The organism is Pedobacter sp. V48 (genome assembly GCF_000523515.1).
Taxonomy (GTDB): Bacteria; Bacteroidota; Bacteroidia; order Sphingobacteriales; family Sphingobacteriaceae; genus Pedobacter.
The window spans coordinates 1-57671 of record NZ_AWRU01000010.1; the positions used below are offsets into that span (position 1 = coordinate 1).

Genomic DNA, 57671 nt, shown 5'->3' on the forward strand with positions numbered 1-57671 from the left:
CCATAACCTGGTACATCCGAGCTGCTGTTCATATCGTAAATTACATCCGAACGACCAGCATCGTCTAACACCTTAAGTACATAGCGGTAGCCAATATCGCCAGCTGTAAGACTGTTTTTTCTTCCTTTAATCTCCTTCACCAGATTAGCTATAACCGCCTCTTTATATTCAGGTTCTACCAGATTCATATAAGCTGCCATCGCATAGGCTGTTTGACTTCCGGTTGAATATTGTTTGGTTTGTTTATTAAAGAAAGTAGTGTTGAAGGCATTTTTAACCGCTAAAGCCAAATCGCTATATTTCTTGGAGTCTTCCGTTTTACCAAGCAGCTTCGCAACTTTACTAATGATTTCAATATCATAATAATAAATAGCGGTAGCGGTAAATTTCTTTGGAGTAAGTTGCGCTTCGCCTGGCGAGTTAGGCCCTATGTCAAACCAGTCGCCCAAACCATGGTCAAGCATATGGTTAGTCGCTTTTGTGCCCAGATAAGCGATATATTTTTGCATCATCGGATAGCTTTCTTCAAGCACATCCTTATCGCCATACCATTTGTAAACATACCAAGGTAAGATCACACCACTACTTCCCCATTCAGGTGAGTCACGGAAGCCACCATCAAAATGTGTGTACTCAGGTGCAATATCCGGAATCAATCCATCAGCTGTTTGTGCTGCTATCATATCTCTGATTATCTTTCTGCACAGCGATGCTACGTTATAGTTGTACTGTACCGATCCACCCATAAGGTGAGCCTCTTCAAGCCACCCTAATTTTTCACGGTGCGGACAATCTGTAAAAACGCTCACCATATTACTTTTAATTGCCCAGTCTATTAATTTAAAAGTCTTGTTAAACAATTCATTTGATGAATTGAAATTGCCAATATTTTCTGCGGCATTTCTCAGGTGTAGGCTTCTTAAAGAGGTTAATACAGGCAAATTGTTCGGGTTTTCTTCTTTTTCCGGAACAGCCCCTTCAACCTGCAAATATCTAAAGCCATAGTAAGTAAAGCGCGGCTGCCATTTCTCATTTCCATCTCCTTTTAGAGTATAATCATAATAATGCGGCACCCCGGATGCAGATTGGTTAACAGTTCCATCCGGATTTAACAGTTCAGCAGGAGTAATCCGTACTACCGCACCCTTTTTGCCATTGGTCTCCATTGCAGGGATTGCCGAAGCATTTTGACCCATGTCGTAAACCCATGTGCCAGGCTTAGGATTTGATATTTTAACAGGAGTAAAGGTTTCAAATAGCTTTACAGGCTCTGCCGTTTGCGAGTTTAAAACAGGAGGACCACTTACTACAACGGCCTTTCTCCATTTCGCATCATCAAACCCTGTCTTGTCCCAGTTATTCTGTTCAAGGGAGGCATTGTAATCCTCGCCGCCATAAATACTGGTGGTGGTTATTGGTGATGGAGAAGTCTTCCATTGCTCATCACTAACAATATTTTCGGTACTGCCATCACTATACTCTAATAAAACCCTGCAAATTAACTTAGGGAATCCATAAGCCCCTGTGAGTTTTCTGTATCGATCATCTCTTGGTATAAAATAGAAGCCATTGCCCAATATTACTCCTAAAGCATTTTCCCCTTTTTTGAGCTGATCTGTTATGTCAAACGTTACATATAGCGCATGTTTGTCATATTGTGTCCATCCGGCATCCAGCATATGATCACCTACTTTTACGCCATTAAGGCTTAGGTCAAAGTGTCCAAGCCCTGAAATAAATGCAGTGGCTTTTTTTAATTTGCCCTTTACCAGGAATTCTTTCCTCAAAAGAGGAAGGATGTCATTCTTGGGCAGAAAATCTCCTCTCAAATGTACAGCCGGAACAATGCGTTCTGCTTCAGGCATCTGCTCATAAGCAATCCATCTGGCACCCTTCCAATCCTCTTTTTTTATCAGACCCATTTGCCATAATGCGGTTTTGCTCCATGACGATACATTTCCATAATTGTCCCATATCTTAACTTTCCAATAATAGGTTTTTGCAGGCAATAAAACCTTTCCCTTGTAGGAGACCTGTATGGATTGATTGGATTTTATCTTTTTAGAATCCCATATGTTTCCAACATTTTTATTCAGATCAGTCAAATTATCGGTGACAAGCACCTGCCATGCGGCTTGATGTGTATTTCTGCGTGATGAGGCGATCAGCCAGCTTAGCTTAGGTGTTTGGGATGTAACGCCCAGCGGATTATTGGCGTATTCACAGGTTAATGTGTTTGGCTGCAGAATACCCCTGGCAGATATTAAAAATGGAAAGCAGGACAATATTAAGCAGAAAAAAAGAATTAATGGTCTAGGTTTCATGTAAATAAAAATGCATGTTCTTTTATTCATATCAAAATCATAAATAAAGTGTGTTGAAAACAATCATAACTTTTAGTATGTTTGTCTAGATAATTTTAAATTTATTTAGACAAATAAGAATGTATTCTATCTCTGAACTTGAACAACTTTCTGGTGTACAGACGCATACCATTAGAATATGGGAAAGTAGATACAATGCGCTTACCCCGATGCGTTCGGCTGGAAATACACGTTTTTATGATGATGACCAACTTCGGAAATTATTGAACATAGTGAGTCTTAGCCAGTCTGGTTTAAAAATATCTCAAGTATGTGCACTTTCCGAGCAGGAAATCGACAGCTTGTTAAAACAGGAAATCGACAATACTGTTTCCCCGGATTCAAATTGCGAATTCTATATATCACAATTGCTTGCCTTTGGCCTTGCATACAATGAAAGGGAATTTGACGGGTTAATTTCAAAATGTATAGCCGATTACGGTTTATCATTTGCTTACAAGAATGTTATCTATCCGCTGCTTGTTAGACTCGGACTCATGTGGCGAAGGGACAACATTTGTCCGGCTCAGGAGCATTTTTTATCCAATATCATCAGGCAAAAAATATTTGCTGCCATTAATCAAATTCCGTTAAAGGCCAAAACAAAATCTACCTGGCTATTATTTTTACCTGAGGATGAAGACCATGACATTGGTTTGCTGTTTGCAAATTATATTCTTAGAAGTTACGGTCAAAAGGTGATCTTCCTCGGTGGAAGGGTGCCGTTTGAATCTCTTAAGGATGCAATGCTTCACAATGAGGTTGATCATATGCTGCTCTTTTTGGTACGCTCGAGGCCGGTTACCAACGCAAATGAATACCTAGATCAGCTGACTGAACACTTTCAACAAACCAAAATACATATCGCTGGAAATAGTAAGCTTATTCCTGAGTTAACGCTCAAGAGGAATGTTAGCGCTATTCAATCGATTGAAGCATTCGAAGAAACAATTAAAGCTATAAAACATGCCAGCTAAACCAAATGATCATAGTTCCAAAATTGCTGTCATAGGCTCAGGCTTTGCGGGGTTAAGTGCTGCCGCGTATATGGCCAAGGCTGGGTATAATGTCGATGTTTATGAAAAGAACGAACAGTTAGGAGGGCGGGCCAGACAGCTGATTACCGAAAATGGTTATTTATTCGATATGGGCCCGAGCTGGTATTGGATGCCCGATGTTTTTGAAAAGTTTTTTAATGATTTTGGTTATACATCCAGCGATTTTTATGAGCTCGAAGCCTTAGATCCTGGTTTTTCTATCGTTTATAGCGAAAATGAGGTGGTCGATATCCCTTCAGATTACGAAGGTATAAGGAATTTGTTTGAATCAATTGAACCCGGGAGTGCCCTGAAGCTCGATCAGTTTTTAACAGAAGCAGAATTTAAATACAAGGTAGGAATGGAAAAACTAGTGTATAAACCAGGTTTGTCCTTAACTGAATTTGCGGATGTTGATCTGATGAAAGGAGTATTTAAGCTTCAGGTATTTACTTCCTTCAGTAAACATGTAAAAAAGTTTTTTAAGCACCCTAAATTGATTGCTTTGATGGAGTTTCCGGTACTTTTTTTAGGTGCAATGCCCCAGGATACCCCGGCACTGTATAGTCTAATGAACTACGCCGGTTTAAAGTTGGGAACATGGTACCCTAAGGGAGGTTTTTCCAGTGTTATAAAGGCTATGAAAACAGTGGCTGAAAGGCAGGGCGTTAATTTTTATTTCAGTAAGCCAATAGTGGATCTCACCGTTCATAACAGATTGATTACTGAAATAGGTCTTAAAGATGAAAGAAAGACGTATGACGGTATTATTGCTGCCGGGGATTATCATCATATCGAAGAAAAACTCCTTGGTCACCAATACCGAAATTATAGTAATGCTTATTGGGATAAACGTGTCTTAGCTCCTTCATGTCTGATATTTTATATAGGTATAAATCGCAGGATAGACAAATTAAAGCACCACACTTTATTTTTTGATGAAGACCTGAAACAGCATGCTTTAGAAATCTATAAACAGCCCGCATGGCCTTCAAAGCCTCTTTTTTATGTTTGTTGCCCTTCAAAAACAGAAACCGGACTGGCGCCAGAGGGACATGAGAATTTGTTCATCCTGATGCCCCTTGCACCGGGACTGGAAGATGGTGAAATACTAAGGGAAAAATACTTCGGATTGATCCTTAATCGCCTGGAAAAATATACTGGTAATCCTATAAGAGAGCATCTTGATTACAAGAAAAGTTATTGTGTTTCTGATTTTATAGCCGATTACAACTCCTATAAAGGCAATGCATATGGATTGGCAAATACCTTAATGCAAACAGCCAACTTAAAACCCTCACTTAAGAATAATAAAATAGACAATCTTTTTTATGCCGGACAGTTAACCGTTCCCGGCCCTGGTGTTCCACCATCAATTATTTCTGGTAATGTAGCCGCCGGGCAACTTGTTAAGTACTTTAATCACTGATTATGAAAGAGATTTTTGATAAACTATCTGCAGAGTGCAGTAAAATAACTACTCAGAGATATAGTACAAGTTTTTCACTTGGCATTTATTTTTTAAGTAAAAAACTAAGGAAACACATTTATGCTATTTATGGCTTTGTTCGCCTGGCCGATGAAATCGTCGATAGTTTTCACAACTATGATAAAAAAAGGTTGCTTGAAAAATTCAGACGGGATTGTTTCGAAGCGATTGGGGCCGGGATAAGTATGAATCCTGTTTTGAATTCATTTCAGCAAACTGTTAATCAATATCAGATTACCGATAACCTGATCGATCTGTTTCTAAAAAGTATGGAAATGGATCTGGAACAGAATACCTATACGCAGGAAAAATATGACGAATACATTTTAGGTTCGGCACAGGTAGTTGGATTAATGTGCCTAAAGGTTTTTACAGAAGGTGATGATAATGAGTATAACAGGCTTAAAGAATCTGCTATGAAATTGGGATCTGCTTTTCAGAAAGTTAATTTTTTAAGGGATGTTAAGGCCGATTATAATAACCTTAGCCGAACGTATTTTCCGGGTGTAAATCTTTCCAGTTTTTCAAATGCTGATAAAAAAATGATCGAAGAGGATATCGAGAATGAGTTTAAGGCTGCTCTTGTGGGGATCAAACAATTGCCTTCTTCTTCAAGAAGAGGAGTTTATCTTGCCTATATTTACTATAGGGAATTATTTCATAAAATAAAAAGAACTACTGCTGAGTGCGTAATGTCTGAACGGATAAGAATTTCCACCGGTCATAAAATTGGTTTAATGTGCGATTCAATCATCAGATATAAATTAAATGCTTTATGAGGGTTTTTATGTTATTTATGATTTTTATTTCATTTTTGCCATGTAAAATCAGTGTGGCTGACGAACTGAATTTGTCTGAATTACGAAATTTGTATTACAGAGCGGCCGAAAATAAGGAATCTGCTTTCAGACTTTCCGGAATGCTTAAAACCGTCAACACCGGTTCTCCCTCAATTCTGGTGTGTTATAAAGGCGTATCTGAAATGATGGAAGCTAAATATTTAATAAATCCGTTTAATAAACTAAGTAAATTTAAAAACGGAAGAAAGTTAATTGAACATGCGGTAAAGACCAACCCTGATCACGTTGAAATCAGGTTTTTAAGGTTTTGCATTCAAACAAATCTTCCGGGTTTCCTGGGATATAAGGATCATATAAAGGGAGATAAAGTTTTTTTGATAGGTCAGGTAAACAAAATAAATGACGCTGAACTTAAACAAAAAGTGAAAGAATACTTGTTTAATTCTAAATATTGTTCTTCAGAAGAACTGAAAAAGATATAAGATGATAGAAAACGAAATACAGCGTGAAAACGTAATTCTTGTGGATGAGCATGACAACATTATTGGAACAATGCCTAAAATGGAGGCGCATCTTAAGGGAAGGCTTCATAGGGCGTTTTCTGTGTTTGTATTCAATAGTGATGGCCAATTGCTCTTGCAGCAAAGAGCGGAGGATAAATATCACTCGGGTGGGAAATGGACCAACACTTGCTGTAGTCATCAGCGCCTGGGGGAGCAAAGCATTGATGCCGCTAATCGCAGGCTAAAAGAGGAAATGGGAATGGAGTGTGTACTCAACTACGGTTTCAATTTTACCTACCATGCAGAATTGGCCAACGGAATTTCGGAGAACGAATTTGATCACGTATTCTTTGGCATAAGCGATGCAATACCTCAGCCTGATCAAACAGAGGTGGCGGCATTCAGGTATATGGATATGGAGACTTTAGCGCAGGATATCTCAAAACATCCCGAAATTTATACCGAATGGTTAAAGATTTGTTTTAATCAGATTATGGATTATTATAACAGATTTATTTTAGTAGAATGAACAGCTGGCTTCTGAATTTTCTAGTGGCAACGGGAACTTTTATTGCGATGGAAGGGGTAGCCTGGTTTACACATAAGTATATCATGCATGKMYTGYKCWKKTYANTRYRYWAWKATCATCATCATAAAGACCATGATGGTTTTCTGGAAAGGAACGATTTCTTCTTCCTGATTTTCGCAATACCAGGTATAATTTGCCTAGCATTAGGATCCTTTTACGGTGTATCCGTAGCTTTTTGGATCGGTATTGGAATAACGCTATATGGTGCAGCATATTTTTTTGTTCACGACATTTTTATTCATCAGCGCTTCAAGATATTTAGAAATTCAGAACATTGGTACTTTAAGGCCATTAGAAGAGCACATAAAATGCACCATAAACACCTTACTAAAGAGCGGGGAGAATGCTTTGGTATGCTCTGGGTGCCCTTCAAATATTTTTTCAGCAGTAAAAGAACAACATCATGAAGTATACCTATTTACTTATTGATTTTTTCACCATCATCATTCCATTTATATTTTCATTTCATCCGAAGCTGAATTTTTATAAAACCTGGAAAGCCTTTTTCCCGGCAGTAATAATAACCGGTATCATTTTTATATTGTGGGATGTATACTTTACCAGCTTAGGAGTCTGGGGCTTTAACTCAAGGTATCTTATTGGATTAACAATAGGGAATATGCCTGTCGAAGAAATCCTTTTTTTCTTTTGCATTCCTTATTCTTGCGTTTTTACCTACCATTGCCTTGACCTATGGATAGAAAGAACTTTACCTCAAAGAATGGAGTTAGTGTTAACTACTTTGTTGATCATCGTCTTTACAACAACGGGTATTTTGTTGAACGATAAGATTTATAGTATGGTAACTTTTATAGGTTTGGCCATACTCATTTCCTTCGCAAAATATGTACTTAAAGTGAGTTGGTTATCAAAGTTTTACCTGATCTATGGTATACTGCTAATTCCCTTTGTCATTGTGAATGGAATGCTTACCGGGACCGGGCTCGAGGAACCTGTAGTGTGGTATAACCAGGCTCAGATTATAGGGGCTAGAATTCTGACCATTCCTGTAGAAGACGTGTTTTATGGCATGGCTCTAATCCTTATGAACCTTTTAATATATCTTCATTTGAAGATTAAATATCAGTTAATCAGTGGGTATTCAGGTAAACCCATATAGGTAATGCAAAAAAACCTTAATATTGTCAATCAAAAGAAAAATAGATTTATGATTATAGAACCTAGAATGCGCGGGTTTATTTGCCTTACGGCACATCCAAAAGGATGCGAGCAAAATGTAATAAACCAGATCAACTATGTAAAGTCAAAAGGTGAAATTGAAGGCCCTAAAAAGGTTCTTGTAATTGGTGCCTCTACAGGATTTGGATTAGCATCAAGAATAACAAGCGCGTTTGGATCTGGCGCTGCCACCGTTGGTGTTTATTTTGAAAAACCACCTGCACCGGGTAAAACGGCTTCACCGGGATGGTATAACACTGCTGCATTTGAAGAACAGGCTCAAAAAGCCGGTTTATATGCTAAAAGCGTAAATGGCGATGCCTTTTCTACTGAAATAAAACAAAAAGTAATTGACCTGATCAAAGCTGATCTAGGACAAATTGATCTTGTAGTCTATAGTCTGGCATCTCCTAAAAGAATTCATCCAGTAACCGGTGTAGTTCATAATTCGGTTTTAAAACCAATTGGTGGGACCACATTTACCAACAAGACTGTCGATTTCCATACCGGAATAGTTTCTGAGGTTTCGATTGCACCGGCAAATGAAGAGGAAATAGAAAATACTGTTGCCGTTATGGGTGGCGAAGATTGGGGTATGTGGATTGATGAATTAAAAGCTGCAAATTTGTTGGCTCCAGAAGCTATTACAGTTGCCTATTCATACATCGGCCCTGCAGTTACTGAAGCGGTTTATCGCAAAGGAACGATTGGCAGAGCGAAGGATCATTTGGAAGCTACAGCCTTTGCTATATCTGACAAGCTGAAAGACATTAATGGAAAAGCATTTGTTTCTGTAAACAAAGCACTGGTTACTCAGGCAAGTTCTGCTATACCGGTTATTCCTTTATACATTTCGCTGCTTTATAAAATCATGAAAGAGAACGGTACGCACGAAGGATGTATTGAGCAGATGCAACGTTTATTCGCTGAGCGTTTATACAATAAAGATGGTATCGCTACCGATGAGCAGGGCAGAATCCGTGTAGATGATTTAGAAATGGATAGCGATGTACAAGGCGAAGTTGCAGCGCTTTGGGCCCAGGCAACTGAAGAAACACTACCTAAAATCGGTGACCTTGCCGGTTATAAGAGAGATTTCTTAAACCTGTTCGGCTTTGATGTTGACGGTATCGATTATACAAAAGATACTGACGAGATGGTTGCTGTTCCCGGATTGGTTTAAATTTTTTAATGGTGTAGCGTTTGTTCGTAAATATTGGTATAGGTTAAAACTAATGAGATAATTATGAGAACCAAACCATTAAAACTATTGATCCTTTTCTGCTTTCTTACAGTTGCTGCCATGTTTAGCGGCTGTGAAAAGAAAACAGACCAGGATAAATTGAAAATCAGCTACGGAACATCGTTTGGCATGTGTGTGGGTTATTGCAACAGCCAGCTATTTATTTCAAATGCAAAAATGGAGTTAAAGAAATACGAAAACAAACCGAATGCAGTTCCAAAAGTATGTACAGGTGAGATGGCAGAAGCGGATTGGTCTAAACTTGCCGATAGTATTGATCTAAGTGTTTTTAATCAGTTAAAAGAGTCTTATGGTTGTCCGGACTGCGCCGATGGCGGTGCCGAATGGATTCAGATAGAATATGGAGATAAAAAACATAAGGTTACTTTTGAGTATGGAAAGGAACCAGATGAAGTTAAACCATACATTTCTATTTTAAGGGCACGGTTTGCCACTTTTAAAGACTGCGAATAGCGATCATTGCGATGACCGAAAAGTTCAAAATAGAGGATGTGAAAACATCCTCTATTTTTATTTGTTTTTTACGCAAACGGTTGCATTAACTTATGCAAACGTTTGTTTGCCTTTTCGCTAAAATCCTCATTATTTTCTCTTAAAATAATTGATTAACATTGTGTTAAGGGGACTAATTGCTTTCAATATCAAGCTGGTTCCTGAACCTAAACACACAACCTAAACTAAATATTACCATGAAGACCAGACTAACCAAATGGGTGATGCTCGGCGTACTGCTAATCAGTTCACTATCCATGTATGCTCAGTTCAATATTATCCCTCTTCCATCAAGTGTAAAAGAAAATGGAGCCTCATTTACACTTAACGGTCAAACAAAAATATATTACGAGAAGGGCTTAAAACAACAGGCAGAACTACTTTATGCAGCATTATCGCCTGCAACAGGTTTTGATTTCGAAGTTTCAGATCAGCAAAAAGCTGCAAAAAATATAATCGTGCTAAAGGTTAACAAAGGAGGTACTCCACTAGCCAAAACCGATGCGCTAAATAAAGAAAGCTATAAATTAAGCGTTAAAAACGATGTAATAACCATTGAGGGTACTAGCCATGTTGGCGTTTTTTACGGTACACAAACCCTGTTACAGATGCTGCCTGCAGAGATTTATAACAAACAACTTCAAAGAAAAACCATTTGGAAAATTAAAGGGGCAGAGATTGCAGATGCACCTTCTTACGAATGGAGGGGAATGATGCTTGATGTTGCCCGTTATTTCTTCGGAAAGCATTTCGTGCTTAAGTTTATCGACATGATGGCGATGTATAAAATGAACGTTTTACATTTCCACCTTACAGACGATGCCGGATGGCGCTTAGAAATTAAAAAATATCCAAAGCTGACTTCTGTAGGTGCATGGCGAGGTGAGGGTGCAGAACGTACTGGCGGCTATTACACCCAGGAAGATATTAAAGAAATAGTAGCCTATGCTACTGCCAGAAACGTAGATGTTATTCCGGAGATCGAAGTACCGGCCCATGCTTTAGCTTCGATAGCTGCTTATCCAGATTTGTGCTGTACTGGTGAACAATATACGGTTCAAACCCAGCATTCTATTAGCAAAGAGATTTACTGCGTTGGTAAAGAATCTACTTTTGATTTTCTGGCCGATGTGTTTAAAGAAACCTTTGCGTTGTTTCCTTCTAAATACATCCATATAGGTGGCGATGAAGCTCAATATGACCGTTGGAAAACCTGCCCGCATTGCCAAAAAAGAAAGAAAGAGCTTGGTGTTCAGACAGAAAAAGAGATGCAGGTTTATTTTAACCAGCGCATCCAGAAAATGGTAAAAGGATATGGTAAAACCATTGTTGGCTGGGACGAAATTATTGAAGACGGTTTAAAAGATAAAGCTGTCGGGATGATCTGGCATGATCAGAAAAAAGCCTTTAAAGCCTCAGAAGCCGGGCATTATTCAGTAATGGCATTAACGGGCTATTGCTATTTTGACGTTGCAGAGAGCAACATCCCGGGCGAGGTTAAAGCGGCAACATGGTTGCAGCCAATCTCCTTAGAAAAAGCTTACCAGTTAAACCCGATGCTCGAAGGTTTGGATCCTAAATACCGTCCGCAGATATTAGGAGCAGAGGCAACACTATGGTCAGATCAGTTTATTCACGGTACGGTGCTTCAGGAAATTGCAGCGATCAACGAAGATCGTTCAGAAAAATATTTTGAATACTTAACTTTCCCAAGAATGTCGGCCTTGGCAGAAGTTTGCTGGACACCGCATGAAAAACAAGCCTGGCCTGATTTCGAAAACAGGATAAGAACGCATTACAAACGTTACGACAACGCAGGTTATGGCTATCGTGTGCCTCTGCCTAAATTGATCAGCAATGAAAAAGTTACAAACGGCTTTACCATAAAACTGGAAAGTGATGTACAAGGCGCAGAGATCAGATATACTACAGATGGAACCCGTGCAAACGTATATTCTCCGGTTTATACACAGGCAGTTACTGTTCCTAAATTATCTAATTTTAGTGCAATTACTGTGGTAAACCGCAATCAATACTCGCTTCCGCTTTATTTTCCTGAGAAATACGACAAGTTTAAAAAGTACGGTCAATTGGTTGCCGAGTGGAAACCATCATCAGTAAAAGGAAAAGACTTTGGAACTTTTGAAATCAATGCAACCGGAAAGATCAATGAAAACGGCGAGTATGTACTTTCATTTTGGTATACAGAAGGTCATTCGCGTTTAGAGATCAAATCCGTTGAGCTTTATAAAAACGGTGTTAAGATAGCAGAGGATGTTCATGAAGGCTATACTGGATCTAGCGAGGAAAATAATCAATATAAATTTAAAGTTGATGCTTACGAAACAGGAGCGGCCTTTAGTATAAAAGCTGTGGTAAGGGGCGATGTTGACAATGATTCGAATGGTGCTGTTTTTATTAAAAAACAGTAATTTCGTGGCATGAATAAAATCCATCCTCAATTGAGGACTGTTAATGTAATTCGATATGTAACCCCTTTGCGCGAAGGAGGCTCCATGCCTGCCATTGCCGAGGCCGACGACGAATTTCTATATGTATTAAAGTTTCGGGGTGCCGGGCAGGGTATTAAAGCCCTTATTGCAGAAATTATTGGAGGCGAAATTGCCAGGGCACTTGGATTTAAAGTGCCCGAAATAGTTTTTGCAAATTTAGACGAGGCCTTTGGTCGTACCGAACCTGATGAAGAGATTCAAGACCTGCTTAAAGCCAGTATCGGCTTAAATTTAGCTTTGCACTATCTTTCGGGAGCAATAACTTTCGATCCAACGGTTACTACTGTTGATGCCAAATTAGCATCACAAATTGTATGGTTAGATTGTTTATTAACCAATATGGATCGTACAGTACGCAACACCAATATGCTGATCTGGCATAAAGAGTTGTGGCTGATAGACCATGGCGCATCTTTATACTTCCATCATTCAATGCAAAACTGGGAAGAACAGGCTGTAAGGCCGTTTGCACTAGTTAAGGATCATGTATTGCTGCCTCAGGCAAGCGAGCTAGAGGAAGTTGATGCAGCGTTTAAGACAATCCTAACTAACGAACTGATTAACTCGGTTGTATCATTGATTCCGGATCAGTGGCTGATAGATGAATCCGGTCAGGAAACTACAGAAGAACGCAGACAGGTTTATAGTCAATTCTTGATTTCAAGGGTTGTTAATTCAGAGGTTTTTGTAAAAGAAGCACAAAATGCAAGAGAGTCACTTATTTGAGTACGCCGTTATTCGTGTGGTTCCAAGGGTTGAACGCGAAGAATTCATTAATGTGGGTGTGGTGCTGTATTGTGCAAAACAAAAATTTTTAAAAGCGCTGACTTCTTTAGATGAAAGCAGGCTAGAGGTGTTTAAGGCTGATCTGGACTGTGATGTGCTAAAAGCCAATCTTATTGCTTTTGAGCGCATTTGTGCAGGAGAAAAGGATAGTGGCCCAATTGGTAAATTGGATTCGGCCTCGCGCTTTAGATGGCTTACTGCTACACGAAGTACTGTTGTGCAGGCATCAAAAGTACATCCCGGATTTTGTAAGGATGCAATGGAAACGCTTAATAAGCTGCACGAACAGCTTGTGCTTTTATAATGGAGTATTTTAAAAAGCTCCTCGATTTACTTAAAATTGAGCGACAGGAAGATCTTGATTCTTACCTGCGATTGACAGCATCGGCCTCAGTAGCTGACCGTCGTGAAAATGGATTAACATGGTATCCCATTGCTATTCGTGGTTCTGAAACGGGTAGGGGCGATTACCTTACTGTTGAGGTTGAACGTACTACCCATCATGATATTTCGCACCAGCTTAGGTTTGGTGCGTCGGCAATTTTGTTCTCTAATCACGATCCTAAAAATGACAGGGTCGAAGGAACAATTACCCATCAGAGCGGAAACAAGCTAAAAATAACACTGCTAACAGAAGAACTACCTGATTGGGCCAGTGATGGTAAATTGGGTATAGATCTGTTGTTTGACGACAATAGCTATAATGAAATGCAGAATGCGCTTAAACAAGCGCAGAAACCAAAAGAGAAAGCTGCAGATTCGGTTTTAACAGATGTATTAACAGGGCAAAAGGCACCTACGTTTGATACCAGTTTAACAAACATTGTTATCCCCAAGTTAAACCCTGTTCAGCAAAAAGCAGTTAACAAGATCTTGCAGGCGCAGGAGCTGGCTATAGTTCATGGCCCGCCGGGAACAGGTAAAACAACCACGCTTGTGCAAGCCATTAAAGCTTTAATTGCTAAAGATGGTCAGAAAGTACTGGTTGTTGCACCAAGCAACACAGCGGTAGACTTGCTAAGTGAAAAGCTTGCCGAGGAGGGACTGAATGTATTGCGTGTAGGTAATCCGGCAAGGGTTTCTGAACGTTTGGCGTCCTTAACCATGGATAGTAAAGTTGCTGAACATAGTGCAACCAAAGACTTGCGATCGCTTAAAAAACAGGCCAATGAGTACAAGAATATGGCTCATAAGTATAAGCGCAATTTCGGTCGTGCAGAGCAGCAACAACGCAAAGCGCTGTTTAATGAGGCGCACAAGATCATGAAAGAGGTGAACAATGCAGAGCAATATATTATTGATGATGTTGTAGCAAAAGCCCAGGTCATTACTGCTACCTTAATTGGCGCCAACCATTACACCGTTAGAGAGGTTAGGTATAAAACTGTTGTGATTGATGAAGCCGGACAAGCTTTGGAACCTGCTTGCTGGGTACCAATATTAAAGGCAGAAAAGGTAGTGCTGGCCGGCGATCATTGTCAGCTGCCACCAACCATTAAATCTACACAGGCGGCAAAAGATGGCCTAAGCAATACCTTAATGGAAAAATGTACGGTAATGCACCCAGAAGCTGTTGTTTTGTTAGAGGAGCAGTATAGAATGAATAGACAGATCATGGGCTACCCATCTTCAGTATTCTATAACAATAAATTAACCGCACATCCCAACGTCGCAGGCAGGCTGCTGTTTGCTGAAGAATCTCCACTAGAATTTATAGATACCGCAGGTTGCGGTTTTGACGAGAAACTGGAAGGAACCAGTACCACCAACCCCGAAGAGGCTGTGTTTTTATTGAAACATTTAACGCATCTGGTTGCCAAACTGAATGACCATTCTACGGTTGCCGGCTTTCCTACAATAGCCATTATCTCTCCATATAAACAACAGATTGCCATACTTAATGACCTGATCACAGGATCTGAAGAACTAATGGTGTACAGGAGTAAAATCAGTATTAATACCATTGATAGTTTCCAGGGGCAGGAGCGAGACATCGTTTACATTGGCTTAACCAGAAGCAATACAGATGGTGCAATAGGATTTTTGGCCGATACCAGAAGGATGAACGTGGCCATGACAAGGGCCAGAAAGAAACTGGTTGTTATTGGTGATAGTGCTACACTCTCCAGATCAGCATTTTATTCTGATTTTATCAGCTATGCTGAACAATGTAATGCCTACATAAGCGCATGGGAGTTTGTCGGTTTTTAATCACTTAAACTATGAAATTAGCAGGATTGTGATTAATTTCATTTCTTTACACTAAAATCAAACATCACTCTTAAAATGAACGAGGAATTTTATCTTCATATATATAACAAACAGCTTCAAATTGAGGCTGTGCCATCCAATCAGGAAGTTGCTGAATGGGCAATGAATTTAATGAATTTGTTGTATCCAGAGCGTTTAACCTCGCCGGATTATTCAATTAATGAGATTAAGCGTTTCTTTTTAAAACAAGAAAAAGAGCTGGTAAGAATATTAAATGCCACTAAAGCCTGCGAACATAGCGATAATGAAGCGATAGCCAGAAAGATTTTTGAGAGTGTACCGGAGTTGTACAGAAGAATGAATACAGATATTTCTGCAATTCTGGAGGGCGATCCGGCTGCTAAAAGTGAGTTTGAAATCATCAGAAGTTACCCCGGTTTCCTTGCAATTGCATTGTATAGAATTGCGCATGCGTTGTTACAAGCCGAAATTCCTATTGTACCCAGAATCCTTACCGAATATGCACATTCCATTACCGGTATAGATATTCACCCCGGTGCGGTAATAGGCGAGTATCTTTATATTGACCACGGTACAGGTCTGGTTATTGGAGAAACTACCGTTATAGGGAATTATGTAAAGCTATATCAGGGAGTAACCCTCGGGGCATTAAGCGTAGAGAAGTATATGGTGGGCATTAAAAGGCACCCAACAATAGAAGATCATGTAATTATTTATTCGGGCGCAACCATTTTAGGTGGCGATACGATTATCGGGCACGATTGTATTATAGGTGGAAACGTTTGGTTAACTAAAAGTGTGCCTCCACATTCAACCGTATATCATCAGTCGGCAGTTAAGGTTATCGAAACAAAGCAACCTTAAAAATTCAGTCTTTAATAAAATTGTAAATCAGAGTAAAGCGTAGTTTAATAATGGGAAATATTGTTGAGTTTGTTGGAAACACACCACTTGTAGAAATTCAGAGGTTACATACTAATCCGAACGTTAAAATTTTTGCCAAGCTAGAAGGGAACAATCCCGGAGGTAGTGTAAAAGACAGGGCAGCATTAAACATGATCCGCAGTGCAATGGATCGCGGAGACATTAAAAAAGGGACAAAACTGATTGAAGCCACAAGCGGAAATACAGGTATTGCCTTAGCCATGATTGCGTCTATTTATGATCTGGAAATTGAGCTGGTAATGCCTTCTAATTCAACACGCGAACGTACCCTAACTATGGAAGCATACGGGGCAAAGGTTACTTTGCTGGAATCTATTGAAGTATGCAGGGATTATGCAGAGGAGAAAGGCGCACAGCCGGGTTATTTCTTATTAAACCAGTTTTCTAATCCAGATAACTACCTGGCTCATTATAAAACCACCGGTCCTGAGATCTGGAAAGATACCAATCAGCAGATTACCCACTTTGTAAGCTCCATGGGCACAACCGGCAGTATTATGGGGAATTCCATGTTCTTAAAAGAGCAGAACCCCGATATACAGATCGTAGGTTGCCAGCCAACTGAAGAATCGTCGATTCCCGGAATCAGAAGATGGCCAGAAGCTTATCTGCCAAAGATCTTTGATCCGAGCAGGGTAGATAGGGTAATGGATGTTTCTCAGCAGGAAGCCACAGAATTTGCACGTAAACTTGCCAAAGTAGAAGGTATATTTGCAGGTATGAGTACCGGCGGTGCACTTGCCTGTTCATTAAGATTGGCCGAAGAACTGGAATCGGGACTAATTGTATTTATTGCATGTGATAGGGGCGACCGCTATTTGAGCAGTGATCTTTTTGGTTAGCGCACATTTTAAATTTCTTACAGATTTAGCAGCAATTGTAACAGATTGTAACGATAACGATTGCGTAAATAATTTCCTCTTAAAACATTCATTCTTTATAATATTTATGTAGAATTGTTTTAGACAGAGCGAAATTTCAACATGACTATTTCTAAAAATATTTTAAAGACCATAAAAAATGAAAACGTTATCATTCCAGATAACACATTACTAGATCTTCCTGAAAAGGTATTACAGTTTGGAACCGGTGTTTTATTACGCGGGCTTCCAGATTATTTTATTGATAAAGCCAACCGAAAAGGCGTATTTAATGGCAGGGTGGCTGTCGTTAAATCAACCAGTAAAGGTGATCTTAACGATTTTACTGAGCAAAATGGTTTATATACAATTTGTGTAAGAGGGCTGGAGAACGGACAAACTGTTAAAGAGAATATCATTTCTTCATCTATTAGCAGGGTATTATCGGCCGATAAGGAATGGAGCGAGATATTAAAAATCGGACAAGACCCTGCTTTACAGGTGGTTGTTTCCAATACAACCGAGGTGGGCATTATCTTGCTAAAAGAAAGTATAGATTTAGCCCCTCCGGTTTCTTTTCCAGCAAAGCTATTAGCTGTGCTTTATGCACGTTATAAAGCGCTTGGAGATAGCAATGCAGCGGATGTTGTGATTATAGCTACAGAACTAATCCCTGAAAATGGAAAGAAATTAGAATCAATTGTATTTGAACTGGCAGAATTTAATAAGCTTGAACCTGAATTTGTAAGCTGGCTTAAAGCACATGCTCATTTCTGCAATTCATTGGTTGATAGGATTGTTCCCGGAAAACCTGATGATGCTACTTTAGAGAAGCTTGAGGAACAGTTAGGTTACAGCGATAACCTACTGATCATGGCTGAACCTTACCGTTTATGGGCTATAGAAGGCGATGAAAAGGTAGCTAAGTTACTGAGCTTTAGAGAAGTTGATAAAGGTGTAATTGTAAAACCTGATATAGAAATATACAGGGAATTAAAAGTACGATTATTAAACGGCTCGCATACCTTATCATCTGGAATAGCCTATTTATCTGGTATCGATACGGTAACAAATGCGATGAATGATCAGGCCATAAAGAGCTATATTACAAAGGTAATGCAATCGGAAATTGTACCTGCAATACCATATGAAGTTCCCGGCGATGAGGCCATGGTTTTTTCGGCAGCTGTTCTGGATAGGTTTGCAAATCCATACATTAAACATTTGTGGATCAATATCACTTTTCAGTATACCATGAAAATGAAAATAAGGATATTACCTGTTTTAACTCAATATTACAAGCTATTTAATAAGGTTCCATCAAGTATTGCTTTCGGCTTTGCTGCATTCTTATGTTTCATGAGAACTCAAAAAAAGGAAGAAAATCAGTACTTTGGGCAACACGAAGGTAAGGAATACTTGATTACCGATGATCAGACTGCTTATTTCTATGAAAAAAGCAAGTTAGACGAAGCTGAGTATGTAAGCTCAGTATTATCAGATCAGCAGTTATGGGAAACCGACCTATCGAGCCTTAAAGATTTTATTAAAACAGTAGAAGAAAATTATAACAACATAAAAACCTTTGGCATTACAGAAGCACTAGCCAAAACAAAATAAAAACAACAACCCAACCAAATACTAAACCAAATATAATGAACGAAAAAAAAGTAGGTAATTACAGGTGGACTATCTGTGCATTATTATTTTTCGCAACTACTGTGAATTATCTTGATCGACAGGTGTTAAGCTTACTTAAACCACATCTAGAAGAGATTTTTGGCTGGAGCAACAGCGATTATGCAAACATTGCTTCTGTTTTTCAATTTGTTTACGCTATATCGATGCTTTTTGCAGGGCGGATAATCGACAAACTTGGAACTAAAAAAGGATATGCCTGGGCCATCATTATTTGGTCGGTAGGTGCAGTTATACACGCCTTCGCTATTCCAATAGGTCAAAGTATCTCTACAGTACTTGGCTTTATGGGTATTGGCGTGGCCTCTGTTTCTATTGTAGGTTTTATGGTTGCCAGAGCCGTATTAGGATTTGGCGAGGCTGGGAATTTTCCGGCTGCAATTAAAGCTACTGCAGAGTATTTCCCTAAAAAGGAAAGATCTTTTGCTACCGGATTTTTTAACGGAGGTACCAATATTGGTGCCGTGTTAGCGCCTTTAAGTGTTCCGTTTATTGCAGCAAAATGGGGCTGGGAAGCCGCCTTTTTATTTATAGGTGCAATAGGCTTCTTGTGGCTTATATTTTGGTATAAATATTATGAAAAACCGGAAGAACAAAAAAGACTTTCGGCCGAAGAGCTTGCTTATATCAAAGCAGATGATGTTGATACCAGAGTTATCAATAGTGAAGGTGTAGCTGAAGAAACAAAAGTATCGTGGTTTAAACTACTTACATACAGACAAACCTGGGCTTTTGCTGTAGGTAAATTCATGACTGATGGTGTTTGGTGGTTCTTCCTGTTCTGGTTGCCTGCTTATTTGAAAGATCAGTATGGCATGATGGATACTCAGATTATGCTCCCTCTAGCGGTACTATATAGTATGACAATGGTTGGAAGTATTGGCGGTGGCTGGTTCCCAATGTATTTTATTAAGAAGGGATATGAGCCATATGACGGCCGTATGAAAGCAATGTTAATGATTGCAGTAATTCCGCTTGTGGTGCTTGCTGCACAGCCTTTGGGCCATATATCTTTCTGGATGCCTGTATTGTTAATTGGTGTTGGTGCATCTGCACACCAGGCATGGTCAGCAAATTTGTTTACTACAGTTTCCGATATGTTTCCCAAAAAAGCAATTGGTTCAGTTGTAGGTATAGGTGGTATGCTGGGCGGTCTTGGCGGTGTGGTTATGACCAAACTAGGCGGTGGGTTATTTGACCATTATAAGGCTTTAGGACATATTGAAACAGGTTATACAATTATGTTTACGATCTGTGCTGTTGCATACCTTGTGGCCTGGGTAATAATGAAAGCATTAGTTCCAAAATACAAAGTAATTAGTGATCTTTAACATAATCCATTTTAATCTCTAACTATATATTAATGACTTTTAAAGATCATCTTGACTCGATTTTTGTTGAGGAACGCGACATCCCTGAAGAATTCAGGCTAGCTGAAGAGGTTCATCAACGAGAATATTTAAGTAACGGAAAAATGCATTCCTGGAACGGGGAAGTACATGAGGTACTTTCGCCAATTTGCATCAAAACTTCAACAGGATTAAAGCGTAAAGTAATTGGCACGTATCCTTTGTGTAATGAGGCAGAAGCTTCGGAAGCACTAAAAGCTGCAGTTAATGCTTATAACAATGGAAGGGGCGAATGGCCTACCATGAGCGTTGCGGATCGGATTATCTGCGTAGAGAAGTTTACGCACAGAATTATTGAGAAGAAAAACGAAGTAGTTAAGCTATTGATGTGGGAGATTGGTAAATCCCATGCAGATTCGGTTAAAGAGTTTGACCGTACGGTAGAGTATATTTATGCAACTATCGATGCATTAAAAGACCTTGATCGTCAGTCGTCTAAGTTTAGTATTGAACAGGGTATTGTTGCACAGATCAGACGCTCGCCATTAGGTGTGGTTTTATGTATGGGGCCTTTCAATTATCCATTGAACGAGACTTTTACAACTTTAATTCCGGCCCTGATAATGGGCAATACCTTATTATTTAAACCACCAAAACACGGTACTCTATTACATTATCCTTTGTTGGAAGCATTTAGAGACTGTTTTCCGAAAGGCGTAGTAAACACCATATATGGCCGCGGTAATAAGATCATTCCTAACCTGATGAAATCGGGCGATATAAATGTGTTAACCCTTATTGGTTCAAGTAAAGTTGCCAATGAGCTTAAAAAGCTCCATCCTAAGGTAAACCGTTTACGCGCAATACTTGGTTTGGATGCTAAAAACGCAGCCATTATAACCGCAAATGCTGATGTTAAGTTAGCGGTACAGGAAACAGTATTGGGATCTTTATCCTTTAACGGACAGAGATGTACTGCGTTAAAAATTATATTTATACATCGTAGCCTTGCTGATGGGTTTTTAAAGGAGCTTTCTGAAGCTGTTGCACAGCTTAAATTTGGGATGCCCTGGGAACATGGCGTGGTTTTAACTCCTTTACCTGAACAGCACAAACCTGCTTATATTCAGGAGTGTATTGCTGATGCAATAGCCAATGGTGCTGATGTGATAAATGAAAATGGTGGCGCTACAAACGAGTCGTTTGTGTTCCCTGCAATTGTTTATCCGGTTAAAAAAGGCATGAAATTATATACCGAGGAGCAGTTTGGCCCGGTTATACCTGTTGTACCTTTTGACGATCTGGAAGAAACTATTGAATACCTTATCGAATCTACACACGGCCAGCAGGTAAGTATTTTTAGTAACGATGATGAAGAAATAGCGGAACTTATTGATCCTTTGGTAAACCAGGTGAGCAGGGTAAATGTAAATTGCCAGTGTCAGCGTGGTCCGGATGTATTTCCGTTTACCGGCAGAAAAGACAGTGCCGAGGGTACGCTTTCTGTAGTAGATGCTTTAAGGTCGTTTTCTATAAGGTCGTTAGTTGCTACTAAGCTAAATGAAAACAACAAGCATTTGATAAATGCAATTGTTGATAGTAATAGCTCTAACTTTTTGAGCACAAAGTATTTGTTTTAAAGACAGTCTAAATTGACAGGTATGCACTTGGGTCTGCGGTTGTCTTGCCTCCGGATTTTGAAGGAGATAGGGGGCATTGCTATATGAACTTTGCCTCCGCCAATGGAAAATTAATGGGTGATAGTGTTTATATTGGCGCGGTTGACGTGGTTGGATAACGATCACTTTAAACAACACCAATCTCCTCATCTCTCTGCTATAACATGCTAAAATTGCTTAATGAATTGACATAATAATAGAATTATTAATATCCAATATCCTTTTCTTTGCTATAACCAAATTACTAATGTATGAAAAAGTTAAATTTGCTTATTATCGGATTGGTTATGTCGTTTTCGGTATTTGCACAAAAAGATTATTTAAAAGAGTCTGAAGCAGCTAAAACCCAGCGTATGCAATGGTGGCAGGCTGCTACTTTCGGCATGTTTATCCACTGGGGCTTATATGCAGTTCCGGCCGGAGAATATAATGGTAAAAGCGGAGGAGCAGAGTGGATTATGGAAACACATAACATTCCAACTGCCGAATATGAAAAATATGCAGCTCAATTTGATCCACAGAAGTTTGATGCTAAAAAATGGGTAGAGATCGCTAAATCTGCAGGGGCTAAATACATCGTTATTACTTCTAAACACCACGATGGTTTTAGTCTTTGGGATAGTAAAGTGACCAAGTACGATATCATGGATGCCACTCCTTTTAAAAGAGATATTTTAAAAGAACTTTCTGATGCATGTAAAGCTGCCGGAATTAAGTTCGGATTGTATCATTCTATTATGGACTGGCATCAGCCCAATGCTAACCCTAAGCAAAAGCCAGATGTAAAACCAGATTTCAATAAATACAGAGAAGAGTATTTAAAGCCTCAGCTAGCTGAATTGATCAAAAAATACGATCCAACCATTTTATGGTTTGATGGAGAGTGGATTCCAGAATGGACTGAAGAGCAGGGAAAAGACCTTTACAATTACCTGCGTAACCTTAAACCTTCTTTGGTGATAAATAACCGCATCGGTAAAGCGCGCGGAGGCATGGAAGGTATGAATAAGTACCAGGATGCTGCCGGTGATTTCGGAACTCCAGAACAAGAGATTTTAAAAACCAATTCTCAGGACTATTGGGAAAGCTGCATGACAATTAACAACAACTGGGGCTTTGCTAAGTACGATCAAAATTGGAAATCGGCACAGGTGCTTATCGATAACCTTGTTGATGTAGCGGCTAAAGGTGGTAATTATCTGTTAAATGTTGGCCCTACTGCCGAAGGTGAGATTCCAGCACCAAGTGTAGAGCGTTTGGGAGAAATGGGCAAGTGGTTGGATATTAACAAGCAAGCCATATACGCCACTAAAGGTATAGAAACCTATAAACAAGGCGACAATATCAGATTTACGCAAAGCATGGATGGTAAAACTACTTACGTGATCTTTAACAAAGCTGAAAATAACGAAGTGGTTTTAACTGCTGTGCAGCCAAAAGATGGTTCAAAAGTTTATATGCTTGGGGTAAACAAGCCGCTGGAATGGACTAAAAGTAACGGATCGGCAGTGGTAAAACTACCAACTGAGTTACCTGGTAAATATGCGTGGACTTTAAAAATTCAAAGATCTTCTAATTCTAAATAGATTTTTAAATGAGAAAGTTTGTACTGTGTTTTTTAGTGGGTTTAGTTTGTAGTGCTTCAGTTATTGCACAGGTTAAAGCCTTACCATTTAGCAAGTATATAAAAGAAAGAAAGGGCCTGTCCAACGCTTATAATGCTATTTCTGTAAAGAAAAATGCTACTGTAGCTTTTTTGGGTGGCTCTATAACTTATAATAGTGGCTGGCGAGATAAGGTATGCGCTTATTTAAAAGAGCGTTTCCCGGTTACAAAATTTCATTTTATTGCGGCTGGCATCCCTTCGTTGGGAAGCTTGCCGCATACCTTCAGACTAAGCAGGGATGTGCTGGATTCGGGTAAAGTAGATCTTCTGTTTCTGGAGGCGGCAGTGAACGATCAGGTTAACGGAACGGATAGTGTTACTCAGGTGCAGGCACTTGAAGGCATTGTTAGGCACGCTAAAACCAGTAACCCGTTAATGGATATTGTGATGATGTCATTTGCCGATCCTGATAAGACAAAATTGTACGATTCGGGTATTGTGCCTACTTCGGTAGCCAACCATGAGCTAATTGCCGATCATTATCAATTGTCTTCTATTAACCTGGCTAAGGCAATACGAGATAAACTGGCAAATAATGAGTTTAGCTGGGAAAAGGATTTTAAAGACTTACATCCATCATCATTTGGTCAGGAATTGTATTTTGAAGCAATAAAAGACCTGTTGTTGTCCAGTTTTACCAACTTAAATGGTAAGCAGCCAAAGACGGTTAAATTGCCTGCTTTATTAAATAAAGGAAGTTTTACCCGTGGAAGGTATCTTAGCATAGAAACTGCCGAAAATAAAAAGGGCTGGGAACTGGTAAAGAGCTGGACGCCAGAAGATGGCTTGGGTACCCGCCCGGGTTTTGTAAAGGTGCCTATGCTGGTCAGTACCGTTGCAGGATCATCTTTTACATTGAAATTTAAAGGTACTGCAATTGGAATGGCCATAGTATCAGGCTCCGATGCCGGTATTGTTAGCTATTCAATTGATAACGGCAGCGAAAAACAACTTGATTTGTTTACACAATGGAGTAAATCTTTACATTTGCCATGGTATGTTTTATTTGGGAGCAATTTAGCCAATACAGATCATGTATTAAAAGTTACTATCAGCACAGAAAAGAACCAAAATAGCAATGGAACTGCCTGTAGAATAGTAAACTTTTTAATTAATTAATCCCCCATTATGCCCAGACGCGTCTTTATTTTCTCTCTTGTATTGCTTGTATCATCTGTTAAAGGTTTTTCNTTTNATAGAAAAGGTAATGATTCTCAGGTTTTCAATATTYCTTACSRASYSSGAWCTKAWMTTKWAYANNTRATNTAARYWCWKGKAMWYAKSWGKTRWWKRYAARYWMGRARWWRRTAAKARMAGATGCATATGCCCTTGTTAAAAATAAGGAGCAATTTATAAGCAGTAAGGATTATGAGCTGATTAAGTACTTGGAAACAGCTGTTAAAGATAAGTTCGGAGTTGGTAAGAAATACACCATAATTTTAACTAAAAGCGGCTTGCCGCAGATGGAGCAGATATTTTATGTTTATCCTGGTCACGATTATTTTTTTACCGAAGTTTCTTTAAAAGGCAGTAATGTTAAGAGTAACTATATGGCTCCGTTGATCTCTAATCGCGCAAGCATTCAGGCCAAAGGCGATAACCGAACGCTTTTTGTTCCTTTTGATAACGATACTTTTATCCATTACAACGCAAAGTCTATGGGCTCCGCGGCTGTAGAAAACACAAGTGCAGAAGTTGGTGCGGTATATGAAAACCATAGCAGGAAAGGTTTAATATTAGGCTCTGTAGAGCATTTGATTTGGAAAACAGGGGTACTTGGAATTGGTGATGACCTATCTGAGCTGCGCATTTGGGGCGGATATACAGACGAGAAAGTGACCAGGGATAAAACAATCCACGGTTCTATTTCTGGCTCAGTAGTGAAGTCGCCAAAGGTATTTGTAGGTTATTTTGCTGATTGGAGAACCGGATTGGAAGCTTACGGCAAAGCAAACAGAATTGCAGAGCCTCCATTTGTTTTTAACTGGACAAAACCGGTTCCTTTTGGATGGAACAGCTGGGGCGTTATTCAGGAAAAATTGACCTATGAAAAGGCGGTAAAGAACGTTGATTTTTTTGCAAATGAGCTTCCAAAGTTTAGAAATGATGAAACTGCATATATAGATCTTGATTCATTTTGGGACAATTTTACCGGCGGTATGCGTGGTGATTATAGCAAATTGAAAGAATTTGCTGATTACTGCAAGCAAAAAGGTTTACAGCCTGGTGTGTATTGGGCGCCGTTTACCGACTGGGGTTTTAAATCTGGTGGCGATAGGGAAGCTGAAGGCAGTAAGTATAAATTTAATGAGATGTGGACTAAGGTTGGTGGCAATTATCATGATTTTGATGGTGCCAGAGCCCTTGACCCTACACATCCGGGAACCAAGAAAAGAATCGATTATATTATTGATAAGCTAAAGGCTTGTGGTTTTAAAATGATCAAGATTGACTTTTTAGGCCATGCAGCCGCTGAATCTGATGTTTTCTATGATAAGTCTGTTACCACAGGGATGCAGGCTTATAAAGTTGGCATGGAGTATCTTATCGACAGGATGGATGGGCAAATGCTTGTTTATGCTGCTATATCTCCCAATTTGGCTACAGGAAGGTATGCTCACATTAAAAGGATTGCCTGTGATGCCTGGAAGACTATTAAGGATACTGAGTATACCTTAAATAGTGTTAATTACGGATGGTGGCACACTTATGTTTATAATTTTGTAGATGCAGATCATATTGTATTTGCTAATGAGAAAGAGGGTGTAAACAGAGCAAGGTTAACATCGGGCTTAATTAGCGGAACATTGATACTGGGCGATGATTTTTCTTCGGCAGGGATATGGAATGAAACGGCTAWKAANNTSTYRMASMMYKWASMWKWAWWRRSCWYWYYWASMTYKSKWGTTGCTTTTATGCCTGTGAATGGAAATACCGGGGAGCGGTCTAACGAATTTTTTGTTAGAAAGATAGGGGCTAGTTTGTATCTGGCAATTTTAAACTTTGATGGTAAAAAGAAGGTTTTTACCGTTCCTTTGGATAGGTTGGGCATTAAAAAGTCAACTTATAAGGTAAAAGAGCTTTTTTCTGGTAAAGGGTTTGAGATTAATAGAACGCTTAAGTATGAACTGAACGGACCTGATGCTACGATTATCAAAATAGAATTGCAATAGTTTAATAATTGATGTAAAGCACTATATTTAGCCTGAATAGATATAATAAGTAAGTAATTTGAACGCTCAGAGAATTATCCTTTTACTTGTATTTATTTGTACGCTCTCCAGTCAAGAATTAACAGCGCAAATAAAACGTACAATTAAAGGTAGTGTAAAAGACAGTACCAACCAGGGAATACCCGGATCCTATATTAGGGTAATTACAGGAAAAGATACGTTGACTGTAATTGCCGATAAGGAGGGTGGTTTTTCTATTTCCAATATTTCAACTCAGAGTTCAGACCTGTTGGTCCGTAGTATTGGCTATAAGCCATATGCTTCAATCGTTACCTTTCTTGACAAACAAAAGCAGGTTGACCTTGGCAATATTATACTCAAAACAGAGTCTAATATGCTTGATGAAGTAGTGATTAAGGGTAAAACCACTCCCATAAGGGTAATGAAAGATACCATTGAGTACAATACAGAAGCGTTTGTGATAAGAGAAGGCGATTATGTAGAAGATCTGTTAAAGCAATTTCCCGGTATGGTGGTAAAGGACGATGGAAAGGTTATCTCAATGGGTAAGGAACTTACCCGACTTAGGCTGAATGGCAAGGATTTTTTTACCAGTAATGTTGCTGAGTTTATTAAAAAGTTGCCATCGAGCATATTTTCTCATGTTCAGGTAATTGATGACTATGGTGATGAAGCTAATTTTACCGGGATAAAAGTGGGACAGCCCAGAAAGATATTAAATCTGGTTACTAAACCGGGGAGAGATAAGGGGACATTTGCAAACGTTAGTACAAGCGCTGCAACAAGTAATAGCTATATATTAAACGGAACTGCCAATATCTGGAAGGGACGTAAGCAAATGAGTGGCGGTGGTTCTTTTAATAATACAAGTAATGATGCTCAAATCAATAACAACACTAATGGCGCAGTTAGCTTTTCTGATAAAATCGGCAAAAAACTTTATTTAAGATCTAACTATAACACGGGAAATGGCACTTATGAAAACACGAATTTTAGTAATATTGAAAGTGTCAATAGTTTGGGAACCATTAATAGTATTAATGAGAACAAGACTAATACTAAAAATGGTAACCATAGTTTAAGTATGGGGCTTACTAGTGAGGAATCAGGTAAGTTTTTTGCTAGTAGTTTAGATGCGAATTTGTCAAAAGATAATTCGGAGAATACTTCATCATCTTTGCAGACTGGAGTAATCCGTCAGGATTTATTTACCAGCAGTACTTCAAAGCAGAATAGTCCAAATGTAAATATAAATATGAGTTTGGGCCTGGGGAGTAAAGATAAGAAGGGGAGAGCATCAATTAGCTTTTCGGGCAGGGCAAGTGGTGGTAAAGGGAATCAGGATATTCTTACTGATATCGATTATTATGATAAGGATACAAATGAAAAGGTTAAGGACTCTTTATTAAACCGGTTGATTGAAACCAGAAATGGAGATAGGGCAATAAATGCGGGTTTTAACTATTCAAGGACATTGGGTAATCCGAAGGATACTATACGGAAAAGTATAGAGTTTTCTTATTCATTTAGTGTGAGTTCTAACAATAATGAATTAGAAACACGGGTTAAAGATATAAATCGTAAAATAAGCTTTATTGATTCCTTAAGTAATGTTTATACCTCAACGTTTATCAATCAGAACATTAGGGGAGGTTATAGGTATAATTCAAATAAGATTAATTATGGTATTGGTTTTACATTGCAGCCAAATATTTTGATGGGTAGTTATGAGGGCAGAACCGATAAGATTAATCAAAAAACTTTCAATTCATCTCCATCTGCAAACTTTAGCTATATTATTTCTAAGACACAGTCGGTAGATATGAATTATAGCGGAAGTAGTAATGCCCCCAGGTTTGATCAGCTTCAGCCTGTGCCCGATACCAGGAACTTACAGAATGTAATTATTGGTAATCCGGAATTGAAAACATCATTTAGCCATAATGCAAATGTTGGTTATAACTTATTCGGAATTACCAGTGGAAGGGCATTGCAGATAGGTATAAATGCCGGTGCAACACAAAATGAGGTGGCAAGCAATATTATCCTGATTAAGGATACTTTAAATAGCTTAAAGCAGGAAACACGGTATGTGAATGTGAACGGCAACTATAATATTAACAGTAATTATACCGTCGGTTTACCTTTTGGCAGGCGTAAGTATATGGTTTCTATAGGGGGAAACATAGGGCTCACTAACTCAGTAATTTTTACCGATAATCTAAAAAATAACAATAAGGGACTTAATTTCTTTCAGAATATAGGGGTGAATATGGAATTGAAATCGTTATCTGGTAGTGCAGGCGCTTCTTATTCCTATAGCGAAAACAACTATACTATTGCCAATTTTAAACCACAAAATCTGGAAAGCTGGAGCTTTAATATGAATCTGGTATTTAAAATCCGTAAATCATTTAATACCTCAATTGATGCTTCTAAGAATTTTACCAGTGGATACTCTACAGGTGCTAATAATCCTTTTCTGATTAATGCAAACGTTTTTAAATCGTTTTTTAAGAATAATAGGGCGTCAGTAAGTCTTAGAGCTTACGACCTCCTGAATCAGGGAAATAATTTGTTCAGGGCCGTGTCGGGTAATATGATAATTGAGAATCGTAGCAAGCAAATTACCAGATATTTTATGGTAACATTTTCTATGAATTTAGAGAACTTTGCTAAGTAACTAGAAGGAGAGCTTTATAGCTCTCCTTCTAGTTTTATGTATTCTTTTAAGAGTTGAATCTGATTAAGCGCCCTGTTAAAGTTATGCCCTTCATATTTTGCGCCGTAGTAAACGTCATTTTGTAGGTAATCGGTTAAAAAGCGAATTGCCTGCATGTAAATAATGAACTTACCTGAATAAGTAAAGTACTGCTTTTCGGTTTCCGTTAATACATCTTTCATTTCTTCCATATAGCCATCATAGATAGCGGTATAGAATTCTTTTCTGATGCTGATTTTTGATAGATCTGTCTCTTCTTCGCTGGCTTCAGCTAGATAAGTCCTCATCATATCACCAACATCACTGATAAAGTAACCCGGCATCACAGTGTCAAGATCGATAACACATAAACCGTTGTTCTTTTTATCGAATAATACGTTATTTATTTTGGTATCATGATGTATTACCCTTAATGGTATTTCATTGTTAGCAACGATATTGATATATGTATCAACAATTCCTTTGTGTTCTGTAATAAAGGTAATGCTGTCTTTAGCTTTTTCCAATCTTTCTTCAGAAGCGTTTTTGCAGGCGATCTGGAACTGACTGTATCTCAATTTTAAGTTATGGAAATCGGGGATGGTAATTCCTAATTGCGTAGCGTCAAACCCGGCAAGGATTCTGGAGAACTTGCCAAATTGTTTTGCCGCTTCGTATGCCTCTTCCTTATTGGTTAACGAATTAAGCGAGGTTGAACCCTCAATGAAAGGAAACAATCTAAAATAACCATTAGCAGTATCTAAAAGCGAATGCCCATTTAGATCGCTTACAGGCGAAACAAACAAATAGTTAGGATATTCGACATCTAAATATTGTTTAATCAATGAGATATTCCTGTCAATATCTTTAGGCATTTTAAATACCTCGTTATTTACTTTTTGTAATATATAGTTTTGGGTATCTGTAGTTACTTTCCAAGTATGGTTAATTAACCCATCGCCAAATAGTTTTACTGTAGCTTTATCAGAGTTGAGCCCATACAATGGTAAAATATTTTCGAACATGCGTTTAATAGAATTTTTGATTGTTTACCCAAACCTAACTAATTCAGTTTATTAAACTGGTGTGCAAACGGTTGCGCAAAATTACTTAGGGTCATTTACCACAAGAACTGACTCTACAACGACATTAAAGTAGGCTTGATCTGCTCCTGACTCGTTTTTAGGCTTGTTTATAAGGTCGATAAGAATGTCGGCTGCTTTTTTCCCTTGTTTGTATGGGAATTGCTCAACAGAGGCTATAGGGGTATAGTCCATGTAGTTGATGATAGGCAGGTTTGCATAACTAACAAAATCGATTCCGTTTAAGTTAAGCGAACGGGTGTATCTGATGGCAAAGAGTGCCACGTAGTCATTAAATGTTACGATGGCAGTAGGTTTTCTGCGGTGATTGAGCATGTTGTCCATCACTTCAATTGTTCCTGCTTCTGTTAGATCTGAGTTTATGATTAGTGTTGGATCAAATTTTAAACGATTTGATAGCATTGCTTTGATGTAGCCTTCTTTTCGTTCGTGACTGGCTACCAGTGTGTTAGGGCCGTTTATCATGCCAATGGTACGGTGGCCTTTTTTCAATAAGAAGTTGACCGCTTCGTATGTTCCTGTTTCTAAATTAGAGGCAACGTAATGTATGTCTTTAATAGGAGGAATACGGTCAAAAAATACTACTGGGATGTTTAATCTTTTAAAGATCTCAAAATGCTCATAGGTACTTGTGGTTTTTGAAACAGAAACAAGCAACCCATCAACTCTTTGGGTTTTCATTTTCTCAACAAGAAGCTTTTCTCTTTCGGCATCGTCATGCGACTGAGCCAATAATACGGTATAGTTTCTTTTGTAAGCGATATCTTCTATACCACTTATAGCGGTTGAAAAGAATGATTCTGATAGTTCGGGTAAAATAACTCCAATGATAAAGGATTTTCCATGTAAAAATTGGATTGCTTTCTGGTTGGGCTCATAGTTGAGCTCCGAAGCAAGCTTTTTAACACGCATTTTTGTGGTTAATCCAATGCTTGAATGATCGTTTAATGCTCTTGATACGGTTGATACCGAAATCTTGAGGATTTTAGCAATTTCTTTTATAGTWGYTRRKNNATCRGACATTAGGGCCAAATATTATAATAAACTTTGAATAACCTTACAATTTTAATAAAAAACTGTTTTATTAATTGATTTAGACCAATATACGCATAAATTCACGCAAACGTTTGCCTGTTAAATATTTAATATAACCACTGTTAAGTGATCGGCACATGTGGCTAAAACAAGGGATAAAAGCATAAAAATGTGTTTAATTTTTTAAAATGATTAGAAATTAAGTGTTTTTTAGAAATCTGGTTCAATTAGATAGTCGCGGCCAGATAATTTTTATTGGTTCCTTTTAAAAAAGCCGATAATGACAAAATATCAAACGTTTGCGTGTTTTTTTTCTGTTTTTGATTTAGTGATTGATGATATAGTATATACCTTGTGTCATGATTCTCCAAGCTAGTTAAGGGAGATAAAATAAATTAGCTAACCAAAACGTAGAAAAGAACTAAATAAATTATGAACAGAAGAGAATTTGTTAGAAACTCGGGGCTAACTGCAGCAGCTGTTACTATTTTGCCAGAGAATCCATTGTTTGCCAGTTCAAAGGCAGATAAGGTTAAAATAGCAATAATTGGTGTGGGCTTACGTGGTCAAAATCACCTTGATTTACTATTAAAGAGAGATGATGTAGATTTAGTAGCCATTTGCGATGTGGAGCCAAGAATGCTTAATACGGCTAAAGCAATGATTGCAAAGAGTGGAAAACCAATGCCTAAGATTTTTACAGGTGATGATAATGCCTGGAAGAAAATGTTAGAAACTAAAGGACTGCAGTCGGTATTAATTGCTACTCCATGGGAATTACATAAGGAGATGATTATCACTTCTATTGAAGCGGGTATTAAATATGTAGCTACTGAGGTTATTTTAGGAATAACATTACAGGATCATTGGGATGTAGTTCATGCTGCTGAAAAAAATAATGCTCATGTAATGATGCTGGAAAACGTATGTTACAGAAGAGATGTTCTTGCGGCATTAAATATGGTTAGACAGGGCCTGTTTGGCGAGATTCTTCATCTTCAGGGCGGTTATCAGCATGATCTACGCGAGGTTAAATTCAATGATGGGGTAAAACCTTACGGTGGTGGTGTTGAGTTTAATGAAAAAGGTTTCTCTGAAGCAAAATGGAGAACAAATCACTCTGTACATAGAAATGGAGATTTATACCCAACTCATGGTATTGGCCCAATTGCCAATTATATAGATATAAACCGTGGAAACAGATTTTTGAAGCTAAACTCTTTTGCTACCAAGTCGAGAGGTTTGCATAATTATATTGTAGAAAAGGGTGGGGCTGACCATCCGAATGCGAAAGTAAATTTCCGTTTAGGAGATATTGTTACCACAACTATTGATTGTGCCAACGGTGAAACTTTAATCCTGCAGCACGATACTAACCTTCCTAGACCATATTCATTGGGCTTTAGGGTTCAGGGTACTAAAGGTTTGTGGATGGATGTAAACAAAGGTGTTTATGTTGAAGGTGTAAGTAAACCTCACCAATGGGATCCGGCAGATCAATGGTTAGATAAGTATGATCATCCACTTTGGAAAAAATACGGAAATGATGCGCAAGGTGCAGGTCATGGTGGTATGGATTTCTTTGTAATCCATGCTTTTATTGAGTCTATTAAACGCAATACAGCTACTCCATTAGATGTTTATGATGCAGCAGCCTGGAGCGCAATTACGCCTTTAAGTGAACAATCTATAGAGCTTGGAAACCAAACTGTAGACTTCCCTGATTTTACAAGTGGCAAATGGATGCATAGAAAGCGTGTTTTTGCTTTAAATGATGAATATTAATTTTAGTTAGAATCAATAAATAGTTAGTGTTGGAAGCCTCTATAAGCGATTATAGGGGCTTTTTTTATTTTGAATATTTCAAAAATGAGTTTTGTTAACATTAACTTAACATTGAAAACTCATCTTTGTATATGTTTTTAAATATTCTGGCTTTAGCCTTTCTAATCTTAGCTTTAATTGCAGCATTTAAAATGGATACTCCTCTACAGGGTGTATTGTTTATGGTAGCAATTGCTGCAGTTTGTGGTCTTTTGTATTTATTTATTTTATTTCCCGGATTTTCTGGTTTAGCAGTTGCTGTAATGTTGGCAGCTTTTATTTTCAGACAAAACAAAAGATAATTAGCTATCTGTTTAGTTATCAGTTTGTTTTATTTGCTTTAAGCGTTTTAGCAAGTGTTTTTTGCGTATAATGCTGTACCCATTGATTTCAGCAGAGGAAATCTAACTCCATTAATTTATAAAATTTAATAACGAAAAATCTGGTCGAATAAATATTATAAAAATATTATATTAATATCATAATATTTTATTTAATAATTCTTAAATTTATTTCAATTAAAACTAGGGGGCGTTTTTAAAATTATTGATTATGAAAACATTAGGGGAGAAATTTAGAATTTTACGTCAGAAAAAGGGAGTCAATCAAAAAGCGATGGCCGACTTGTTAGAGATATCTATTCCGGCGTATTCAAAGCTTGAAACAAGTATCACAGATCCGAACTTCAGCAGAATTAATCAGATAGCTGAAGTACACAATTTAACTTTAAGGGAGTTACTTGATGTTGGAGAGGAAGGGATTAATGAGCAAACGCAGTTGATAAAGCAGTTAAAAGAAAAGGTGAGCGAGCTTGAAAATGCAGTAATTAGGTTACAAAGTAAACTAATTGACCTGTATGACAAGGATGAACAAAAGAAATAATCAACGAATAATATCTTTAAACTTGTAAACAAGGATATTGCTATCCTTTGTTTACAAGTTTTAGTAATGCAACGCACCGTTCGGTTAACCAACTAAAATCTGTTGCATCCTGAGGAGCTTGAAATAGCTTGGAACCAAATCCTAAAGCAGCAACCCCCGCATTTAACCAACTATCGATATTTTCCTTATTTACATCAACACCCCCGGTTGGCATAAATTTTAAGGCTGGAAACAATGGTTTAATAGCCTTTAAAAAACCTGGTCCAAGCGTGTCGCCCGGAAAAAGTTTAACTAACGAAGCGCCAAGTTCTTCGGCAAAGTTAATTTCTGTAGGTGTCATACAACCAGGCACCCAAAGCAGCCCATTTGTAAACGCCAGTTTAGCTATATCCTGTTTAACAATTGGACTAACTATGAAATCTGCACCGATGCTAATGTATTGATCGGCCTGAGCTACGGTTTTTATGGTGCCTATACCTAATTTAAGATCCGGAAAATGAGCATTTCTATATTCCAGCATGGCTTTGAAATTTTCTGGAGCATGTTCACCTCTGTTGGTAAACTCAAAAACCCTGATGCCACCGGCGTAGCTAGCTTTAAGCACATTTATGCAGGTATCTTTATCTTCATGATAATAAACCGGGATAACAGGGTACTTGCCGATAATTTCTAATGTATTGGTTATTGCATTCATTTTTAATGTTTTTTAAAGAGTTCCATCACCAAAATCTCCTTTAACAAAGAGCTTTTGATAACCAGCGTTTGTTGCCTTGTTGATGATTTCCTGTCCACCTTCATTGTTGGTTAGGCCATATATTAGCCCTGCCATAAAAGCATCTCCGCTTCCAATTCTATCTACAACGTCATTAGTTTCGCGAATTGGAGAGATGTAATTGCTTTCTAGCGTATGATAGGTTCCGTAAAATAGGTTATGTTTTGGATTATCCATAAAACGGAAGGTATTGGCGATGTGTTTGCACTGAGGGAATAGTTTGAAAATTTCTTTAGCTGATGCTTCTGAGTGACTAAAGTATTCCTGGGCTGTGGTTTGGCGATTTAGATCGTCGCTAACACTTGTTCCCAGCATTTTATTGGCCGCCCAAATGTTACCCATTATTACATCGCAATACTGAATCAGTTCTGGCATTACCTCTATAGGTTGTTTGCCATAATCCCAAAGTCTGTTTCTATAATTTAAATCGACCGAAATGGTTATGCCTTTTTTCCTTGCCGCTGCCAGGACTTCTTTACATACAGCTGCTGTATTTTCGTTTAAAGCAGGAGTAAGGGCAGTCCAGTGAAACCAGGTGTATCCATCTAATACCTTTTCCCAATCTATCACCCCGGGTTTAATTGAGCTGAATGAAGAGAACTTTCTGTCGTACACTACCTGACCACTGGTTAGTCCATTAGCTGATAGTAAAAAGTACAGGCCCAGTCTGTTACCTTCCAGTATGGTTTTAGAAGTATCWACMCNCTWNTYCCKAMASGWMKYKCWWMSCATTTGATGTTAGTGCATTGTCGGGCGCACAAGTTAAATAAGAGACCGGTAATTTCCATTGACCTAAGGATGCTGAAACATTTGCTTCGGAGCCTCCGGGAAATAAAGCAACGGTATGATTTTTAGAAATAAATTGATCTTCTGTGGAACTGAACCTTAAAAGCAGTTCGCCAAATACCAATATGTTTTCTTTATTCTGCATAGTTTTAGTTATTCAATATACAATTATACAGGTTAGCCAGTTAAAAATATCAGGGTGGTTAATATATAAAAACGCAAACGATTTCGTGAATTTTAATGATTGCTTTGAGTGGATGCTCTTGCTTTAATATAGGTTTCGAGCATTACGGTTTCGTACTCAGGATGCTGATCTTTTCTTTCTATTAGGGAGATTAGTTTTTTTGCAGCTAATTGTCCCATTTCAAAAGCAGGCTGATGTACTGTGCTTAAAGCCGGGCTTAGTGCTTCGGCAAGATCTGTGTTGGTAAATCCAATTAAAGCGATATCATTAGGAATGTGATAACCTAGTTTGTTGAGCAGGGTAAGGCATCTGGTGCTGATCTGATCTGTAGCGGTAAAAATAGCATCTGGCTTATCAGTTAAGTTCATGAAATATAGTATCGCCTCTTCAAGATCTGAATTCAGCTTTTGAGTATCGGAATAATCGCAAGACCTTAGTAATTCTGATCGGTAGGCAATGCCACTATCTTTTAATGCTTGTTTATAGCCATTTAAGCGTTCGGTAGCTATACTTAGGGTGGTATTGGTATTTAGATGGGCGATATTTTTGTACCCACTCTTTATGAGGTGCATTGTAGCATCATAGGCACCCTGAAAATTGTCGGCCCCAACTTTATGTGTATTTATCTGATCGCTAAGCCTATCAAAAAGAACAATAGGTAAACCAGCTTCCTGTAAAGAGCGTAAGTAACTAAAATCAACGGTTTCGCAAGCAGGGGAGATTAATATACCATCGACCCCTCCGGAGTATAGTAATTCAATACATGCAGCTTCTTGCTTTTCAGATTCTTTACTCTGCATGATAATGATCTGGTAAGAATTATCTGAACTAACGGTATCGATACCATCCAGCATCTGTGCAATTACATTGTTATCCAATGAACATACTACTACGCCAATAGATCTGCTTTTTCCTTCCTTAAGTCCTTTAGCTAAACGATTTGGCGAATAGTGATGCTTTTGAGCATATTCCATTACCTTTTGTTTGGTATCTATACTAATCTCATAACTGTCGTTTAATGACTTAGATATTGTAGAAATAGATAAATTGAGCGCTTTTGCAATGTCTTTTAAGGTAACGCTATTGTTCATGCTGATCTCTATTTGGTGCAAAGGCGAATTTGCAATTATTATCATTCAATAAGGTAAAGATACTTTTTTTTATTTTTTTTAAGCCCTTAATTCGTATTTGACAAATGGATTACACTTATAATAATAACTGTTTATACATTTGCTTAACGGTGTTAAATTATTTACACGCCAATATAAATAATACGATGGGAAGTAAAGAGCGCATAGCAAGACTAAAAGAGGAGACACGACTCAATATCCTTGATGCTGCCTTAGACATAGTGAAGGATGAGGGATGGCAGGCTTTAAGTATGAGAAAGATTGCAGATAAGATTGAGTACACTGCCCCAATTATTTATGAATACTTTGCTAATAAAGAAGGAATATTACTTGAACTGACCCGTAAAGGGTACATTATCTTGGCAGGAGAGGTTAGAACAGCAAGAGATAAACACGATACACCGGAGAGTCAGTTAGAGGGAATGTGGGTTGCGTACTGGAATTTTGCATTCAAGTATAAAGAGCTTTACCAGCTGATGTATGGTGTAGATATGAACTGTTGTGAGCTGAAGAAAAAGATGCCGGAGGCAGAACTTTCTGATGATCTGATCTATGATGTAATAGAAAAGGTAATCACATTAAAGAATCCGTCTGAGGATTTTGTTTGCAGAAAGTTCTATACTTTCTGGTCTATTATTCACGGTTTAATTTCTATTAACCTTGTAAACAAGGGCCGTGATGCAGAGATGAATCAGCGTATTCTAAAGGATGCCATCAGAGGAATCATAAAATATATAAACGAATAATACCCATTACCAATAAACTCAAAGGCTAAAAAGCCAGAATTTTTTAACAATTACTTAACGCTGTTAAACGACTTACACCCGTTATACGCCAAACCTTTTAATCTATCATGTTATGAAATACTACCTCCCTAATTCACAATTATTTAACACTGTTAAACAATCTTACGTTATGAAATCAATACTTATATTTTCCGCTATGTTTTTATTGGCTTGTTCCAATAAAGCCCCGCAGGCAGTAGCACCTGCACCGCCTGCTTTACCTGTTGCCAGTGTTGTTTCTGGCACAGAAACAACTTACCAAGAGTACCCTGCATCTATCGAAGGTTCTGTTAATGTTGAAGTTAGACCACAGGTTAGTGGTACCTTAGAAAAAGTATATGTTGACGAAGGTGCTTTTGTAAAAGCTGGTCAGCCTATCTTTAAAATAAACGAACAGCCATACAGAGCCTCATTAAACAATGCCCTTGCAGCTCAGCATTCAGCTGAAGCAAGTTTAATAAATGCCCAATTGGAAGTTGAGCGTTTAACACCGTTAGTACAAAACAAAGTAATCTCCGATTTTCAATTGAAATCTGCTAAGGCTACCGCACTTGTTGCAAAAGCGAACATTGAACAAGCAAAAGCAAATGTTTCGACTGCTTCAATAAACTTAGGATATACCTTAATTAAGGCACCTGTTAGTGGTTATATTGGCCGATTAGTTAAAAAACAAGGAAGTCTTGTTGGTCCTACAGATGTAGATGCCTTAACTCAATTGTCGGATGTGCATGATGTACACGTTTATTTCGCTCTTGGCGAAAAAGACTTTGTAAATTTCAAAGATCAATATCCTGGTCAGACTTTAAATGATAAACTTAAACAACTTCCCGCAGTAGCATTAATTTTAGCTGATGATAGCGAATATGGTACAAAAGGAAGAGTTGACGTGATTGACGGCCAGTTTGATAAAAACACCGGAGCAATTACTGTTAGAGCAAAGTTTGCTAACCCTCAGGGCTTATTAAGATCAGGAAATACAGGTAGAATTCGCCTGAGCCTGCAGCATACTAATACCCTTGTAGTTCCTCAATCGGCAACTATAGAGGTGCAGGATAAAATCTTTGTATTTGCACTTGCTGATAGCAATAAGGTTAAAAAACAAGCTATCAGTGTAATCGGTAAAACAGGTACTAACTATCTGGTAAAAGACGGAGTTAAGGCCGGCGATCAGATTGTTTTAAGCGGACTAGACCGCTTACAGGAAGGTGTAGTGATTGCACCACAAAAAGCAACAGATAAAGTTGCTAAAAACTAATTACCCAATTAAACATTAACTGTCATGTTCAAAATTTTTATACAAAGGCCCGTATTAGCTACAGTAATCTCCATATTATTGGTGATACTGGGTGTGCTAAGCCTTACCAAATTGCCGTTACAGCAGTTTCCAGACATTGCGCCACCATCAGTACTGGTAACTGCTAACTACCCTGGCGCCAATGCCGAAACTGTATTGCGTTCAGTTGCCCCATCGCTTGAAGAGTCTATCAACGGTGTCGAAAATATGAGCTACATGAGCTCAACAGCTAGTAATGATGGTACATTGGCTATCACTGTTTACTTTAAGCTTGGAACAAATCCGGATCAGGCTGCCGTAAACGTACAAAATCGTGTGGCGCAGGCAACCAGTCAGCTGCCAACTGAGGTTGTGCAGCAAGGTATCATTACTGCCAAACAACAAAATAGCTTTATTATGGCTATTGGTATGTATACCGAAGATGAATCTAAATACGATCAAACATTCGTGGCCAACTACGCACAAATCAATATTATACCTGAGATCAAAAGGATTCCAGGTGTTGGTTCGGCAAGTATATTTGGCGGGGTAAAAGATTACTCTATGCGTATCTGGCTAAATCCTACTCAAATGGCCACTTACCATATTACCCCTAATGAGGTAATGGCTGCAATACAAGATAAAAGTTTGGAAGCAGCACCAGGTCGTTTTGGTGAAAGAAGTAATGAGGTTTTTGAGTATGTTATTAAATATAAAGGCAAGCTTACAAAACCTGAAGAATATGAAAACATTGCTATCCGCGCAAATGAAGATGGTTCTACCCTTCGCTTAAAAGATGTAGGTAGAGTAGAGTTTGGGGCATATTCATACAACAGTTTAACCCGCTTAAACGGTAAAAAAGGAGTTGTTCTGGGTATTATCCAGTTAGCAGGTTCAAATGCTAACGAGATTCAGATTCAGATAAACAAGTTAATGGAAAAAGCTGCTAAAGATTTTCCAAAAGGTGTTAAACACAATATTTTTTACAGCACAAAAGTAGCACTGGATCAATCAATTGAACAGGTACAGCATACACTTATTGAGGCATTCATTTTGGTATTTATCGTTGTGTTTATCTTCCTTCAGGACTTTAGATCAACGTTAATTCCTGCTATTGCGGTTCCCGTAGCTATTTTGGGTACTTTCTTCTTTATGCAGCTGTTTGGGTTCTCCATTAACTTACTAACACTGTTCGCTCTTGTATTGGCTATTGGTATTGTGGTGGATGATGCCATTGTGGTCGTCGAGGCTGTTCACGCCAAGATGGAACACAAGCGCATCGGCGCTAAACAAGCCACAGCCGAAGCGATGCACGAAATTAGTGGTGCCATTATATCAATTACGCTGGTGATGTCGGCTGTGTTTTTACCCGTAGGTTTCCTTGAAGGTTCAACCGGAGTATTTTACAGACAATTTGCCTTTACAATGGCTACCGCGATTATCATATCAGCTATTAACGCTTTAACATTGAGTCCGGCATTGGCTGCCTTGTTCTTGAAAGACAATCATGCAGACCATCCTGATGAGCCTAAAAAAGGATTTAAAGAAAAATTCTTTGCCGGATTTAACAGAAGCTTTAATGCTATGACAGACAGGTATGTTGGCGGTTTGAAATTCCTGATCAAAAATAAAGCAGTTAGTATTATTGGTTTGACAATTATTATTTTGGCGACTGTATGGATGGTACAAAGAACCCCAACAGGGTTTATTCCAACAGAAGATCAGGGGTTTGTGGCTATTGCCGTAAATACTCCTTCTGGAACTTCGTTAGATGGTACTTCTAAAGTAATGAAACAGGCTGAGGCTGAATTGGGTGCTTTAGATGCCTCAAGATTTGTTACCTCTATTACAGGTTTTAACTTGCTTACTTCATCAACAAGTCCATCTTCGGCAGTTGTGTTTGTGTTGTTAAAGCCAACTAAAGAAAGAGGTAAGGTACAAGACATTAATGAAATTATGAACTTGATAAGAGGTAAATTAGGTGCCATTAGTGGCGGTAGTTTCTTCGTGTTTAGTTTCCCTACCGTTCCTGGATTTAGTAACGTGGAGGCATTGGATCTTGTACTGCAAGATAAAACAGGTGGTAAGCTTGATAAATTCAGTGGTATAGCCAACGGTTTTATTGGTGAGTTAATGAAACGTAAAGAAATTGCCGTTGCATTTACCACTTTTAAAGCAGATTATCCTCAATTACAGCTTGAAGTAAACGACGAGAAAGCAAATCAGCTGGGTGTGAATGTTCGTGATATTTTGCAAACCATGCAAGCTTATTTCGGTAGTGCTCAGGCATCAGATTTTAATCGCTTCGGTAAATATTACCGTGTTCTGGTTCAGGCCGATATTGCTGATAGGGCAGACCCGACTGCGATAGACAGAGTTTTTGTTAAAAACAAAACAGGAGAAATGGTGCCAATAAAAACGTTGGTTAAATTAACCCGTGTTTATGGCTCAGAAACTGCATCACGTTATAATTTGTTTAACTCTATTCAGGTTAACGCCATCCCTAAACCAGGATTTAGTTCTGGTGATGCGATCAATGCAATACAGGAAGTAGCTAAAGAGCAATTACCTGCCGGATATGGATTTGAGTTCTCTGGACAAACCAGGGAAGAGATTTCATCAAACGGACAGTCGACAGTTGTATTTATACTTTGTTTAGTGTTCGTATATTTCTTGTTGGCAGCGCAGTATGAAAGCTATATTTTACCATTAGCAGTAATACTGTCTATTCCTACCGGAGTGTTGGGTGTGTTTGTCGTAATAGGTTTAACCGGTATAGAAAACAACATCTATGTACAGGTGGCGCTGATCATGCTCATTGGTTTGCTCGCCAAGAATGCCATTCTGATTGTGGAGTTTGCAGTGCAGCGTCGAAAAGCAGGTCTTTCTTTGGTAAGTGCGGCAATAGAGGCAGCAAAACTAAGATTACGTCCTATTCTAATGACCTCATTAGCTTTCGTTGTAGGTTTGTTTCCAATGAGTATTGCAACAGGACCATCTGCACAGGGTAACCACTCTATAAGTATTGGTGCTGCAGGGGGGATGCTTTCAGGAGTTATTCTTGGATTGTTCCTTATCCCGGTTCTATTTGTGATTTTTCAGCATCTGCAGGAAAAGGTATCAAGTAAACCAGCTGTGCTTACTGATGCTCAGGATTCAAATGGTGTTAAGGTAAAACCAGAATCAGAAATCATCTATTCTTAAGGTATTATCCATTAATTAATGAAAGAAAAGAAGGTATCTAAACACTACTTTTTGGATACCTTCTTCAAATCAAAACATAAAAAATAGATACTAATGAAAAAGTATATAAATACACTGGCCCCGCTCTTAGTTTTAATAGTGTTGGCCGGATGTAAAGTCTCTAAAGATGTGGCCATACCGAAAGCTGCAATTCCTGAAACATTCAGGAATGCCAATACTACCGATACCACTAGTATTGGAAATATTTCTGTAAAGAATTTCTTTACAGAAGAAGGGGTACAACGACTGATAGACACTGCGCTATTGAGGAATTACGATATGCAGATCGCTTTGAAAAATATTGAATCGGCAGAGGTGCTGTTTAAACAATCAAAGCTTGGTAACATCCCGGAGCTAACGCTACAGGTTACTGCTAATGCTAATCGTCCGTCTAATAATAGTTTGAATGGATTAAGTGCCGGTCAGTTTTTGAAAACCAAAGTTATTCAAGATTATAATGCAAACGTTGGTTTGGCGTGGGAAGCCGATATCTGGGGTAAAATAAAAAGCCAGAAACAGGCAGCTCTTGCAACATATCTTCAAACATCGGAAGCAAGGAAAGCTATCCAAACAAGGGTAGTGGCTAACGTTGCTCAAGGTTATTACAGGTTATTAATGATGGATGCTCAAATGGCTGTGGCTAAAAAGAATCTCTTATTAAACGACAGCACCTTACGCATTATACATATGCAGTTTGACGCCGGGCAAGTAACTTCTTTAGCTATACAGCAGGCAGAAGCTCAGCAATTGGTAGCTGCACAGTTGATTCCGGAACTGGAACAAAATATTACCATTCAGGAAAATGCATTGCGCATTTTGACCGGTCAGCTACCTGGCGCTGTTGAGCGTTTGGCTAGTTTGGAAAAGACCAATATCCCTGTGCAGCTATCGGCAGGTGTTCCTTCTTCAATGGTTAGCAGAAGACCGGATGTGAAAAGCGCCGAATTGTCTTTAAACATTGCTAATGCAAAGGTTGGGATTACTAAGGCAAGTATGTATCCATCGTTAAGCATCACTGCAAGTGGAGGTCTTAACTCATTTAAAGCCAGTAACTGGTTTAATATTCCTGCATCATTATTTGGTGTAGTAGGGGGTGGACTTACTCAGCCTATATTTCAACGCAGGCAATTGAAAAGCCAATATGAGCTTGCTAAAATAGATCGTGAAAAAGTAGTTCTTGAATTTAGACAATCTGTACTGAATGCTGTAGGCGAAGTGTCTGATGAATTGGTTAAACTAGAGAAGTTAAAACTTCAATATGATATTTCTTCTAAAAGAGTAACTACTTTACAGGGAGCAGTAAAAAATGCCAACCTGTTATTTAAAAATGGAATGGCCACCTATTTAGAGGTAATCACTGCTCAGAGTAACTCGTTGCAAAGTGAACTTGAATTGGCAGCTATAAAAACTGCACAATTGAATGCTTCTGTTGAGCTGTATCGTTCGCTTGGTGGTGGATTATAAGACTATCGTAATTATTATATGACACCCGTCATCTCGACGACAAAGGAGGTCTCTTGAACTAGCAGGAACAAGAGGCCCCTCAGTACTCGGGATGACGGGTGTTTTAGTTTAAAGCTATGATGGTATTCCCTAAATATTCAGTGTAGAATCCTGATAGATGGTTGAATCTTGCTGATCAAAATTGTTGGCAAAGGCAGCTGCCATATGCTGATCAAGATATCTTGATGTATACCTCTGATCAGTAACATTTATAAATAATACTGTTTTTCCTTCAATAGTATTGATCACCAAATCCGAAAGCTCACTAGGTACTGCAGGGCAGCCCTGACTGCGTCCAAGTCTTCCTAAAGCATTTATTGTTCCCTGGCTAACATAATCTGCTCCATGTACTACAATAGATCTCCTGCGGGCATTAGAGTTGAAACCTTCATCCATGCCATCCAGACGTAGTGAACGACCATGTTGTCCACGATAGATCTCGGCAGTAAGATAAAAGCCTATACTGCTTTGAAAAGAATCATTTGAGTTTGAAAAGCGAGTTGCTTTATCAGCTCCGCTGCGTTGTCCATGAGCTACCCAGGTATTTAGAATCAATTTCTTTTTATTAAGATCAATGATCCAAAGTCTTTTTTCAGTACTGTTTTTATCAAAATCAGCTATTGAAAGGATAGACTTATCCTCTGAAACTTGTCCGGATTTTTTTAGATTATAGAAACCAGTAAGTGCTTTTTCAAACACAGAACGACTCAAACCTGTGTATTCGAGGTTTATTTCATTATAAATATTGTTTACATGATTGTCGTATAAACTGTCTTCAGTTATTTTTTCAACAATTGCCGGCGCTGATGGTTCCCTATGTGTCCCATTAAAAATTGATAAAGAAAGGCTGAGCGCTAACATCGATACTCCCCCCAAAATGCATTTCGTCATAAACTTTAACTCTCGTGTTAATATTAAATAATGCGCTAATTTGTTAGTGTTTTTTCAAATACAGTCCTTTAGATATTTCAAACATACTAAAAATATATTTGGTTTAACGTATTGAAAATGATTCTATTACCCTTGTGTGACTTAAATATTCAACCAAAATCAATCGTCAAATTCATACATTTGGGAATATTTAGCTCGTATAAAAAGCATAAAATGATCGACTTTGATTTTACTGCAAACTATATTTTAGAAGATGAAATCGCGCTCCTTCGACCTTTAGAGGAAGGTGATGTAGAATGTTTACTACAATTTGCTCATCAGCCAGATATCTGGCGCTTCGCTACACAAAAGGGGGATACTGAAGAAGATTTAAGAAAATACCTGCTTTTGGCTCTTGAAGGAAGAAAAGCTAAAAAGGAATACCCCTTTGTTATTATCGACAAAAGAACAAATGCTTATGCTGGATCGTCTAGATTTTATGATATAAAGCCTAATCAACATAATCTGAATCTTGGTTATACCTGGTACGGACAACAATTTCATGGTACAGGGTTAAATAAACATTGTAAGTATTTATTGTTTGATTTTGCCTTTAGCAATGGATTTGAAAGGGTGGAGTTTGCTGCAGATACAACTAACTTAAGAAGCGTGGCTGCCATGAAAAGTGTTGGATGCACTGTGGAAGGTATTTTAAGGAATAGTGTTATCCGTTTAGACGGAAGCAGAAGAGATACGATTGTTTTAAGTATGCTATAACAAGAATGGGAACACACATTAAGACAAAAACTTGAAGATAAATTATGATACAAAGTAACCTATTTCAGATAGAAGACGAAACCCCATGGGAGGATTTGGGTAATGGAATTAAGAGACAAGTTTTTGGATATGATGACCGGATTATGCTTGTAAAAGCAAAATTTGAAGTGGGTGCTGTAGGCGATCTGCATGAGCATCATCATACTCAGGTAACTTATGTAGATAGTGGTGCTTTTAAGATGACCATTGGTGAGGAAGTGCGTATAATAAGAAAAGGAGATGGTTATTATGTGCCACCGCATGTAATTCATGGTTGTGTTTGTTTGGAGGCAGGAACGCTGATTGATGCGTTTACACCTCATCGGGAAGATTTTCTTTAAAAATATTTTTGAGGCTCGTGGGGGTAAACGTTACTTCTGTTGTCATACTTTCAAATCACAAATAATTAAACAATTATTCTAACACAGAAAGTATGAAAACAAACAAGTTCTATTTAATGATTGCAATAATCATGGCAAGCATTGGTTCGGTAAAAGCACAGCAATCAGGAGTTAATTTTGGGTTGAAAGCAGGTATCAATTATGCAACGCTTCCAACAAGTTTCAAAGAAGTAAAAGAAAAGGAAGGTAAAGCAGGTTATAATATTGGTGTTTTTGCGAGAGTTGGGGATGCACTGTATTTTCAACCGGAAGTAAATTACACTGCATTTAAAAGTGAGTATACTTACAATTCAAAAGTTTATAGTCCTAAATTTAAGCAGGTTAATATTCCTTTAATGGTAGGTTATAAAATCATTAATACGGAAGCGCTGAACTTTAGAATTTCTGGCGGACCGGATTTAAGTTACTCTTTAAACAAAGCTACAGGCCCAAGCGAGTTTGATTATAAGAAGTTTACTGCCGGTGGTGTAGTTAATGCCGGTGTAGATATTGGTAGCTTGACTATTGATGCCAGATACAGCAGAGGGTTGACAAAGATTAATAAAGGTCTTGATGAAAAAACTGGGATATTTAACCTTTCAGTAGGGTTTAAGATATTTTAAAAAGGTAGGGTCGTCATCCTGAATTTATTTCAGAGTCCCGCAAGTGTTATTCAAAACCTGCATAAACGGGGTGCTGAAATAAATTCAGGATGACGACTCTTCCATTAAAAATTAGTATTAACTATTAACTGACTTCTGGTTGCATCAACAAAATCCATTGGAATAATGCCATACTTTCCACGCATATTATTTGTAAAGAAGGTATTGATTTTAGGATTTACTGAGTTAGATACGGTAGTTATACTTGGAATACCAAATATAAGTGCTTTATAACCACTGCTATAATTAAGATATAACCTGTTTGAAGTATCGTTATGAGCCTCATTTAAAAGCGTTTCAATATTCGACCATTTTGTATTTACATCGCTTACATTATAATGGTCTTGTATCTTAAGATTCGCTGCTGAATTATTAATGCTAAAAGTAGTATTGTCTGCCCAGTTGGTTGCATCTATACCCTTTGTGCTGCCAGCTCCAAATCTTCTTAATAACTTTATTTTACCACGAACAGCTCCCAAAGTAGGAACACCATCTCCTAAATCCCATTTTGAAGGATTTTGGTTAACATAAGAATCAAAAGTCTGCTCAAAACTTCTAGTATTATTGCTAGGATCATACTCTTCCTTTACACTCATGATAATGGTTTCAGTTGGATTACTATTCAGGAAGCCGATACAGGCATTTAGCACATCATTAAAGTTTAGGTTCTGATAGATTGAGCCGTGATGGATAGCAAAGGCATCGCCAATGTGCCTGCATCTGATATCAAGATACCTAACGCCGGCCGTTAACTGATCAGCAATGCTTAGATTCTGACACTTGGCAGTGCCACCAACAGGTTCAGTTCTTGCTCCAGAATCATGTGTTCCGGGAATGGACAATTGTGCTACATTGGTTGCATCTGGCAGGGAACCCATCCAATTGCTCATGGTGTAAGTTAGCATGAGCGAGGGGGCTACCGATGTTTCCTGTGTCGCCTTAGATTGTAATCTTTCTTGTTCCTGCTTTTTACACGAAGTGAACGCAAGGATTCCCGCAACAATTAGGGGAAATTGAAGTTTAAAATTGTTCATACTTAGGGATTAATTTGGTTAACTGATTAATTACAATATAAGAAAAAATCAGATTGACAAAAAGGCATAAAATTATTTGTTAAATTAAAAGATTTACACGTATTTGTATAGATAATTAGGTATATCAATTTGAACTATATGCGCTCTAAACTTTTGCTTACGGTAGTCCTCGTAGTGAGCTGTATTTCTGTTTTTTCGCAACAGAAGATAGCGGAAAATATGTATTTCAAGAAGCTGTCAAACGGGCTTGAAATATTGGTGGTTATAGACAATACTGTTCCCCTTGCAACAATTGAAATGGCTTGTAGAAATGGCTCATTTACAGAGTCTGATGACTACAACGGATTAAGCCATCTTTATGAACACCTGTTCTTCAAAGCGAATAAAGATTATCCAAATTTTGAGAGTTTTAATAAGAGGAGTAATGAATTGGAAATTACTTCAAATGCCAACACAAGAGAAGAGGTTGTAAATTATTATTTTACCCTTCCTTCGGCAAACTTAAAACCGGGTCTAAAATTCATGAATTCTGCCATTCGCTATCCTATATTTATTAAGGAAGACATGGCGATGGAAAATGAAATTGTAAATGCTGAGTTTACCAGACAAGAGTCGAGCCCGCTTTACCCATTGATTGATGCCGACAAGAAACATATGTGGGGAGATAATTATTCGAGAAAGAACGTGATTGGAAATCATGATGTGATTTTATCGGCTACCCCATCGAAAATGGATTCTATAAAGAATAAGTACTACTGGCCTAATAATTCTGTATTGGTAATTGCAGGCGATGTAAAGGTAGACGAAGCTTTTAGCAGTGCTGAAGACGTATTCGGAAGCTGGAAAGCATCGCCCTTTGATCCATTTAAAAAATGGCCCATTCCTGAATTTAAACCACTTATCAAAAATGATTATTACATCATAGAATCAACCAAGATGCCTGTTCCTTATATGCTTTTTAGCTGGCATGGACCAGACACGCGCAATGATATTCCCGGAACTTATGCTGCAGATGTGTTCTCATTTATTGTAAACCAAAATGGATCAAAGTTGAAGAAAGCCTTAATTAATTCAGGATTAGCACAAGAAGCAAGTGTAAATTATTACACTCAGAAATACACGGGTCCTATTAGTTTTATGGTAAGTCCAAATCCTGCGAAGATTAAAGAATGTTATGAGGAGGCGCTAAAACAGATTGCTTTGTGGGATGAAGAGGATTATCTTTCGGAGGTTCAGATAGAACGTGCAAAAAGATTGCTTTCAATATCTCAGGTTGAACGCAGAGAAGTAACCTCAGATTATGCTCATTTGCTTTCTTTCTGGTGGGCATCTGCATCGGTTGATTATTATACTCATTATGAGGAAAACCTGAATAAGATAACCCGAGCCGATTTACTTAATTACGTTAGGAAATACATTAAAGGTAAACCCTTTTGTGCCGGAATGATTATCAATAAAAGCAGTGTTAACGCTGTAAAACCTCAAGAATTCTTCAAATAAAATATTTTAACTGATGAAACCATATATATTAACCTTCATTTTTATTTTATTCCTTTTTTCGGTTAAATCCCAAACCAAAGTCGTGTCGTTTGATGTGAATGGCTTGAAAGTAATTTTAAGACCTACTCAAAAAGAAACCATTAGCATGAGTATGTATTTTAGAGGAGGGGTGATGAACTACAAACCTGAGCAGGCCGGAATAGAGAACCTTGCTTTGGCGGCGGCTGCATCCTGTGGTACAAAGAATTATAGTGTTGATGATTATAAAGAACTGGCAGATGAATATGGAATAAATATAGGAGGTTCTTCTGAAACTGATTATGGAACGATTAGTATGGACTGTATTTCCAAGTATTTTGAACAGGGTTGGAAGTTGTTCTCAGATGCTGTAGCGAATCCGATTTTTGATAAAACTGAATTCCAGTCTATCAAAGAAAAAATCATTTCTGGTATTTATCAGCTTCATGCATCTCCAGAGTCACGGATTGAACAGATGTCGATGCAGGCCATATTTAATGGCAGTCAATACAGTACAGAGCCTAAGGGTAAAGATTTAACTGTTAATGGATTTACAGCTGACAGTGTTTCTAATTATTACCATAATCAGCTTATGAATAGAAGTAAAATGTTTTTAGTTGTTGCCGGTAAAATAACTAAAGAAGCGCTTGAAAAAAAGATAAATGAGTCCTTTAAAGGGATTGCTGCTAAACCTTATACACCACCGGTATACAACCAAAAAATGATTGAGGGAGAACATTTGTCGACAGAACAGCGAGATCTGGCAACAAATTACATAAGTGGTGTAATGAATGCTCCGGTTATGAGCAGCCCTGATTATGCCCCTTTTATGCTTGCCATAAATGCTTTAAGCGGAAATTTACATTATGAGCTACGTGTAAAGCAAGGTCTTTCTTACGCACCTGGAGCTACTATTAAAATGCAACAGATGCCTTACACATCTATGTATGTAAGTACAACACAGCCTAAAAAATCATTTCAGGCAATGATAGCTGTTTATAATAGTATTAGAAGTGGCCGCTACAGTCAATCGTTTCTTGATGGAATTAAAAAAGATCATCGTTTGAGGTATTACAGGCATCAGGAAAGTTCTAGTTCTATCGTTGATGATCTTGGAGAAGCTGAAGTTCTGGGAGGGTATAAGATGGAAGAAGATATGCTGGATAACATCAATAAAGTGACCCTTGAAGATATAGGTAAAGCATTCTCAAAATATGCGAAAGGGGCAATTTGGTTATATCTGGGTGACGAACAATTGGGTAAGCAGGCCTTTCAATAGGTTTTAGCTACAGTTTTTCCAAGATACCAGCAGATCCAGCTAAAGAATGGTGCAGCTATAACATCAGCAGTATAATGTACATGCTGAACAAGCAGAAGCACTCCGACAATTACCGCAGCAGTAAAAGATATGAGCTTATCTCTTTTGCTTTGCATACACAACCCGCCTATAATTAAAGTAGCAGTATGGCCTGAAAAGAAAAGGTCTTTAGTGATTACATTTGATCTGTAAAAAAGAATAGAACAGGGATCTGCCAGTTCAATAATGCCGGTAGGAGCGTTAAGCGGCACCAATGTAATAGATAGAATGCGGGCAATGCATAAGAATATGAATGTCCATAATGCTGTTAGGCAAATAGAAGTATTTCTAGACATCCGCACCAGGAAGAGGATAATTAGTGCATAAAGTATAATAAATATATATAGTGAAACATCAACTGCTGGTATTTTTTTCAATAACCAATCATTTAATACTGTACCTTCTCTTGATTCTATATGGTGAAAAAACTGTGGAATAAACAATAATATTCCGATAAGTATAATTGTTCCTAGTATAAGTTTGAGCCTAAATGGTGGATATTCCCATGCAATTTGCCAGGAGAATTGTCTAGAATGCATTATTTAATCTAAGTTTTGTTTATTTCTAATCGTAAAAAAGTATGTCTCAATTACCCCCTAATATTGTCGTACACTGCCTCTCTAATAGTTAGATTATAGCAGTAAGTTCGTAGTGTTAAACATACTCAGTAAAAGTCAGAATTTATATTCTGATTACACTAAATTAACATTAAAAATTAAAATATAAATACCATGGAAATCAAAACAACTAATGAAAGGATGTATGCGCTTCTTGTATTATTTGATATGCATACCAGTTTTTATTCAAAAGCTATTTCAGGAATTACCACCAGGGATGCGCATAACAGGTTGAATACCAAAGCTAATCATGTTTCGTGGCTTGCCGGAAGTCTTGTGGAGCAGCGTTATGAATTGGCAAATATGCTGGGAATTCCGGGTAATCAGGCCGCACACAATTTATTTGAAAATCATCAGGGAATAATTGAAAATGCTACTTACCCACCATTAAGTGAATTTAATGAAGATTGGGATAAGATAAGTCCACTATTAAGAGATGCGCTAATGAATGTTACTGATGCAAAACTTAATGAACAGATTGATATGGGTTCTGAAAAAATGAGTTCTTATGACTTGATCGCATTCATTATTTATCGTGAAGCAAATTGCATTGGACAGATCGCATTGTGGCGCAGGTTATTAGGCTATGAGGCAATTAAATACGACTAGAGAAAATATTAAAATTTGAGTAAATTTATATTCTATAAATCAAACTATAAACTAAAGAACCATGAAAATCGCAGTTATTGTTATCCGTACTTTAATAGGGTTATTGCTTTTATTTGCCTCAATATCTTATTTTTTTAATCTTGTTCCACAGCCTGAGCTTCAGGGAGATGTGAAAACATTTATGTTAGGTGTAAATGCAACTGGTTACCTAATGAATTTAATTAAGATAACCGAACTTGTTTGTGGAATTGCTTTTATAACGGGGCGTTTTGTAACGCTGGCTAATGTTGTAATATTTCCAATTGTTATAAATATTGTATTGTTTCATGGATCTCTTGATCCTTCGGGAATTGGAGCTGGCTTATTTTTATTAATTGGGGTTTTATTTCTTGCCTGGTATCACCGTAAAAATTATGAAACCTTATTTATAGCAAAATCCTTTTAACATACATTGCCCAAATGCTTGGAGATGGCAATTTTAAATTCATATTTAAACTTTGACGGAGATGCCGAAGAGGCATTTAACTTCTATAAATCGGTATTTGGAGGTGAATTTTTGGCATTGACCCGATTTAAAGAAGTTCCGGAATGTGAGACGATGTCGATTGAGGATCAAGAAAAAATTATGCACATTTCGTTGCCAATTGGTAAAGCAAGCATTCTTATGGCTACCGATATTTTGAGTTCTTTAGGACAAACATTAACTCTTGGTAATAATTCGTATATTTCTATTAGTGCAGACACTGAAGAAGAGACGATTAGGTTGTTTAACGGCTTGTCGGCGGGCGGAGTAATTACAATGCCACTTGAAAGGTCATTTTGGGGTTCTTTCTTTGGAATGTTCAATGATAAATATGGTATTCAATGGATGATAAATTATGAGTTTAAATAATCAGTTTCTTATTGCTCATCCGGCACTGCAGCCGTATATTGATGGTTATTTGTATTTAGATATGAATTTTTCCTGTGGTACAGGTTCGCCATTAAATATTTATCCGGTTACCAGTACACAAATGTCCTTTGTGATTGATGAGCAGCATATTTTTCATGAGGTGGGAGAGGATAGGGTTTATCAGTATCCGCTTTGTTTTTTGGGATTGCTTGACCATAGCCGAAGTTTCGATGTTTATCCAAAAGAACTCATAATGGTGATTTTTAAACCCTACGGTGCTTTTAAACTATTTGGTATTCCGCAGCGTTATTTCTCAAATGAAGCTACAGATGTGCAGCTTCTTTTTCCTGAAATTAAAAATTTAACTGAACAATTGAAGGAGGTAGCAAAGATGCCGACTGCTGTTGTTGCCAGATTAGAAAACTGGTTGCTTAAGCGGTTAATTAGTGCCGAAAAAATTAACGTAAATGGTGTAGCGTACGCTTGCGAGCAAATACAGAAAAGCAGGGGGCTTGTTCGCATTGCCGAACTTAGCCGACAAGTAGGTATGTCTGAAACTAATTTGGGTGTTCAGTTTAGAGAAAAAGTAGGATTTAGTGCAAAAGCTTTTAGCAGAATTGTACGGTTCAATAATATCAATAGTTTTATTACAGAGAATAACACTGTTAACTGGCAGGAATTGGTCTATAAATTCGATTTTTTTGATCAAAATCACTTTATTAAAGAATTTAAGCGTTTTTATGGTTGTACACCGTCTCAATGGCATGCCGGTCTTTCGCAGGAACTTTAATTTTAAAAAACAAAAGCCGGAGTAGTATCCGGCTTTTGTTTTTTTCATAGGAGGTGATTTTGTAATTGACGCTGAGAGACGTAATTGATATCTTTATCTTAATTACATTTTAAATCTTATGTGCCGGTAACAAAGTACTAAAGAGGCCGACACGATTAGTAGATTTGTCAACCAAATCGTTATTACAAACATAAGCATGTGATATTTTTTATACAACTGTGTAAATACGCAGGTAAGTTTTGCAATAAAATATAAGTAAGTATATTTACGGTAACCCACATGTATTATGAAGAAAATCCTTTCTATAGATGGTGGCGGGATAAGAGGGATTATTCCCGGGATGCTTTTAGTGGCACTCGAGGGAAAATTAAAGAAAGAAAGTAAAAACCCAGATGCCGCTATTGTTGATTACTTTGACTTTTTTGCAGGAACAAGTACCGGTGGTATTTTAACCTGTCTGCTACTTTGCCCCTCCGATGAGCATCCAACCCGACCAAGATTCTCTGCTAAAGAAGCACTGGATCTTTATCTGGAGCATGGAAATGAGATTTTTAAAATGAGTTTCTTTAAGCGCTTACGAGCAAAATTTGGTTTGGCGGGAGAACGCTATAACAGTCAAATCTTTGAGGGGGTTTTGAAGAAATATTTTGAAAAAATAAAWYYYAKSCWSCWKATWAAGNNWTSCAYTRKAWSTKYYTMTNNARYATWGAAMTGMGNTWWWWMGNNCTWWKWTMGGMAGNAGMRCGCCATAGTGCGTGGCGATGTTAGGGATTTTTATTTAAAGGATGTTTGTAGGGCAACTTCGGCAGCACCAACTTATTTYASCGWGRNCTRMAMTMYWNCYCTWYANGMYRMTSTKMSGNATNCTTWGCTNTNGATGGCGGGGTGTTTGCCACTAATCCTGCGTTAAGTGGCTTAATAGAAGTTACAAAGGCATTTAATCAAACCAGAATCAATGATATTTACTTACTTTCTTTAGGAACAGGGCGCTCTAAAAGATCTTATGATTATAATCATTTTAAAAAGAGCAGCGCAATGGCTATTGTGCCAGCTTTAATAGATATTATGATGAGTGGTGTTGCAGAAACGAGCGACTTTTTTTTACAACAGCTTTTTCATTCTGTAGGCAAAGAAAAGAACTATGTAAGAATAGAACCCGGTAGTTTGGAAAGTATTAAAGAGGGGTTAGATGCTGCCAGTCCGGCAAATATTGAAAAATTAGTCGCTCTGGGAGATAAAACTGTAAGCGAAAATGAGCATTTATTAAACCAGATTGCTAAGTTCCTTGTAGAGGAGCAAAAAAAATCTACTTCTAAAATGCCCTGGGATTTTATAAAAGTTGCACGTTAGGCCTTAAATTAAAAGCTTTAAGGAGTGGTTATTTTACAGGCCTGGTAAAAACAGAATACAAATAAAATAAATGCTAGAACTTTTAATACACTAATGGTGTAACGTGTTAAAGATGACTTTTTTGTTTTTTTGAGATACATGGTGTTAAATTTTATTTATCACTTTTTAATTCAAATCAAAATTAACTGAGAAATGACCTGATATCAACTGTGAAAATACGCAGTTCTACAATTTTAAAATAAAAAAAACGTGCTTGTTTATTAATCAAGCACGTTTTTGTTATTCAAAGTCAATTTTCTGATCCCTTATTCTGATTCTCTTTGTTTTCATCTTTAGTCTTGTACTTTTCCAATGAATTTTCATGTCTTTCTGATGCAGTTATACCTTTATCATCAAGGTCCTCAATATACCTATCAATAGGAATATCTCTTTGATGTCCCGGTTTCGCATGTACAGCTGTACCAGTTAGATTGGAACCGATTTCTTTAGGGGCTTGCTCCTTATTTCCATGTTGATTATTCATAGCCTTTGGATTTGATGTACAATGAAAACATTTTTAAAAGGGATGTTGTTTTGAAAATAATGTCCCTTTTAAAAATGTAAGATCAGTAGGATAGATGTAGGGGGTAGGTAATGTAAAATTCAATTTTACCACAAAGCCAGATTGCTCTGGCTTTGTGGGTGTTAATTAAACTTTAGGGATTTTTGGTTCTTTTATATTATTGGATAATTTTTCCGTCTTTGTCAATTTTCAAAGAACCAGTTTCTGTTTCTTTTTTAACATCAACTTGATAATATGTAGATTTATCTGGATTAGTTACAAGGAATGCAGCTGTTGGAGTCCAAGCTTTAACCGGTTCAGATTGTAATGTTTTTTGAACTGGCTCAGGAAGGTCTTTTAATTCAACCGGAGCTTTTGTAACGCTATCTTGTTGAACAGCAACTCTAACTGGGTTTTTAATGTCACTTGCTTTTACTGTAGTTAATCCTGCTAATGCTAAAAATGCTGCTGATAAGATGATCTTTTTCATAATACTTATTTTAAAATTTCAGTTAAAAATTCTTGTTAGTTATGTTTAGACTATGCTACATAATGATGCCTAAATAGTATGTTTTTGGCATGTATTTGATTTACAGTTTGTTATGTGTTTTGTTGGGTTTTAAAGTTGTAGAGAAACTCCACAGTTTGCTGAGTTCAGAAACAAAAAAAGGAGCAACCAAATTAAGGTTGCTCCTTTTTTAAGGATTAAAAGTAGTGATTACTGCATATCTCTCTGTACTTTACGTGCAGTACCTTTTCCTGGCAGATAAATCTGGAAGCCTACTGCAAGACCCAGATTGTGTGCATAAGCACTACTTCCGAAGCCTACAACTCCATTGTACTTAAGCAACGCTTCTAAACCAATACTAGGTGTTACAAAATAGGTCCAACCAGGGCCAAAGCTAAATCCTAAGCCATTTGTTGAACCACCAACAGAGGGATTTACGCCTGAGACACCAACAGTAGCTTCACCAAAGAATCTGGAGTTGTTAACAACCTCATTAGCTCCGGTAGCACCATAATAGCGTCCGAGAGCGCCAATGCCATAACTAATGTCAGTACCTGCACCTTTAGCTGTAGCAAGGCCAAAAGAAACGTCCCCACCAAGTGCTAAACCATCCTGAACAAACCACGCGGCTTTTGGGTTTATTTTTAAACTAAATACATTTGGTTTATCCAATCCGAAAGAAATGTTTGATAGATTGGCACCAATCATTACATTGCCCTTCTGTATCTGAGCAGTTGCTCCAAATAACACAGTGACACATAAAATAAGAGTTAAAGTTAATTTTTTCATAGCTCGATTTTTTAATTATATAATAAGTTAACAAATCATGAAGTTTTTTGTTTACAAAATGTATAAAAAGGACTTAATGACTTGATAGGTAGTTGAGTTAGCTTAGTCAAATAGCTGAAGTTGGTATGGGTCGCCTGATCGCGAAGAAATTGGAATTTCATTGAAATTAGAAAGAGATATGCCAAGTAATCTTACCTTTTTATCTACTAAATCAATATTTTCAAGAAGCAGTTTTGCGGTATCTATTATGATCTGATAATCGGAAACTGGATTAGGATAAGATTGATTTCTGGTAAGCTGTTTAAAATCACTATATTTTAGTTTAAGTGTAATGGTTCTTCCCTTAAGCTGATTCTTGTTTAAACGAATTGCAAGTTTATCTGCTAGTTTGCCTAGTTCAGTGTGCATTTCTTCAATTGTGATTAAGTCGTGCTCAAAAGTGTCCTCAACAGCAAGAGATTTTGTTTGTCTTTCTGACTGAACGGCGCGCTTATCAATGCCTCTTACAATTGCATAATAGAATTTACCTACCTTACCAAAATACTTAGTAAGATCCTGTTCAGAGAGCTTTTTAAGATCTGCTCCTGTATGCAACTGCATACTTTTCATTTTTTTTGCGGTGACTTTACCAACGCCAAAAAAACGCTCAACAGGAAGTTTTTCCATAAAGCTTTCAATTTTTGAGGGACCAATAAATGTCAATCCATCTGGTTTATTCATATCAGATGCTATTTTTGCAACAAATTTACCAGATGACACCCCTGCAGAAGCAGTTAAGTTAAGCTCGTCTTTAATAGCTTGTTTAATTTGTTTAGCTATTTCTAATGCTGAACCTATATTTAACTTATCTTCGGTTACATCAAGGTATGCCTCGTCTAGCGATAATGGTTCGATAAGATCAGTATATCGACTAAAAATCTCTCTGATATGAGTTGAAACAGCTTTGTAAGCATCAAATCTTGGTCTTACAAATATGATCTCGGGACAAAGCTGAAGTGCTTGTCGTGAAGGCATTGCTGATTTAACTCCAAATTTGCGTGCCTCGTAACTTGCCGTAGCCACAACTCCGCGTCCATCAG

At 37.8% G+C, this 57671-nt stretch carries 49 protein-coding genes and 2 pseudogenes (1 of these 51 running past the window's edge); 38 read left to right on the forward strand and 13 right to left on the reverse strand.

Going from position 1 to position 57671, the window contains the following annotated elements; all coding sequences use genetic code 11:
• A partial coding sequence (locus tag N824_RS11200; RefSeq protein ID WP_048905252.1) for a family 78 glycoside hydrolase catalytic domain occupies nt 1-2324 on the reverse strand: 2324 nt, incomplete at its 3' end.
• Nucleotides 2325-2443: 119 nt separating this feature from the next.
• Between N824_RS11200 and N824_RS11205 the strand changes: the two genes are divergently transcribed.
• The 20 genes from N824_RS11205 (at nt 2444) to N824_RS11310 (ending at nt 29321) form a co-directional block, all read left to right on the forward strand.
• Entirely contained in the window at nt 2444-3340 is an 897-nt protein-coding gene (locus tag N824_RS11205; protein WP_048905253.1) for a MerR family transcriptional regulator, read from the forward strand.
• The gene (locus N824_RS11210; protein ID WP_048905254.1) at nt 3330-4829 is read left to right on the forward strand and encodes an NAD(P)/FAD-dependent oxidoreductase; all 1500 of its coding nucleotides are present in this window, start codon (nt 3330-3332) and stop codon (nt 4827-4829) included. The genes N824_RS11205 and N824_RS11210 overlap by 11 nt, the downstream gene beginning before the upstream one ends.
• 2 nt (nt 4830-4831) lie before the next feature.
• The gene (locus tag N824_RS11215; RefSeq protein ID WP_048905255.1) at nt 4832-5668 is read left to right on the forward strand and encodes a phytoene/squalene synthase family protein; all 837 of its coding nucleotides are present in this window, start codon (nt 4832-4834) and stop codon (nt 5666-5668) included.
• A 53-nt stretch (nt 5669-5721) separates the two neighbouring features.
• Nucleotides 5722-6171, forward strand: a complete 450-nt coding sequence (locus tag N824_RS11220; RefSeq protein WP_161662298.1) for a hypothetical protein — start codon at nt 5722-5724, stop codon at nt 6169-6171.
• Between the two features lies 1 nt (nt 6172).
• The gene (idi, locus tag N824_RS11225; protein WP_048905257.1) at nt 6173-6721 is read left to right on the forward strand and encodes an isopentenyl-diphosphate Delta-isomerase; all 549 of its coding nucleotides are present in this window, start codon (nt 6173-6175) and stop codon (nt 6719-6721) included.
• 463 nt (nt 6722-7184) lie between these two features.
• Nucleotides 7185-7901: a lycopene cyclase domain-containing protein gene (locus N824_RS11235; protein WP_048905259.1), complete on the forward strand. Its 717-nt coding sequence runs from the start codon at nt 7185-7187 to the stop codon at nt 7899-7901.
• 48 nt (nt 7902-7949) lie between these two features.
• The gene (gene fabV / locus N824_RS11240; protein WP_048905318.1) at nt 7950-9143 is read left to right on the forward strand and encodes an enoyl-ACP reductase FabV; all 1194 of its coding nucleotides are present in this window, start codon (nt 7950-7952) and stop codon (nt 9141-9143) included.
• Nucleotides 9144-9206: 63 nt separating this feature from the next.
• Nucleotides 9207-9677 (forward strand): hypothetical protein, encoded by a 471-nt coding sequence (locus N824_RS11245; RefSeq protein WP_048905260.1) that lies wholly within the window; start codon nt 9207-9209, stop codon nt 9675-9677.
• Nucleotides 9678-9913: 236 nt separating this feature from the next.
• On the forward strand, nt 9914-12148 hold the full coding sequence (locus N824_RS11250) for a beta-N-acetylhexosaminidase (protein ID WP_048905261.1): 2235 nt from the start codon (nt 9914-9916) through the stop codon (nt 12146-12148).
• A gap of 9 nt (nt 12149-12157) precedes the next feature.
• Nucleotides 12158-12955 (forward strand): HipA family kinase, encoded by a 798-nt coding sequence (locus N824_RS11255; protein ID WP_048905262.1) that lies wholly within the window; start codon nt 12158-12160, stop codon nt 12953-12955.
• Nucleotides 12933-13319, forward strand: a complete 387-nt coding sequence (locus tag N824_RS11260; protein ID WP_048905263.1) for a DUF3037 domain-containing protein — start codon at nt 12933-12935, stop codon at nt 13317-13319. The genes N824_RS11255 and N824_RS11260 overlap by 23 nt, the downstream gene beginning before the upstream one ends.
• Complete coding sequence (locus N824_RS11265) at nt 13319-15226, forward strand: AAA domain-containing protein (RefSeq protein WP_048905264.1); 1908 nt, start codon at nt 13319-13321, stop codon at nt 15224-15226. The genes N824_RS11260 and N824_RS11265 overlap by 1 nt, the downstream gene beginning before the upstream one ends.
• Before the next feature lie 75 nt (nt 15227-15301).
• Nucleotides 15302-16111: a serine O-acetyltransferase EpsC gene (gene epsC / locus N824_RS11270; protein ID WP_200869866.1), complete on the forward strand. Its 810-nt coding sequence runs from the start codon at nt 15302-15304 to the stop codon at nt 16109-16111.
• 50 nt (nt 16112-16161) lie between these two features.
• A complete protein-coding gene (gene cysM / locus N824_RS11275) occupies nt 16162-17034 on the forward strand; it encodes a cysteine synthase CysM (RefSeq protein ID WP_048905266.1) in 873 nt (290 codons plus the stop codon).
• 141 nt (nt 17035-17175) lie between these two features.
• Nucleotides 17176-18672, forward strand: a complete 1497-nt coding sequence (locus tag N824_RS11280; protein ID WP_048905267.1) for a tagaturonate reductase — start codon at nt 17176-17178, stop codon at nt 18670-18672.
• 35 nt (nt 18673-18707) lie between these two features.
• A complete protein-coding gene (locus tag N824_RS11285) occupies nt 18708-20081 on the forward strand; it encodes an MFS transporter (RefSeq protein ID WP_048905268.1) in 1374 nt (457 codons plus the stop codon).
• A 32-nt stretch (nt 20082-20113) separates the two neighbouring features.
• The gene (locus N824_RS11290) at nt 20114-21739 is read left to right on the forward strand and encodes an NADP-dependent glyceraldehyde-3-phosphate dehydrogenase (RefSeq protein ID WP_048905269.1); all 1626 of its coding nucleotides are present in this window, start codon (nt 20114-20116) and stop codon (nt 21737-21739) included.
• Nucleotides 21740-22029: 290 nt separating this feature from the next.
• On the forward strand, nt 22030-23364 hold the full coding sequence (locus N824_RS11295) for an alpha-L-fucosidase (RefSeq protein ID WP_052334115.1): 1335 nt from the start codon (nt 22030-22032) through the stop codon (nt 23362-23364).
• Between the two features lie 8 nt (nt 23365-23372).
• Nucleotides 23373-24563 (forward strand): SGNH/GDSL hydrolase family protein, encoded by a 1191-nt coding sequence (locus tag N824_RS11300; protein WP_052334116.1) that lies wholly within the window; start codon nt 23373-23375, stop codon nt 24561-24563.
• A gap of 2112 nt (nt 24564-26675) precedes the next feature.
• Nucleotides 26676-29321, forward strand: coding sequence for an outer membrane beta-barrel protein (locus N824_RS11310; RefSeq protein ID WP_048905270.1), 2646 nt, complete (start codon nt 26676-26678; stop codon nt 29319-29321).
• 14 nt (nt 29322-29335) lie between these two features.
• Here N824_RS11310 and N824_RS11315 read toward each other — a convergent pair whose 3' ends face one another.
• Nucleotides 29336-30364 (reverse strand): phosphotransferase enzyme family protein, encoded by a 1029-nt coding sequence (locus N824_RS11315; RefSeq protein WP_048905271.1) that lies wholly within the window; start codon nt 30362-30364, stop codon nt 29336-29338.
• 81 nt (nt 30365-30445) lie between these two features.
• Nucleotides 30446-31465, reverse strand: coding sequence for a LacI family DNA-binding transcriptional regulator (locus N824_RS11320; protein ID WP_048905272.1), 1020 nt, complete (start codon nt 31463-31465; stop codon nt 30446-30448).
• Nucleotides 31466-31909: 444 nt separating this feature from the next.
• Between N824_RS11320 and N824_RS11325 the strand changes: the two genes are divergently transcribed.
• The 3 genes from N824_RS11325 (at nt 31910) to N824_RS11335 (ending at nt 34183) form a co-directional block, all read left to right on the forward strand.
• Nucleotides 31910-33262 carry a Gfo/Idh/MocA family protein gene (locus N824_RS11325; protein WP_048905273.1) on the forward strand — a complete coding sequence of 451 codons (1353 nt, stop codon included), beginning with the start codon at nt 31910-31912 and terminating at the stop codon, nt 33260-33262.
• A 131-nt stretch (nt 33263-33393) separates the two neighbouring features.
• Nucleotides 33394-33603, forward strand: coding sequence for a hypothetical protein (locus N824_RS11330; RefSeq protein ID WP_048905274.1), 210 nt, complete (start codon nt 33394-33396; stop codon nt 33601-33603).
• Between the two features lie 250 nt (nt 33604-33853).
• On the forward strand, nt 33854-34183 hold the full coding sequence (locus N824_RS11335; RefSeq protein ID WP_048905275.1) for a helix-turn-helix domain-containing protein: 330 nt from the start codon (nt 33854-33856) through the stop codon (nt 34181-34183).
• Nucleotides 34184-34223: 40 nt separating this feature from the next.
• Here N824_RS11335 and N824_RS11340 read toward each other — a convergent pair whose 3' ends face one another.
• The 3 genes and pseudogenes from N824_RS11340 to N824_RS11350 all read right to left on the reverse strand — a co-directional run bounded on the left by N824_RS11340 (nt 34224) and on the right by N824_RS11350 (nt 37061).
• The gene (locus tag N824_RS11340; RefSeq protein WP_048905276.1) at nt 34224-34877 is read right to left on the reverse strand and encodes a ketohydroxyglutarate aldolase; all 654 of its coding nucleotides are present in this window, start codon (nt 34875-34877) and stop codon (nt 34224-34226) included.
• 12 nt (nt 34878-34889) lie between these two features.
• Nucleotides 34890-35687: pseudogene (locus N824_RS11345) on the reverse strand (PfkB family carbohydrate kinase).
• Between the two features lie 291 nt (nt 35688-35978).
• On the reverse strand, nt 35979-37061 hold the full coding sequence (locus tag N824_RS11350; protein WP_235207082.1) for a LacI family DNA-binding transcriptional regulator: 1083 nt from the start codon (nt 37059-37061) through the stop codon (nt 35979-35981).
• 140 nt (nt 37062-37201) lie between these two features.
• Between N824_RS11350 and N824_RS11355 the strand changes: the two genes are divergently transcribed.
• The 4 genes from N824_RS11355 to N824_RS11370 all read left to right on the forward strand — a co-directional run bounded on the left by N824_RS11355 (nt 37202) and on the right by N824_RS11370 (nt 43820).
• Nucleotides 37202-37801, forward strand: coding sequence for a TetR/AcrR family transcriptional regulator (locus N824_RS11355; protein WP_048905277.1), 600 nt, complete (start codon nt 37202-37204; stop codon nt 37799-37801).
• A gap of 169 nt (nt 37802-37970) precedes the next feature.
• Nucleotides 37971-39095 carry an efflux RND transporter periplasmic adaptor subunit gene (locus N824_RS11360; RefSeq protein WP_084498280.1) on the forward strand — a complete coding sequence of 375 codons (1125 nt, stop codon included), beginning with the start codon at nt 37971-37973 and terminating at the stop codon, nt 39093-39095.
• A 24-nt stretch (nt 39096-39119) separates the two neighbouring features.
• Entirely contained in the window at nt 39120-42317 is a 3198-nt protein-coding gene (locus N824_RS11365) for an efflux RND transporter permease subunit (RefSeq protein WP_048905279.1), read from the forward strand.
• A 93-nt stretch (nt 42318-42410) separates the two neighbouring features.
• Entirely contained in the window at nt 42411-43820 is a 1410-nt protein-coding gene (locus N824_RS11370; RefSeq protein WP_048905280.1) for a TolC family protein, read from the forward strand.
• A gap of 129 nt (nt 43821-43949) precedes the next feature.
• On the opposite strand, the gene N824_RS11375 is transcribed toward N824_RS11370, so the two are convergent.
• Nucleotides 43950-44750, reverse strand: coding sequence for a murein L,D-transpeptidase catalytic domain family protein (locus N824_RS11375; RefSeq protein WP_048905281.1), 801 nt, complete (start codon nt 44748-44750; stop codon nt 43950-43952).
• 213 nt (nt 44751-44963) lie between these two features.
• Between N824_RS11375 and N824_RS11380 the strand changes: the two genes are divergently transcribed.
• The 3 genes from N824_RS11380 to N824_RS11390 all read left to right on the forward strand — a co-directional run bounded on the left by N824_RS11380 (nt 44964) and on the right by N824_RS11390 (nt 46548).
• The gene (locus tag N824_RS11380; RefSeq protein ID WP_048905282.1) at nt 44964-45506 is read left to right on the forward strand and encodes a GNAT family N-acetyltransferase; all 543 of its coding nucleotides are present in this window, start codon (nt 44964-44966) and stop codon (nt 45504-45506) included.
• A gap of 44 nt (nt 45507-45550) precedes the next feature.
• Complete coding sequence (locus N824_RS11385; RefSeq protein ID WP_048905283.1) at nt 45551-45886, forward strand: cupin domain-containing protein; 336 nt, start codon at nt 45551-45553, stop codon at nt 45884-45886.
• A gap of 92 nt (nt 45887-45978) precedes the next feature.
• Nucleotides 45979-46548 (forward strand): porin family protein, encoded by a 570-nt coding sequence (locus N824_RS11390; protein WP_048905284.1) that lies wholly within the window; start codon nt 45979-45981, stop codon nt 46546-46548.
• A gap of 104 nt (nt 46549-46652) precedes the next feature.
• On the opposite strand, the gene N824_RS11395 is transcribed toward N824_RS11390, so the two are convergent.
• Nucleotides 46653-47621, reverse strand: a complete 969-nt coding sequence (locus tag N824_RS11395; RefSeq protein ID WP_048905285.1) for a phosphatidylinositol-specific phospholipase C — start codon at nt 47619-47621, stop codon at nt 46653-46655.
• 138 nt (nt 47622-47759) lie between these two features.
• Between N824_RS11395 and N824_RS11400 the strand changes: the two genes are divergently transcribed.
• Nucleotides 47760-49121, forward strand: coding sequence for a pitrilysin family protein (locus N824_RS11400; protein WP_048905286.1), 1362 nt, complete (start codon nt 47760-47762; stop codon nt 49119-49121).
• A gap of 13 nt (nt 49122-49134) precedes the next feature.
• Nucleotides 49135-50418, forward strand: a complete 1284-nt coding sequence (locus N824_RS11405; protein WP_048905287.1) for a pitrilysin family protein — start codon at nt 49135-49137, stop codon at nt 50416-50418.
• Here N824_RS11405 and N824_RS11410 read toward each other — a convergent pair.
• Nucleotides 50412-51035 carry a phosphatase PAP2-related protein gene (locus N824_RS11410; RefSeq protein ID WP_048905288.1) on the reverse strand — a complete coding sequence of 208 codons (624 nt, stop codon included), beginning with the start codon at nt 51033-51035 and terminating at the stop codon, nt 50412-50414. The genes N824_RS11405 and N824_RS11410 overlap by 7 nt on opposite strands.
• A gap of 192 nt (nt 51036-51227) precedes the next feature.
• Between N824_RS11410 and N824_RS11415 the strand changes: the two genes are divergently transcribed.
• The 6 genes and pseudogenes from N824_RS11415 to N824_RS34150 all read left to right on the forward strand — a co-directional run bounded on the left by N824_RS11415 (nt 51228) and on the right by N824_RS34150 (nt 54754).
• Nucleotides 51228-51722 (forward strand): hypothetical protein, encoded by a 495-nt coding sequence (locus N824_RS11415; protein WP_048905289.1) that lies wholly within the window; start codon nt 51228-51230, stop codon nt 51720-51722.
• 61 nt (nt 51723-51783) lie between these two features.
• Nucleotides 51784-52167: a DoxX family membrane protein gene (locus tag N824_RS11420; protein WP_048905290.1), complete on the forward strand. Its 384-nt coding sequence runs from the start codon at nt 51784-51786 to the stop codon at nt 52165-52167.
• 24 nt (nt 52168-52191) lie between these two features.
• Nucleotides 52192-52614, forward strand: coding sequence for a VOC family protein (locus N824_RS11425; RefSeq protein ID WP_048905291.1), 423 nt, complete (start codon nt 52192-52194; stop codon nt 52612-52614).
• Nucleotides 52601-53404: an AraC family transcriptional regulator gene (locus N824_RS11430; protein WP_048905292.1), complete on the forward strand. Its 804-nt coding sequence runs from the start codon at nt 52601-52603 to the stop codon at nt 53402-53404. The genes N824_RS11425 and N824_RS11430 overlap by 14 nt, the downstream gene beginning before the upstream one ends.
• Nucleotides 53405-53744: 340 nt before the next feature.
• Nucleotides 53745-54314, forward strand: a pseudogene (locus N824_RS34145) (patatin-like phospholipase family protein).
• Nucleotides 54290-54754, forward strand: coding sequence for a hypothetical protein (locus tag N824_RS34150; protein ID WP_235207083.1), 465 nt, complete (start codon nt 54290-54292; stop codon nt 54752-54754). Before N824_RS34145 ends, N824_RS34150 begins: the two are co-directional and overlap by 25 nt.
• Nucleotides 54755-55043: 289 nt before the next feature.
• On the opposite strand, the gene N824_RS11440 is transcribed toward N824_RS34150, so the two are convergent.
• The 4 genes from N824_RS11440 to dinB all read right to left on the reverse strand — a co-directional run.
• Nucleotides 55044-55277: a hypothetical protein gene (locus N824_RS11440; RefSeq protein ID WP_048905293.1), complete on the reverse strand. Its 234-nt coding sequence runs from the start codon at nt 55275-55277 to the stop codon at nt 55044-55046.
• Nucleotides 55278-55473: 196 nt separating this feature from the next.
• Nucleotides 55474-55785: a hypothetical protein gene (locus N824_RS11445; RefSeq protein ID WP_048905294.1), complete on the reverse strand. Its 312-nt coding sequence runs from the start codon at nt 55783-55785 to the stop codon at nt 55474-55476.
• A gap of 228 nt (nt 55786-56013) precedes the next feature.
• Nucleotides 56014-56592, reverse strand: coding sequence for a hypothetical protein (locus tag N824_RS11450; protein WP_048905295.1), 579 nt, complete (start codon nt 56590-56592; stop codon nt 56014-56016).
• Nucleotides 56593-56694: 102 nt separating this feature from the next.
• Nucleotides 56695-57671, reverse strand: the 3' portion of a protein-coding gene (dinB, locus tag N824_RS11455) for a DNA polymerase IV (protein WP_048905296.1). 79 nt of this gene lie beyond the right edge of the window; the window shows 977 of its 1056 coding nt (coding positions 80-1056); its start codon lies off the right edge, out of view — the gene reads right to left on this strand; it ends in the stop codon at nt 56695-56697.

Excerpts from the sequence above, each read along its gene's own strand:
- N824_RS11360 (WP_084498280.1), top strand. The coding sequence starts at position 37,971 with ATGAAATCAATACTTATATTTTCCGCTATGTTTTTATTGGCTTGTTCC.
- N824_RS11440 (WP_048905293.1), bottom strand. The coding sequence starts at position 55,277 with ATGAATAATCAACATGGAAATAAGGAGCAAGCCCCTAAAGAAATCGGT.
- N824_RS11325 (WP_048905273.1), top strand. The coding sequence starts at position 31,910 with ATGAACAGAAGAGAATTTGTTAGAAACTCGGGGCTAACTGCAGCAGCT.
- N824_RS11260 (WP_048905263.1), top strand. The coding sequence starts at position 12,933 with ATGCAAGAGAGTCACTTATTTGAGTACGCCGTTATTCGTGTGGTTCCA.
- N824_RS11445 (WP_048905294.1), bottom strand. The coding sequence starts at position 55,785 with ATGAAAAAGATCATCTTATCAGCAGCATTTTTAGCATTAGCAGGATTA.
- N824_RS11395 (WP_048905285.1), bottom strand. The coding sequence starts at position 47,621 with ATGAACAATTTTAAACTTCAATTTCCCCTAATTGTTGCGGGAATCCTT.
- N824_RS11400 (WP_048905286.1), top strand. The coding sequence starts at position 47,760 with ATGCGCTCTAAACTTTTGCTTACGGTAGTCCTCGTAGTGAGCTGTATT.
- N824_RS11340 (WP_048905276.1), bottom strand. The coding sequence starts at position 34,877 with ATGAATGCAATAACCAATACATTAGAAATTATCGGCAAGTACCCTGTT.
- N824_RS11375 (WP_048905281.1), bottom strand. The coding sequence starts at position 44,750 with ATGACGAAATGCATTTTGGGGGGAGTATCGATGTTAGCGCTCAGCCTT.
- N824_RS11390 (WP_048905284.1), top strand. The coding sequence starts at position 45,979 with ATGAAAACAAACAAGTTCTATTTAATGATTGCAATAATCATGGCAAGC.
- N824_RS11215 (WP_048905255.1), top strand. The coding sequence starts at position 4,832 with ATGAAAGAGATTTTTGATAAACTATCTGCAGAGTGCAGTAAAATAACT.
- N824_RS11450 (WP_048905295.1), bottom strand. The coding sequence starts at position 56,592 with ATGAAAAAATTAACTTTAACTCTTATTTTATGTGTCACTGTGTTATTT.
- N824_RS11285 (WP_048905268.1), top strand. The coding sequence starts at position 18,708 with ATGAACGAAAAAAAAGTAGGTAATTACAGGTGGACTATCTGTGCATTA.
- N824_RS11430 (WP_048905292.1), top strand. The coding sequence starts at position 52,601 with ATGAGTTTAAATAATCAGTTTCTTATTGCTCATCCGGCACTGCAGCCG.
- N824_RS11350 (WP_235207082.1), bottom strand. The coding sequence starts at position 37,061 with ATGATAATAATTGCAAATTCGCCTTTGCACCAAATAGAGATCAGCATG.
- N824_RS11250 (WP_048905261.1), top strand. The coding sequence starts at position 9,914 with ATGAAGACCAGACTAACCAAATGGGTGATGCTCGGCGTACTGCTAATC.
- N824_RS11355 (WP_048905277.1), top strand. The coding sequence starts at position 37,202 with ATGGGAAGTAAAGAGCGCATAGCAAGACTAAAAGAGGAGACACGACTC.
- idi (WP_048905257.1), top strand. The coding sequence starts at position 6,173 with ATGATAGAAAACGAAATACAGCGTGAAAACGTAATTCTTGTGGATGAG.
- fabV (WP_048905318.1), top strand. The coding sequence starts at position 7,950 with ATGATTATAGAACCTAGAATGCGCGGGTTTATTTGCCTTACGGCACAT.
- N824_RS11295 (WP_052334115.1), top strand. The coding sequence starts at position 22,030 with ATGAAAAAGTTAAATTTGCTTATTATCGGATTGGTTATGTCGTTTTCG.
- N824_RS11335 (WP_048905275.1), top strand. The coding sequence starts at position 33,854 with ATGAAAACATTAGGGGAGAAATTTAGAATTTTACGTCAGAAAAAGGGA.
- N824_RS11205 (WP_048905253.1), top strand. The coding sequence starts at position 2,444 with ATGTATTCTATCTCTGAACTTGAACAACTTTCTGGTGTACAGACGCAT.
- N824_RS11365 (WP_048905279.1), top strand. The coding sequence starts at position 39,120 with ATGTTCAAAATTTTTATACAAAGGCCCGTATTAGCTACAGTAATCTCC.
- N824_RS11370 (WP_048905280.1), top strand. The coding sequence starts at position 42,411 with ATGAAAAAGTATATAAATACACTGGCCCCGCTCTTAGTTTTAATAGTG.
- N824_RS11280 (WP_048905267.1), top strand. The coding sequence starts at position 17,176 with ATGACTATTTCTAAAAATATTTTAAAGACCATAAAAAATGAAAACGTT.
- epsC (WP_200869866.1), top strand. The coding sequence starts at position 15,302 with ATGAACGAGGAATTTTATCTTCATATATATAACAAACAGCTTCAAATT.
- N824_RS11420 (WP_048905290.1), top strand. The coding sequence starts at position 51,784 with ATGAAAATCGCAGTTATTGTTATCCGTACTTTAATAGGGTTATTGCTT.
- N824_RS11245 (WP_048905260.1), top strand. The coding sequence starts at position 9,207 with ATGAGAACCAAACCATTAAAACTATTGATCCTTTTCTGCTTTCTTACA.
- N824_RS11415 (WP_048905289.1), top strand. The coding sequence starts at position 51,228 with ATGGAAATCAAAACAACTAATGAAAGGATGTATGCGCTTCTTGTATTA.
- N824_RS11410 (WP_048905288.1), bottom strand. The coding sequence starts at position 51,035 with ATGCATTCTAGACAATTCTCCTGGCAAATTGCATGGGAATATCCACCA.
- N824_RS11290 (WP_048905269.1), top strand. The coding sequence starts at position 20,114 with ATGACTTTTAAAGATCATCTTGACTCGATTTTTGTTGAGGAACGCGAC.
- N824_RS11235 (WP_048905259.1), top strand. The coding sequence starts at position 7,185 with ATGAAGTATACCTATTTACTTATTGATTTTTTCACCATCATCATTCCA.
- N824_RS11405 (WP_048905287.1), top strand. The coding sequence starts at position 49,135 with ATGAAACCATATATATTAACCTTCATTTTTATTTTATTCCTTTTTTCG.
- N824_RS11385 (WP_048905283.1), top strand. The coding sequence starts at position 45,551 with ATGATACAAAGTAACCTATTTCAGATAGAAGACGAAACCCCATGGGAG.
- cysM (WP_048905266.1), top strand. The coding sequence starts at position 16,162 with ATGGGAAATATTGTTGAGTTTGTTGGAAACACACCACTTGTAGAAATT.
- N824_RS11265 (WP_048905264.1), top strand. The coding sequence starts at position 13,319 with ATGGAGTATTTTAAAAAGCTCCTCGATTTACTTAAAATTGAGCGACAG.
- N824_RS11380 (WP_048905282.1), top strand. The coding sequence starts at position 44,964 with ATGATCGACTTTGATTTTACTGCAAACTATATTTTAGAAGATGAAATC.
- N824_RS11330 (WP_048905274.1), top strand. The coding sequence starts at position 33,394 with ATGTTTTTAAATATTCTGGCTTTAGCCTTTCTAATCTTAGCTTTAATT.
- N824_RS11315 (WP_048905271.1), bottom strand. The coding sequence starts at position 30,364 with ATGTTCGAAAATATTTTACCATTGTATGGGCTCAACTCTGATAAAGCT.
- N824_RS11255 (WP_048905262.1), top strand. The coding sequence starts at position 12,158 with ATGAATAAAATCCATCCTCAATTGAGGACTGTTAATGTAATTCGATAT.
- N824_RS11425 (WP_048905291.1), top strand. The coding sequence starts at position 52,192 with ATGGCAATTTTAAATTCATATTTAAACTTTGACGGAGATGCCGAAGAG.
- N824_RS11210 (WP_048905254.1), top strand. The coding sequence starts at position 3,330 with ATGCCAGCTAAACCAAATGATCATAGTTCCAAAATTGCTGTCATAGGC.
- N824_RS11300 (WP_052334116.1), top strand. The coding sequence starts at position 23,373 with ATGAGAAAGTTTGTACTGTGTTTTTTAGTGGGTTTAGTTTGTAGTGCT.